This is a genomic window from Pantoea sp. Sc1 (genome assembly GCF_000255315.1).
Taxonomy (GTDB): Bacteria; Pseudomonadota; Gammaproteobacteria; order Enterobacterales; family Enterobacteriaceae; genus Pantoea; species Pantoea anthophila.
Genome location: NZ_AJFP01000001.1, coordinates 3,675,400 through 3,732,749 on the forward strand (window position 1 = coordinate 3,675,400; position 57,350 = coordinate 3,732,749).

A 57,350-nucleotide genomic window follows, 5' to 3' on the forward strand; every position below is an offset into this window, starting at 1 on the left:
GGGCAGATAGAGCGGCGCGGCCGACTCAAAGCAGCCGACGGCGATGGTGCCGGAAACCAGTTGATGCTCGGCGCGCGAGTTCTGTTCAAACTCATAGGAGAGGCGCAGCAGATCGCGCGCCTTCTCGTAGAAACGGCGACCGCCCGGCGTCAGAGAGACGCCCTGAGCGTGGTGGCGGATAAACAGCTGCTGGTCAAAGGTATCTTCGAGGTTTTTAATGGCAATGGAGATAGAGGGCTGCGCGATATGCAGCTGGCGTGACGCTTCGGCGATGCTCTCGGTTTCGACCACCGTGACGAAGTACTTAAGCTGTTTCAGCGTGAATCGCATCATAAATTATCTCTGTTAGCGCGCTCGGCTGGCGCACTTTCTGGCAGGTTCTCTTCTGCTGCAAGGGTCATGCCACTCCTGCGCCCCGTAAACGGGCAGCGCCCCCGGACGCGACGCGGATCGCTTCATTCGCTTTGTGACTGATATTTCATGGCCGGAAGCGGTTTTATTTTGTCACCCATACGCCTTAATTTTTTATTGCCTCATTTTGGCTCAGGGCTGCTCTTTTTCAGAGCAGACAGAGGAGACAATTGAATTTCCCGTATGGAAAAGATTCCCTGTTTAAATTAATCAGCGCCATGTATGTTTCGCGCCCTCTTTTTTTACTGGATAGTTTTTTTAAAGTCTGAAGGCAGCAATTTACTAATTGCCTCAAATTAGCCGCAGCCGCCATAGTGTCAATCAATCGACAGCGGCGAATTTTTATTTCTGAAATTCGCGTTATTTAAGCGAGTGACATGCCTCATGACTTTTAACTGGAACTATATGTTCAGCCTGTTCAGCGACGCCGAATTCTGGCTGGCGAGCTGGACCGTCATAAAACTGAGTTTACTCACCTGGGGCATCAGTATCGTCGTGGGATTTGTGCTCGCGCTGGCAAAGCAGTCGAACCGCCTGCTGTTCAGCCTGCCGGCTCGCGGCTATATCTGGCTGTTCCGCAGTCTGCCGCTGCTGGTGCTGCTGATTTTTGTCTACAACCTGCCGCAGGCCGCACCGGGCACCTCCGCCCTGCTCAGCGATCCCTTCTGGGCGGGCCTGATCGCCATGGTGCTCAGCGAAAGTGCCTACATCGCTGAAATTCATCGCGGCGGGCTGCTCTCCATTCCAAAAGGCCAGAGTGAGGCCGCCCGTGCCCTGGGGCTGCGCTTCGCCGGTATCCAGTGGCGCATCATCATTCCGCAGGCGGTGCGCGTCGCCCTACCCGCGCTGGCAAACGAATATATCGCCATCGTGAAGCTCAGCTCGCTGGTGTCGGTGATCTCCCTGACCGAGATCCTGATGGTCGGCCAGCGCCTCTATTCGCAGAACTTCCTGGTCATGGAAACCATGGCGGCGGTCGCCTGCTACTACGTGCTGATTGTGACGGTGTTCGATTTTCTGCTGAAACAGCTGGAGCGCTATCTCGACGTTACCCAGCGCCGCCCGGCTGGCAAGGTGGATGACGCGCTCTATGCCCTGGCGCAGCGTCGCGCAGCCACCCCGCTCGCCCGTCCGGTGGCGCAGAGCAGCGGCCCGGCGCTGCAGGCGTCACGGCTGCATAAAGCCTATAACAACGTTGAGGTGCTGGGGGCGGTCAGCCTGCAAATCCAGCCGGGTGAAGTGGTGTCGGTCATCGGACCGTCCGGCTCCGGCAAAACCACGCTGATCCGCCTGCTGAACGGGCTGGAGCAGATCGATAATGGCGAAATCCGCATTAACGGCCAGCCCTTTATCCATCTCAGCCAGCAGGGCGAGCAGAAGCCGCGCTTCATTGAGCATGCCGAGCACCGCCTCAGCATCGGCATGGTGTTCCAGAGCTTTAACCTGTTCCCGCATCTCAGCGTCCTCGACAACCTGATGCTGGCGCCGCGCTATCACCGGCTGGCCTCGCGTGATGAACTCAAACAGCACGCCTGCGAACTGCTGCATAAAGTAGGCATGCTGGATCACGCATGGAAATATCCGCACCAGCTCTCCGGCGGCCAGCAGCAGCGCGTGGCTATCGCCCGCGCCCTGATGATGCGCCCGCAGATCATGCTGTTTGATGAGCCGACCTCCGCGCTCGATCCGGAAAAGGTCAATGAGGTGTTGCAGGTGATCGAAACCCTGGCGCACGAAGGCATCACCATGGTGATCGTGACCCACGAGATGAACTTCGCCTTTAAGGTCTCTGACCGCATCGTATTTATGGAAAAAGGGCGTGTGGTCTGTGATGACGCGCCTCAGGCAATGCGCAGCGGAGAGCATCCGCGCGTGGAAGCCTTTCTGAAGGATGTTTCTCTGGCTTAACCCATTTATCCGCACGAGGGGAAAATCATGATCGAGCAGTGGCAGGTAGAGCAGTATCACCAGCAGGGTTTTCTGGTGGTGGAGAATGTCCTCAGCGCCGACGACATCGCCGCGCTGCAGCAGGACTTTGATGGCTGGGTGGAAGAGAGCCGCACTCACCAGGCGGCCTGGGGCGAGACGCTGGATGGCCGCGCGCGTTTCGATCTGGAAGAGGATCATCGCGCCGACCATCCGTCGCTGCGCCGCGTCAGCTCGCCAACGGAGATTTCCGCCGCCTATCGCCACGCCGCGCTTCAGTCGCGTATGGCGCAGATCGCCGGTCAGCTCACCGGCAGTCAGGGCGCGCGCTTTCACCACAGCAAGATCAACTCCAAGCTGCCGCACACCGCGACCAAAGTGGAGTGGCATCAGGATTTTCTCTTTACGCCGCACAGCAACGACGACATCGTCACCGCGCTGCTGATGGTGAGTGAAGTGACGCCGGAAAACGGCCCGCTGAACGTGGTGCCGGGCAGCCACAAAGGCCCGCTCTACTCTCACTGGCAAAACGGCCGTTTCACCGGCGCGGTCGATAAAAGCGTGGTCGGGGCGGCGTGTTCGCAGCCTGCGGCCTGTTTCGGCCCGCCCGGTACGGTCTGCTTTATGCACACCCGCCTGCTGCACGCCTCCAGCCCGAACGAGACCGAGCTGCCGCGCACGCTGTTTATCGCCGTCTACGCGGCGGAAGATGCGCTGCCCTTTGGCGAAAACCCGCTGCCAAGCCGGGATGCCGGCACTCTGGTTGCAGGCGAAGAGAGCGGCATGGTGCGCAGTACCGTTAATGAGTTCCGTCTGCCGCAGAAACCGAGCGGCGCATCCTTTTTTGTCCAGCAGGCCGGAACCGATCCTGCCCGCGCGTAACCGCCACCACGGAGGCTTTATGAAATCTGTTGCCCTGACTTTTTTAGCCGCCAGCATCGCGCTGGGGTCGTTTAGCGCGTCGGCATTCCAGCAGCCAGGAAAAATTATCGCTGGCTCTGACATGACCTTCTTCCCTTATGAGTACATTGAGAACAATAAACCGGCGGGCTTCGACATCGAGTTTCTCGACGGGCTGGCAAAAGTGATGGGCCGACAGGCGGTTAACCTCGACACCCGCTTCCCCAACCTGATTACCGGTCTGCAGGGTAACCGTTTCGATATCACCAACTCCTCGATGTACATCACCGCCGAGCGTCTGAAGGTGATCGATATGATCCCCTATCTCAAGAGCGGTGAGGCGATCCTGTCGCTGAAAGGGGCCGCCTACCAGCCGAAAACGCCGGAAGAATTTTGTGGTCACAAAATTGGCTCAATGGGTGCCACCTCCTGGCTGCAGCAGCTGCACAAGCTCTCAGCCGACTACTGCGTAAAAAATGGCAAGCCGCCGATCGCCATCAGCGAATACACCACCGATCCGCAGACCACCCAGGCGATGCTTTCGCACGCGGTTGAAGCGCAGATCACCGATGCCGCCGTCGCGCGTGGCGTGGTGCAGAAGCTGGGCAACCGCGTGCAGATCTCGTCGGAAACGCTGATCTACCCGGTGCTTAACGGTTTCGGCGTGAAGAAAGGCAATGATGAGGTGAAGCAGGCGCTGATCGACGGGCTGGAGAAGTACAGCAAAACCCCGGAGTACGCCGCTCTGCTGAAGAAATATAACTTTGAGGCACCCAGCGCAGAGGATATTAAAACCCTGATGCCGACGCCGTAATCCCGATGCGGGCGTCAGCGAACCGACGCCCGCCTTCCTTTCTTACCCCCCATCAGGAGAGATTTATGGCGCTCTCATTTGAAGAACAGACCCGCATCGATCTTGCTGCGACCTTTCGCATTATTGCGCATCTCGGCATGCACGAGGCGGTCGCAAACCACTTCAGCGCGGCGGTCTCTGCGGATGGCCGGCAGTTTCTGCTTAACCCGAAGTGGAAGCACTTTTCCCGCATCCGCGCCAGCGATCTGCTGCTGCTTAACGCCGATGACCCCGCCTGCGCGCAGCGCGACGACGTGGACGCCACCGCCTGGTCGATTCACGGTCAGATCCATCAGCGGCTGCCGGAGGCGCGCGTGGTGCTGCATCTCCACCCGATTTACACCACCAGCGTCGCCTGCCTGGCTGAGCCACATATCCCGCCGGTCGACCAGAACACCGCCCGCTACTTTAACCGTGTGGCGATCGACACCCTGTACGGCGGCATGGCGGACACGGCCGAGGAAGGCGCACGGCTGGCGGGTCTGCTGGCGGGCAAGAGTCGTCTGCTGATGGGCAACCACGGCGTGATGGTCACGTCGGCACACATCGGCGAAGCCTTTGACGATATCTGGACGCTGGAGCGCGCCTGTCAGATCCTCGTGACCGCCTGGTCTACCGGCCAGCCGCTGAAGATCCTCAGCGACGCGGTGGCGGAGAAGACGGCGCGTGCCTGGGAAGGGATACCCGACTTTTCACGCCAGCATTTCGAGGAGATGAAAGCGCTGATGGTCGCCGCCGACCCCTCGCTGCTCGACTAGCCTGTCAGCCGCTCACGCGCACGGCACCCAGACCGCGCCCGCCTCTGCCGATTTCACGCACTGCGCGACCCAGCGCACGCCGGTTAATCCGGCATGCACATCGGGATACCAGAAATCCTGCAGGAAAGCGGTGTCGCGGCGATCGGTGGCGTCCATCGCCAGCGCGAAGCGGCGATAGAGATTTGACCAGGCCTCAAACAGCCCCTCCGGATGCCCGCCGCCGATGCGATCCTCTTCCAGCGCGCGCGGGGTGAGATAGCCCATGCCACGCTCCAGAATCCGCACCGGCTCGCCCTGCACTTCATAGCGCAGCTGGTTGGGCTGCTCATCCCACCACTCCAGGCTGGCTTTCGCGCCAACGACGCGAATCTTCTGCCCGTGCATGGAACCGGCATTGACCGCCGATGCCCAGAGCGTGCCGACCGCGCCGTTGTCATACTCCATCATCACAAAAGCGTTATCCTCCAGCGGCGCGCGCGAGGCAACAAAGCTCTGGCGCGCACAGAGCAGCCGCGTCATCTTCAGCTGCGGCAGCATGGTTTCGGCGATAAACAGCGGATGCGTGGCCAGATCGCCTAATACATAGCTCGGCCCGACAAAACGCGGGTCTACCCGCCAGCGGGTACTTTCACTCTGCAGCTCCACCGCCTCATTATGGAAACCGTGAGCAAACTGCATGTTCACAATGCGAATCTCGCCCAGCGCCCCTGCCGCGATCATCTCTCTGGCCTGATGGATGAGCTGATGTCCGGCGTAGCCGTAGGTGACGCCAACAATCTTCTGCTTCTCCCGGCTGAGCTGCTCCAGCTCATCGGCCTCGTCGACCGTAAAACAGAGCGGCTTCTCACACACCACATGCAGTCCGGCATTCAGCGCTGCCCGACAGATGGCAAAGTGGGTGTTGTTTGGCGTGGCGATGGACACCGCTTCAATCCCCTCTTCCCGCGCAGCCTCGCCGGCGAAGAGGCTGGCGTAATCGGGATAGCAGCGATCGGGCGCCACGCCCAGTGCCTGACCAAACTCGCGTCCGCGCCCGGCATCAATATCAAAGGCGCCCGCCAGCAGCGTGAAGTTACCGTCACGCTGTGCCGCCGAACGGTGGATGTAGCCGATCTGGCTGGTGCCGCCGCCGCCGATCATCCCCCAGCGCAGTGAGCGATTAGCCGCTTTTTTTCCGTTAATCATGCTGTTGCCCTCAGAATCCTGTTGATCGGAGATAGTCCAGGCTGGCTTTCACATCGCGCAGGCTGGTGTCGGCATGGCGCGGGTCACGCTCCTGTTCAATGGTGATCCAGCCGCGGTAATGGCGTTCCGTCAGCAGCGCATGCACGGCCGGATAGTCGATTGCGCCCTGGCCCAGCGGGCACATGACGCCCTCCGCGCAGGCGGTGAAGAAGTCGACTCCGCGCGTGATGGCGTCCTGCCAGACCCGCAGATTCACATCTTTAAAATGGAGATAGTCGATGCGCGTCCAGTACTTTTGCAGCGCCGCCACCGGGTCCATCCCGGCGTAACAGAGGTGGCCGGTATCCAGGCACAGCCCCGCGACCTGATGCGGAATATCCCTGACCAGCTGCGCCAGCTCGTCGGCGAATTCGATGCAGCCACCCGCGTGCGGATGGATCACCGGCCGCACGCCATACTCCCGCCAGGCAATGTCGCTCAGAATGGTGATGTGCTGCATCATGCGCTGCCACGCATCCGCGGAGAGCCGGGGGGCCTTCTCTGACTGACCGGCATATTTCGCCCGTTCCGGATTGCCGAAGTCGATAATCACCAGATAGGGCGCGCTGGCTCCCGGGGTTTTCGCTGCTGTCGGGACACGGGCGAGCGTGCGGCAGAGGTTGTGGGTCAGCGTCACCAGCGTGGGGAAATGGGCCTCACTGACCAGATCGTCAAAGATCGTGCCCGCCACCAGCGAAAGCTGATGCGCATTGAGCTGCCGGGTCAGCTCAGCCGGATCGGTGGGCAGGTAGCCCCACGGCCCCAGTTCGATGGCCGGATAGCCCGCCTGCGCGGCCTCGGTCAGGACTTTCTGCCAGGGTGGCAGCCAGGGATTGGCGGGATCGTCCACGCCCCAGCTACAGGGCGCATTAGCAATGTGAAAGGTCATCGTGTCTGCCTCTGCAGTAAGAACTGCCGGCAGTATCAAACAAACGTTTCATCTCAGACAACGATGAAATTTTCATTTTTTGATAGAGATCGCTTTTAAAAATTGCATTAAATGATAGCTTTCTATCATTAAAAAGCTAACACCTTCTTTCTACAGGTTTTCACGCATCACAATCTCAAAGGGCACGGTAATCTGCGCAAAGTGATCCCGCGGCTCCATCCGCCCGTTCAGACAGGCCGAGACCACCGCTTCGGCCATCGCCTCAATACGGTGACGCAGCATCAGCGTGATGGTGCCGTCAATCAGCGCCAGCTCGTCGCCAGGCAGCGGGCCGTGGCACACCAGGTCGATCTGCGTGCGTCCGCTCTCCCGCAGCGCCTGCACCACGCCCTCAATGCCACCGCAGGGGGCATAAATCATGACCAGGTCATCATGACTCTCCAGCAGCGCCCGGGTGGCCTGGTAGCCCCCCTCTGCTGTCTCGTGTGTTTTCAGCGGCTCCAGCACGCGCTGGCTGATGCCCGACTCCCGCAGGGAGGAGCGAAAACTGATTTCGCTGCTCTCCTGACAGGTAAAGCGATGGTCGCCGATCAGCACGCCGACGCACCCAGGCCGGCGCAGCAGGTGGCGGGCCATCCAGGCGGCAGTGCGCCCCGCCTTCTGGCTGTCGATGCCGATAAAGCCTGCATGTTCACAGGCGGAGAAGTCGGAGAACAGGGCGTAAACCCGCACGCCGAGCCGCGAAACATCCTGAATCGCGTGACGAATCAGCGGATGATCCAGCGCCACCAGCGCGATCACGTCGCAGCACTGCGCCAGCTGCCGCACTGAACGGGCAACCGCCTCCACGTCATGAATATCATGCCAGCAGAAGACCGGTTCACTGCCTGCAGGCTGCTGCTGTTCCGCCTGCTGTTTCAGCGCTTCGCCCAGCTGCTGATAGAGCGAATAGCGCGCGGGCAGCAGGATAAAGCCAAAGCGTAACGCCTGCGCGGCGGGCGACGCGATATGCTGGCTGTGGGCCTGTGTCAGCTGATAGCCCAGAGATCTGGCGGCCGCCATCACCTTCTGCTCTGTGGCGCTGCGCACCGGTGCGCGACGGTTCAGCACCCGATCCACCGTGGCTACCCCCACGCCCGCCGCCTGGGCAACGGCGTTCATCGTCACTTTTGGCATCCTGTTTCTCCCTCTTCTCACTCTGTTGTGGTGACTGACGATAACACTCTATCCCGGCTCGCCCTTTTTCTCTCATTTATTTGATAGAAAACCTCACGCAAAGTTGATCGCTTTCGCAAAAATGAAACATCCGTTTCTTTCTGCGTTCTCTTTAAAACAGTCATTTGCTAAAACCGGTGAAAGGCTTGTGCGAAAGCGGCGCGCAGACAGGCGTCCTCTTCACTCAGGAACCGTTCCTTCAACCTTGCCGGAGCAGAGAGATGAAAATCGCTTTTGATGTGGATGTGATTAAAGAGCTGGGCATCACCCGTATGGTTCATCAGGTTGCCGACTGGGGATATCAATATATCGAACAGTCACCGCATCCGCAGATCAACCCGTTTTATAAACATCCCAAAGCCAGCCGCGAAATCATCACCGAATATAAAAATGCGCTGCGTGCGACCGGCCTGGCGATCTCCTCGTTTATCGTCGTCTATCGCTGGTCCGGCCCGGATGAGCTGCGTCGTCAGGCGGCGGTGAAGAACTGGAAGCGGATGATTGAGATCGCGGTTGAGATGGGGGTACCGGTGATCAATACCGAACTCTCCGGCACGCCAAACGAGCCGGAAATCTGCGAAGAGATGTTCTATCGCTCGATGGAGGAGCTGCTGCCGATCCTCGAACGTGAAGGGATACGCGTCGAAATTCAGGCGCATCCGTGGGATTTCTGCGAAGAGAATAACGAAACCGTGGATATCGTGAAGTCGTTCCGCAGCGATAACGTGAAGTATATCTACAGTGCGCCGCACACCTTCTTCTATGACAAAGGCAAAGGCGATGTGAAACCGATGCTGGAGTACGCCGGAGACGATCTCTCCCATATGCTGATTGCCGACACCATGAACCACACCCGCCACTGCCGCTACATCGTCAATCCGCCAGGCGTCGACGCCACTATTCATCAGCACGTCGGCGTTGGTGAAGGTGAGGTCGATTTCGACACTCTCTTCCAGACCCTGCGCGACACCGGCTTTGCCACACGCCGTTACAAAGTTGGCGGAGAGCCGATCATCGCGGCCTCGCTGTTTGGCTACCCGGAAAAGATGTCAGTTCAGGCCATTGAAACCCGCGAACGGATTGAGCGCGAACTGCTCTGATCCCCGCAGCCATGCAGCCCGGCAGTGATCCTCCGGGGCGATGCCCGCCCCGCTTTTCCTTTTTTCATCTTCCCGATCGCCCAGACATCAGCGGATTGCCGCGCGCCCTCACGCAGCCAGCAGAGTTAAACCGCCTTTTCAGCACCTGCTACACTCCAGACAAACATCACACCACGAGGCGAACGTTTATTATGTCGGAAAATGCATATCAGCCTGCAACAGTCTGGAACTGGGATCCTGAAGCCAAAGGCAACGGCGCGAAAACCAATCGTCCGTTCGCGGGTCCTACCCATGAAAAAGCGCTGCCGGTCGGTAAACACCCTTTACAGCTCTACTCACTCGGCACGCCGAACGGTCAGAAAGTGACAATTCTGCTGGAAGAGCTGCTGGCGCTGAATGTTAACGACGCAGAATATGATGCCTGGTTGATCCGTATTGGCGACGGGGATCAGTTCTCCAGCGGGTTTGTGGACGTGAATCCGAACTCAAAAATCCCGGCGCTGAGCGATCACTCCGTCACCCCGCCGCTGCGGGTGTTCGAGTCGGGCAATATCCTGCTTTATCTGGCGGAAAAGTATGGCTACTTCCTGCCAAAAGATATCGCCGGCCGCACTGAAACCCTGAACTGGCTCTTCTGGCTGCAGGGCTCTGCGCCTTACCTCGGTGGCGGTTTTGGTCATTTCTATCACTATGCGCCGGAAAAAATTGAGTACGCCATCAACCGCTTCACGCTGGAAGCGAAGCGTCAGCTCGACGTGCTGGATCGCCAGCTGGCAGATCATCGCTATCTGGCCGGTGAGGATTACACCATCGCTGACATCGCCACCTGGCCGTGGTACGGCAACATGGTGCTGAATGACCAGTATGGCGCGGCGGAATTCCTGGATGTGCAGTCCTATAAAAATGTGGTGCGCTGGGCGAAAGAGATCGCGCAGCGTCCCGCCGTTATTCGTGGCCGCAAGGTCAATCGTGTCATGGGCGACCCGGCCGATCAGCTGCATGAGCGTCATGATGCTGCTGACTTCGATACCCAGACCCAGGATAAAAAAGCGTAAGGAGCTAACCTGTGAGTGCATACGTCGTATTTATTCGTGATAACACCCTGAACCAGGACGAAATGAACACCTATTCTGAGAAAGCGGGCCAGGCACGCGGCGATCATCCGATCAATCCGCTCGCCTTTTATGGCGCGCTGGAAACGCTGGAAGGTCCGGAAGCGGAAGGCGTGGTGATTCTGGAATTCCCGACCCGCGAAGCGGCGCACGCCTGGTATGACAGCCCGGAATATCAGGCTGCCAAAGCGCACCGTCTGAAAGGGGCGAACTATCGCGTGGTGCTGGTGCAGGGCATCGATAAATAACACGCAGGGCGGCAGCGATGCCGCCTTTTTTACGCCTCCACCTTCTGCAGCGTCTGCTGCAGAAACGCCACGAACGCCGTCACGCGTGCCGGAAGCTGACGCTGCGCCTGCCAGACCGCAAAAATGTCGCCATCGGGTGCCTGCCATTCAGGCAACACCGGCAGCAGATCCCCCGCCGCGAGGCTGTGCTGCGCATCCCACCAGGAACGCAGCAGAATGCCATGCCCATCCATCGCCAGCCGCATCGCCACTTCGCCATCGTTGGTCATCAGACTGCCGCGCACCTTCTGGCTGATGCTCTGCTCACCGCGGGTCAGTCGCCACAGGGTAAAATCGCTGTCGTGCTGACGCAGTAAAATGCAGTTGTGTTCCGCCAGCTCGCTGACCGTCGCAGGCAGGCCGTGCCGGGCAGCATAAGCGGGTGAACAGCAGAGAATACGCGGATTGGTTCGCAGCTTACGCGCCACCAGCCGCGAGTCGGGCGGCTCACCGACGCGAATATCGATATCGATGTGCGCATCGAGAAAATTCAGCGGCTGGCTGCTGAGGTGCAGAGACAGCGCAAGCTGCGGATGCAGCGCGGCAAAGGCGGAGACGCACGGCGCGATATGGCGACGGCCAAACCCGAATGAAGCGTTAATATTCAGCGAGCCGCGCAGCTGAGCGGTTTCACCGCTGACCGCCTCTTCCAGCGCCACCAGCTGATCGAGCAGCGGGCGGGCACCAGCCAGATAACGGTGGCCTTCCGGCGTCAGCTCCAGCCGTCGCGTGGTGCGGCGCAGCAGCTGCACGCCCAGACGCTGCTCCAGCTGGCTCAGGCGTTTGCTGACGGCTGCCAGCGACAGGCCCAGCTCACGCGCCGCTGCGGTCAGGCTCTCCAGCCCGGCCAGACGAACAAAGAAGGCCAGGTCATCGGTGGAGGTGCGGGATTCTCTACTTTTATTCAACACTGGTTTGCGTTTCAGACTCATTATTTCCCCGGAAGCGACAGTTATACTGCGGTCACAATTCGAACATCAACCGGAAAGGTGCCCTGTGACTGAGAAAATCCATCGTATTGCCGTGATCCCCGGCGACGGTATCGGTAAAGAAGTGATGCCGGAAGGCGTCCGCGTGATGAATGCCGCCGCCGAAAAATTTAACATTCCGCTGCGCTGGGAGTGGTTTGATTACGCCAGCGCTGAGTACTGGCAGCAGCACGGCAAAATGCTGCCTGACGACTGGTTCCCGCAGCTGAAAACCTTCGATGCCATCTACTTTGGCGCCGTCGGCTGGCCGGAGGTGGTGCCTGACCACGTCTCCCTGTGGGGGTCGCTGTTACAGTTCCGCCGCGAGTTCGACCAGTACGTCAACCTGCGTCCGGTGCGCCTGATGCCCGGCGTCAAAGCGCCGCTGGCCAATCGCCAGCCGGGCGATATCGACTTCTATGTGGTGCGCGAAAACACCGAGGGCGAGTACTCCAGCGTGGGGGGCACCATGTTCCCCGGCACCGATCGGGAAGTGGTGATTCAGGAGACGGTGATGACGCGCACCGGCGTCGATCGCATTCTGAAGTTTGCCTATCAGCTGGCGCAGAGCCGGCCGAAGAAACATCTGACCTCGGCCACCAAATCCAACGGCATCGCCATCACCATGCCTTACTGGGACAGCCGCGTCGACGCGATGTCCGGCCAGTTCCCGGAGGTTCGCGTCGATAAGTATCACATCGATATTCTCACCGCCAACTTCGTGCTGCATCCGGACTGGTTCGATGTGGTCGTCGCCAGTAACCTGTTTGGCGATATCCTCTCTGACCTTGGCCCGGCCTGTACCGGCACCATCGGCATTGCCCCCTCCGCCAACATCAACCCGGAGGGTCTCTTTCCCAGCCTGTTTGAGCCGGTTCACGGCTCCGCGCCCGACATCGCCGGTAAAGGCATTGCCAATCCCATCGGCCAGATCTGGTGTGGTGCGATGATGCTGGAGCATCTCGGCTACAAGGCGGCAGGCGAAGCGGTTCTGGACGCCATTGAACGCACGCTGGCGGCGGGTGAGCACCTGACGCGTGACCTCGGTGGCTGCGCCAGTACAGAAGAGCTGGGGGCGGCCATCGCCGCCGCACTGTAAGTGAATCACGCTGCCGCCCGCCCCCGGCGGCGGCCCTCTCACCACCGCGCCACTTATTCCGGTAGCCGGACGACCATCGCCGGATGCCACCCTGCGGGTAAGGGATCCGGCCGCACGATGTTCAGGTTATGCAGGTGCAGGTTCTCTACGCCGCGCGCAAACAGCCCTGGCAGCCCGCCGGGATAGGGCTCAACCCCAAATGCTTCACCGGATGCCGGGTCAACCCGGTAGGCATTATCCAGGCCCATGCCGGTCGGGGCGTCCGGGTTGCAGGGCGGCCGTATGTCGTAGTGACCCTGGGGCAATGACGCCACCGCCTGCTGCATCTGAAGCTGGCTGATAACCACATCGCGTATCCAGCCCGGTTCTGCCGCATGCAGGTTAATCGCCCCCTCGGCCACGCCGGTTATGGTACTGAACTGCACCTGCTCCACGACGCCGGGTGTGATGGCGGGATCGCGGCGGCGTACCGAAATATGCAGCGGATCGGCTTTGCCCCAGTGACAGGGCGGCGCGTGGTGACAGGCAAACGTCAGATTGCTGAACAGCAGACGCCGCATGGCACCGCCGTCGCGCGACAGAATGCCAATCCCCCGGTTCGAATCAAAAATGGTGCAGCCGGTTACCGTGACATCTTCCACATCGTCCCAGGTTTCGGTGCCAATCTTCAGGGCGCAGCTGTAGCTGCGCAGCAGGCAGTTGGTGATCATAATCTGCCGCGCCGGCCGCCGCAGTGCGGCGGGTTTATGGGTGGTTTTGATACAGATGGCATCGTCGGCGGCGCTGAAATAGCTGTTGCTGACAAACACCGCTTCGCAGCTGTCGATATCCAGCGCATCGGTGTTGGGCATCGTCATGGCGTTGTCGATGGTGAGATGATCGATATGCACATGGCGGCAGCTCACCAGATGGACCGTCCACATCGGTGCCTGCACCAGCGTAAAGCCGGTCAGCGTCACCTGCTCACAATCTTCAAACACAATCAGGCGTGGCCGGTCAGCGTGCGGCAGGCGATAGCCCTGCGCATCCCGCTCAGCGGCAAACCAGGCGTCACCCTCACCATCAATGCGGCCGGTGCCGCTGAGGGTGATATTGCGCTGGCCCAGCGCATAGAGCAGCACGTTGTGGGATTTCTCCGCGCAGCTCAGCGCCTGCACCGTCTGATAGTCAGCCAGCTGCTGGCTGGCGATCAGCACCGCACCCGCGTCGAGATGCAGCTCAATGTCTGAGGGCAGATTCAGGCAGCCGCTGCGATAGCGTCCGGCAGGCAGTGTCAGACGGCCGCCGCCCGCCGCCGCAATCTGGTCAAGGGCGCGCTGCAGCACCGCGGTGTCCGGGGTTTCGCCGTCGGCGGCAGGATGAAAATCAGCAAGGGAAAGGTGCATGGTGCGTCTCCCGCAGGTTTGAGGAGGAAAAATTGCAGCACGAAACGGCGCAGCAAACCTTTGTCTGGTCGCCAGTTCGCCGTTTCGTGCGGGCTGTCACAGATTACTTCACCGCCCCTTCCGTCACGCCGCTGATAAATTTGCGCTGGAAAATCAGGAACACCAGGATCAGCGGCATGATCACAATCATCGCCCCCGCCATCAGCACCGGAATGTCGATGGTATTTTTATTCTGGAAAAACATCATGCCAATCGGCAGCGTCCGCAGCTCATCTTTGTTCACCAGAATCAGCGGGATCAGGAACTCATTCCAGGTCCAGATAAACAGCAGCAGCCCCAGCGTGGAGAGGGTTGGCCAGATAGCGGGTACCAGAATGCCCCACAGGATTTTGACCCGCGACGCGCCATCCATCACCGCCGCCTCCACCAGCTCTTTCGGCACCTGCTGAAAGGCGCTGGCGATCATCAGCGTGGTAAAGGGCAGCGACAGGGCAATCTGCGGCAGGATCAGCGCCAGATAGGTGTTGGTCAGCCCCATCCAGCGCAGCTCGTGATAGAGCGGAATGATAAAGGCCTCACTCGGCAGCACCATCCCCAGCGCCAGCATCGCGGCTATCACCTTTTTGCCGGGGATCTTCAGCCAGGCAAAGCCAAATCCGGCCAGAATACCCAGCAGCACGCTGAACAGCACCACCGGGATCACCACCAGCACAGAGTTAAGGAAGTAGACGCTGAAGTGTCCCTGCTGCCACGCGGTCAGGTAATTTTTAAAATTAAGCGAGGCGGGCAGCGTAAAAACGCCCTGAAACAGCTCCATCTGGGTTTTAAATGAGGTCATCAGCGCCATCAGAAACGGCAGAATCGTCATCAGCGCCACGATCCAGATCAGCGCGCGTGAAATGACCGGCGTGCTTCGCATCAGTAACGCTCCCTTAAGGCCAGATGGATCAGGTAGTTAATCCCCAGAACAATGATCATGCTGAACACCGCCACTGACGAGGCATAGCCAAAGTAGTGCAGATCAAAGCCCTGTTTATACATAAAGATGTTGGTGACCATGGTGGAGGTGCCCGGCCCGCCCTGGGTCATGACATAGACCAGGTCGAAGGCTTTGAGGCTGGCGATCACCGTCAGCAGCAGGGCAATCCGCAGCTCGGGTCGCAGACCCGGCAGCGTGATGCGCATAAACTTCTGACGGCGCGACGACCCATCCAGGTCGGCCGCCTCCAGCAGGGAGGGGTCCATACGCTGCAGGCCCGCCATAAACAGCACCAGACAGAAGCCGAAGAAGTACCAGGTGGCGACCAGACCGACCGCGGGCAGCGCCCAGGTAAAATCGCCCAGCCACGACAGGGCGAGCTGCGGCAGGCCGACGGCGCGCAGTATCTGGTCGATCGGGCCAAACGCCGGGTTATAGAGCCAGCGCCACACGACCCCCAGCACGGCCATCGGCATGATGTAGGGCAGGAAAAAGAGAATGCGCAAGACGCTGCGTTCCTTGTTGTTGCGCGTCTCATAGAGAAAACTGCACAGCAGCAGGCCAACGCCGATAGGCAACAGGGTATAGAACAGCATCAGGATGGCGTTATTGCCCAGCGCAATCCAGAACACCGGATCGCTGAACATCCGCATATAGTTACTGATGCCGCTGAACACCGGCAGTGAGGTGCCGTCCCATTCGGTAAAACTGATGCCCAGCGAGGCCAGCAGCGGAAAGAGCAGAAATACCGCATAGACCAGCACCGCAGGCAGCACATAGAGAAAATTACGCCAGCCGCTTAAATTCAACATAACCCTACTCGTGACTCAGAACAGTGCTCAGGCCCGGCGCTTCGCCGGGCCTCCGGCTTAGTGTTTCAGGGTTTTCAGGTAACGCTGATAGTTGTTATCAAAGTTGACCACCATCTGATCGGCGGTCTGACGGCCCGCCAGCAGCAGCTGGACATTCTGATTCAGCTCGGCATTCATGGTCGGGGTCGCCCAGTCTACGTAATGACCTAAACCGTCATACTCATTGAGCGTCAGCCAGACCTGATACGCCTCGGCCAGCAGCGGATTGTCCGCCGGCATGGTGGCCGCTTTGTTGGTGCTGGCGGGCAGGAAACCGACCTTCAGCCAGCGGTTCGCCATGGCATCAGAGACCATATAGTTGATGAACTTCGCCGCCCCCTCCTGCTGATCTTTGCCTTTGGCGGTGCTGGTGATGGAGAACGCCAGATCGGTGCCCCCCACCATCAGCGGCTGCTTCACACCTTCACCGGCAGGCATCGCCGCGAAGTGGATATCTTTGTTGTCTTTGAACTGGCCGAGGTACCAGGTGCCACTGACCAGAAACGCCGCCTGGCCGTTCTGGAACAGGGTGGCGGCATCGTCATGGCCAATGCCCTGGAAGCCGGGGAAGAAGTAGCCTTTGTCGGTCCAGCTCTTCATCATGGTGGCGGCGTTGACCAGCTTGCTGTCCCTGAAGGTGCCGCCCACATCGTAAATCAGGTTATCCAGCGTCTTGCGGTCACGGCTCTCGATCTGGGCCTGCCACAGGGTGCTGAGCAGCTGCTGGCCCATGTTGCCATCCAGCAGCCCCAGCATCATCGGCGCGGTGCCCTGCGATTTGAGTTTCGCCATGGCGCTTTCCAGCTCTGCCAGCGTTTTCGGCACCGGAATGCCCGCTTTATCCAGCAGCGCTTTGTTGTAATAGAGTCCGACCATCTCCCCCAGGCTGGCAATGCCGTAGAGTTTGCCGCTGCCAAATTCACCGCTGTCTGACCAGCGGTTACGTTTCAGAATCGAGTCCGGAAAACGGGTCGTCCAGCCATAGCTGGCTGCGTAGCTGTCGAGCGGCAGCAGCAGCTTATCTTTAACCAGCGAGCCCATATCCCCGCCGCCCTGGTTGACCTGCGCAATCTGCGGGCCGTCACCGGCGGTCAGCGCCAGCTTAAGCGGGATGCGGGTATCTTCAAAGGAGTGCACCGAGCGGTTGATAACAATGCCGGGATTCTGCTGAGAGAACTCCTTGATCCCCTCATCCACCGCGGCCGTCTGCTGCGGATAGTTGTAGATATCCCACTCATTGAGGGTCACGGCGGCGTGGGCGGCCTGCGAGACGCTGCCTGCCAGCAGGCCCGCTGCCAGCAGCCGACCCACATTGCGAATTCGGAACGAACGAACGGAGGAAACAGACATTATGCTCACCTTCTTCAGACCAGAATCGGCATCCCTGCATCTCACCGCCTGCCATCCTGCAGGCTGAAGCCGCACACAAACGCACTGATTCATACTTACTTTAATAAAAAATAAAGTCAAACAACCTGCCGCGGGAATTGCAACGCTGTGAGCGCGCGCAAATAAACAGCAATCCGGCGTGAATATCAGCACATCACGCTGGTCTGACGCCTGTTAACCGCGGCGGCAGCGTGCCCCGCGCGCTTTTCACAGCAGGAGATCGCCAGGCTATAATGACAAAATAACACCCTGATAAACCATACGAAAATCCTATCACGCTCACACTTTTCTCTTTTTACCGGCGCTGAATCTGCCGCCAGCCGCCGCCCTGCGGGCGTGCTGGCGATCACAGTTGTGCATCATGACGCCGTGAAAGATTGCTTAACCGTCAGCGTTAGTGCGATAAGGGAATTATTCTATCTTGAAAACTAAGTCCACTTTCATTAACGTAACTTTATCCTGTGGATCTGTTTACTCCCTGACCGTTTCACTCACTCATGAGACTTCACCATGGCGAATCAAGGTGTCATTCGTCCGGCCACGCCGGCGGACTTCCCGGCGCTCTACCGTATCTGCCTGGAAACAGCGGATGCCGGTGGCGATGCCCGCGCGCTCTACTCCGATCCCGACTATCCCGGCCAGCGCTTTGCCGTGCCCTACGCGCGGTTTGCGCCTGACTTCGCCTTTGTGCTGGAGCGTGACGGTGAGGTGCAGGGTTACGTTGTGGCCGTGCCTGACACCCGCGCGTTTGAGGCCCAGCTCGACGCCGAATGGTGGCCGCAGCTTCAGGATAAATATCGCGACCGCAGCGCCAGCGCCCCGCTCGATAGTAAAGTGCTCGACGCCATCCGCCAGCCCGACCAGGCCGCGGAGACGCTGGTGACCCGCTGGCCCGCGCATCTGCATATCAACCTGCTGCCTGCCGCCCAGAAAGGGGGCTGGGGTCGCCGGATGATTGAGCATGAGCTGGCGGCGCTGCGGGCCGCCGGGGTCAGCGGTGTCCATCTTGGCGTCAGCCTGCAGAACGAGCAGGTGTGCGCCTTCTATACGCGTATGGGGTTCACCCCTATCCTGCGCAGTAATGCCATCTACATGGGCCAGTTACTCTGAGTGAGGTAGCCGATGACCAGCCTGCGCTTGCAGAATGTGAAGAAGTCGTATGAGCACGTCAATGTCATTCATGGCATCGATCTGACGATCAACAGCGGCGAATTTGTGGTGTTTGTCGGCCCTTCCGGCTGCGGCAAATCGACGCTGTTACGGATGATCGCCGGGCTGGAGGAGATCAGCAGCGGTCAGCTGCTGATTGAGGGGCAGGATATGACGCAGCAGCCCGCCACCGAGCGCGGCATCGCGATGGTATTTCAGTCCTATGCGCTCTACCCCAACATGACGGTGCGCGGTAATCTGGCCTATCCGCTGGAGGTCATGAAAAAGCCCAAAGCGGAGATTAACCAGGCTATTGCGCAGACGGCAGCTCGGCTGCACCTGACGGAACTGCTCGACCGCCTGCCGCGTGCGCTTTCTGGCGGACAGCGGCAGCGCGTGGCGATTGGCCGCGCCATCATTCGTCATCCGCGTATTTTCCTGTTCGATGAACCGCTCTCCAACCTGGATGCCGAACTGCGTCTGCAGATGCGGATCGAGATCGCCCGCCTGCACGCCTCACTTGGTAACACCATGATTTATGTCACCCACGATCAGCTGGAGGCGATGACCCTGGCTGACCGCATCGTGGTGCTGCGTCAGGGCAGGATTGAGCAGGTCGGCGCGCCGCTGACGCTCTATCACGACCCGGATAATCTGTTTGTCGCCGGGTTTATCGGATCGCCGAAGATGAACTTTCTGCGCGCCGAGATCAGCGCGACGGGCGAAGGTGAAGTGCAGCTGCGGGTGCCGGAGCTGAAGATTGAGGGGCTGGTCATGCCCCTTGCGGCTGCCTGCCGCGAGGGCCAGACCGTCACGCTGGGCATCCGTCCCGAGCATTTTCAGCCTGCCGCGCAGACGCCGGACGCCCTGCGTTTTCACGGCGAGCTGGCCTATGGCGAGATGCTGGGTCACACTAACTATCTCTACCTGGATATCGGACGTGAACAGATGCTGGTGGTGGAAGAGCGTGAGGCCACCCCGCGCGATCTCGGTGCGCAGGTGGAACTGGGCATCTCTGCCGCGCACTGCCTGCTGTTTGATGAGCAGGGTCTGCGCCTGCGCTAGGAGAAGCGCGGAAACAAAAACGGGCGCTTAGCGCCCGTTTTTATTCGAGTGTTAACTCAGGTGACCGGCTCTTCGTCAGCCTGGGCTGCCAGCAGATCGAGCAAGCGGTTAACGGCAAATCCCGCCGCGCCCAGCGCCCACATCCGGTTCGATTCCGTCAGAAACTGCAGCGGCGTCATCTGTGGCGTCAGTTTCAGCCGGTAGGCCTGAAAACTCTGGGTGATGTGATCGAGCAGAATGCGTGACGCCATGTGCGGCTCCATCGCCAGATAGACCACATCCGGATCGTAGGCCACCGACAAGTTCGCCAGCGAAATGCCCAGTTCACGTCCCGCCTCTTCCAGCGCCGCCAGCACCTCTGGCGTGGGCCGCTGATCCAGCGCCTGCAGCGTCACGCCCTCCGCATCCTGCTCCGCCACCCGCTGCAGAATGGCGCGCGAGGAGGCGACATCTTCCAGCAGGCGCAGCGAACCGTCCCCCACCAGCCCGTTACCAATCTCGCCCGCCTTGCCGTGACGACCGCGATAGAGCTGACGATTAAGGATGATCCCCGCGCCAATCCCTTTGCCGTAGGTGGCGATCACCGCCGACTGCGCATTGCCGAGCTGACCAAACACCAGCGCGGCCATGGCCATGGCGTTGGCGTCGTTTTCAATGAAGACCGGCAGCGAGAAGCGCTCTTCAAGCAGGCGCGCAATCGGAACGTTATCCCAGCCCAGCACCTTGGAGCGGATGCAGTAGCCGTTTTCAGCATCGACCAGCCCCGACAGCGCCAGGCCAATGGCCCCCACCCGCTTCTCCTCCACGCCGCGCAGAAACTTCGCCAGCGCATCGCCAAGCTGGCGCGGCGTCAGCGTGCCTTTCGGCATCTGCTGTTCGCCCAGCAGGTTGCCGCTGAGATCGGTCATGACGATCAGGTTGCGTTCCGCATTGAGCTGAATCCCAATCACGCTGGCGCGGTCGGGGTTTAGCCCCAGCAGGGTTTTTGGCCGCCCCATCGACACGCGACGCAGCCCCAGCTCCTGCACAATCTCCTGTGTCAGCAGGCGGTTAGTTGCCTGTGAGACGGTCGACATGCTCAGTCCGCTGCGAACTTTCAGATCTGACTGGCTGATTGGCGCATTTTCGACAATCAACCGCAGAATGCGCGCGGTTACGTTGGGAGCGGTCATAGATTCCTCGGGTTATCGGGCTGAGGCAGCTCAGCCCGCTTGAGATCGGTAATCGGCAGGCGTCAGCTGCTGCGCCAGGGTCAGCGCCCCGCTCAGGGCATCGCCCTGCGGCACCACCAGCCGGGCCTGAATATCTTCATCCAGCCAGCGCTGAATCGGCGCGGCCACGCCGCCCATCAGCGCCACCGGCCCGCTGCTCAGGGCGATCAGGCGTCGCACCATCAGGCCGATATCGGCGGCGGTCTGTTGCAGCAGCTCCTGAGCGTGGCTGTCACCCGCGTCGGCGGCTGCAAAAATCTGTGGCACCACGCGGGCCCAGTCAGCAGGCACCGCCGTGCGCGTCCAGAGCAGCATGGTTTCCGGGCTGTCGCCGAACTGCGCCATCAGCTGGCGGGTCAGGGAGCCGTGCGGAATGATCGACTCATGCGCCAGCAGCGCCAGGCGCAGCGCGCGACGGCCCAGCTCCGCCCCCGATCCCTGATCGGAGAGGGCAAAGCCCCAGCCGCCAAGCAGCGTAAAGCGTTCGCCATCCCAGGCGGCGCCCTGACTGCCGGTGCCGATGATAAAGACCGCCCCAGGCTCGCCACCGTGCGCGCCCGCGCAGGCGATCTCCACATCGCTGACCACCTGCAACGCCGCGCAGGCGGGCTGCCAGCTGGCGAGGCGCGCCTGCACTGAGGCGACGTTAGCGCCGGCCAGGCCCGCCACCAGCGCGGTCTGCGCCAGCGCCTCTGCGGTGAGTCCCGCCTGGATAAATACCTGTTCAGTCAGCTGCCCGACGCAGGTCAGGGCCGCATCATAATCTGACCAGACGTTGGCGGGTCCACCGGTGCTTTCTGCCAGCAGGCGGCCCTGCCGATCGGTTAAGCGCGCGCGACACTGCGTTCCGCCGCCATCGATGCCAAGAAGATAGTGTGGTTGCACGCGCTTCCTTCCCTGATTAAGGGTTATAGCCATAATGAGCGAACGATAGGATAAAAAAACTTAAATCGCAATAACAAATAAATATGGTAAAAACATCCTGACTATTTTTCCTTAATTTACATAAGTATAACAAAAACCCACCCCGCAAAACGTGCAGTGCGATGTTGACATTACTTTTTCTGCCGTAATAAGTTGGTGGTCAGATTATCAGCAGCCGCGCCCGACCGCTGGCGGGCTTTGCATCATCCGATCTCAGGAGCAGGGGTTTACCATGAAAGTAGGCATTATCGGTCTCGGCTTTCGTCTGTCCCACGTCATGAAAGAGTTCAGCAAGGTTGACGACAGCTTTTCCGTCGTGGGCTATTACGATCCGGCCCCCGCCGGATTGCCGAATCTGCACAGCTTTGGTATCGCGCCCGGCCAGGCTTTTGCGTCTGTGGACGAACTACTGGCTCACGGCGGAATGGATGTGGTGCTGGTGGGTTCACCCAACTTTCTGCATCTGGAGCATGTGGGTCAGGCGCTGGCGGCAGGCTATACCGTCTTTACCGAAAAGCCGGTGGTAATTAATGAAGAGCAGACCATGGCGATGGCAAAGCTGGTGCGTCAGTATGGCGAGGCGCGCATTCTGGTCGGGCTGGTGCTGCGCTATTCACCGCTTTATCACGATCTGCTGGCTGCGCGCGATGCGGGCCAGCTGGGCGAAATCACCTCGATTGAGGCAACCGAACACATCAAGCCTTATCACGGTGCCTTCTTCCAGCGCGACTGGCGACGGCTGGAGAAGTATGCCGGTCCCTATATTCTGGAGAAGTGCTGCCACGACATCGATCTCTATCAGGGCCTGCTGCAGCGCCGTCCGACTCATGTCGCCAGCTTTGGTGGCCGGAAATCCTTTACCCCGGCTCACGCCCCGCAGGGGGCGATCACCCCTGACTCTGACCTCTATCACGTCAAACCCAGCGGCTGGTCCAGCACAGATGCGGTCTTCGACAGCGATGCCGACATTGTCGACTACCAGACCGCGCTGATTGAGTATGAGGGGGGAGCCACCCTCGCCTTCCACGCCAACCTGAACGTGCCGGATGAGTTCCGCCGTTTCTGCGTCATGGGCACTGACGGCATGGCGGAAGGCGACTTTGTGCGTAACTACTTCCGGGTGCACAACGCCCGCAGCGGTGAGAAAGAGGTCGATACCGCCTACAGCGGCAACGCTTATGATGGCCATTATGGCGCGGATGCGCTGATGGCTGAAGAGATCGTCAAACATATTAAACAGGGAACACCGCTGAAAGTTTCAGTGGTGGACGCGCTGGAAGCGGGCCTCACCGCCATCAAAATCGATGAGGCACGCAAAACCCGCAGCGTAGTGGACATGCGTGAAAGCTGGCTGACATTTGACGCCAACCTGGGAAAATCCGGGGCCTGACGGCCCCAGCCTCAGGGGCGGCCTCCCCCGCCGTCCCCGGCTTGTTACTGGCACTCTGACTGGTACTCTGCTGAACTGGCCTCCGGGCCAGTTACTTCTCAGGTGTTACGTTCGCTCAGTAAAACTGCCTCAGCGCTGACTCAATAGCCGTACCAATATCTCTTCTCTCTCAGCAGCCTGCCAGGGAGGGCGTTTTTGCGTCTTTGCGGAGGACATATGCTCCCTGAAGCCTGCGCTCAATTTATCAGCGATAACCTTCCTGACATCACAAGCGCATACAGCTGCCCTGGGTCAGACCGCATCCCCCTCATTCTCCAGCTTCTGCCGCCGCCGCAGATGCGGAAACAACTTCATCCACAGGGCCACCACCACCAGCGTACCGATCCCGCCAATCGCCGCCGCCGGGGCTGCGCCCATCCATGCTGCCAGCATCCCCGACTCAAACTCACCCAGCTGATTCGACGTATTGATGAAAATGGCGTTCACCGCATTCACCCGCCCGCGCATCGCATCCGGCGTATCCAGCTGCACCAGCGCACCGCGAATCACCATACTGACCATATCGAAACCGCCCAGCGCACACAGCGCGAGCAGCGACAGCCACAGCTGCGTCGAGAGCGCGAACACCAGCGTGGCAACACCAAAGCCCGCCACCGAACCAAACATAATCATCCCGACATGCTTATCCAGCTTATGCCGGCTCAGCCAGATGCCGACCAGCAGCGCCCCCACAGAGGGCGCGCCCCGCAGCATCCCCAATCCCCACGGCCCGGTATGCAGAATATCTTTGGCAAAAATGGGCAGCAGCGCGGTCGCGCCACCGAGCAGGACGGCAAAGAGATCGAGCGAAATCACGCCCAGCACATCTTTGCGTTCGCGGATAAAGTGAATCCCGGCAAACAGATTTTTCATGTTCATCGGCAGGCGCGGCTGCAACGGGCGCTCATAGCGCAGCAGACTCACCAGCGTCAGCGAAATCAGATAAAACAGCGCAGACACGCCATACACCACATGCGGTCCCGCGACATAAAGCAGCCCGCCCAGCGTCGGTCCGACGATAACCGCTGCCTCGCCGCCCACCGAGTTCATCGCCATCGCCCGCGCCAGAATCGCGGGCGGCACCAGCGACGGCAGCATTGAGGACATCGAAGGCCACTCCAGCGCTTTCGCCACCGCAATCATAAATACCAGACCCCAGAGCGTAACCCGGTCGGCGGTAGAGAATAAGGTAAGCACCACTAATGCCAGCAGCGCAGCAAATTCCACCAGCTGACCGAACAGTACGATACGCCGCCGGTCATACTGATCCGCCAGATGCCCCGCAGGCAGCGCTAGCAACACCGACGGCAGAAACTGCATTAAGCCGATCATCCCTAACGCCATCGCGCTGTCGGTCAGCGCATAGATCTGCCAGCTGATGGCCACCGAAAACATCTGAAAACCAAACGATGAACAGGTTCGTGCCAGCCAGAAGGCGACGAATGCCCGATGTCGCCACAGCGGCTCTTCCGCTGCCGATGCCATAAATCCCATGTCTTATCCCAAATTTGATGAGCCGTCCCGCGTCGTTGCGCGGTGTTATTTGTGCGGTCGATGAGGAACGTCAGATAACAGAGCGGATGAAGTATAATCGCGATGGTTTCCCCTCTGCTGCTCCCGGCGATAAATCGCCTCCCTGTCCATGCCGGGCCTGAAAAATCTCTCCTGATTATTACCAGCCTATTGGTCCCGACTATTGAATATATTCCACGTCATCATCAGACGCCAAAGGAATTATTGCTTCTGTGCCGAAGCGTTTATTTACGCTCCGCGACAATAAAAGGATGATTTGGATTAAGCAGATGATCTATATTTATTCACGCGTTTGGAAAATGCGACCGTTTATATGATTGATTATCAATAAATCCTTTTTTATTGCACGCCAAAGAGATAATGAAAAACAGTTTATATAACCCTTATGTTACTGAACCTATCCATCACGTTACGCGTAATGTCACGGGCATTTGCTATAGCGTGCCATATCTTCAGCAAAATCAGGACAGCCGCAATATACTTAATACAAACAACATTATTTCATTACACAATCAAATCGCTACTGAAGCAGCATTAATGATTGTCCCGGTAGAAGACTTTCGGCTGCAGGGAATGATTGCGGTTCCGGATGCTTATTCTCATTTACAGGATGGGCGAATCAGAATTGGTATTAATTATACCAGTTTAGCCGCACACCACGCCTCACTGCTTGAATTAACAGAGAAATTTGATTTCTGGCTTTATGATTTTGCTCCGCCCGGTGCAGACTGGCGACTGCTGGAATCCTTTCCTTTTTCCGGGATTGTTTTAACCGAAGCGTTCTTTAATGACAATTATGAAAAGTTTACCTTTCCTTTTTTCATGGCGACATTCCGTGAGAAAGGGGCCGAGGTGATCGTGCGAAGTCATACGCCGCCTTTAAGCGCTGAACAGTTTGCTGAGATAAATATTAGCGGCTGGCAACAGCAACGCTCGGACGGCGACCTGATTAGCTGCTGAACCACAAATCCTGCCCTCCGGCGTTAAGGGCACACGGCGGTGCGCTTAACGTCCATTAATCCCCCATAAAATGTCGCATTACTTCATTTGTTAAGCGCTTTGAGCTAAAAAAATCAAACCTTGATCTAATTTTGCTATAACATTTAACACAAAGGGAGCGTCTGTCTTAGCGGAAGAGATTCTCAAGAACACCCTTAATCATTTGTACTTGATAACTGGAAACAACCTATCTGGTTGTTTTCGTATGTTTTATGGCAACAAAACGAGGTCGATATCATGGGGAAAAACTCCTCATCGTTTAGCGTAATTCGTTTCCTGACGATACTGTTCGCAGTACTGACGGGCGCGTTTATGCTGATTGGCGGTGGCTGGTTAGCCGCTATTGGTGGTTCCTGGTATTACGTTTTCGGCGGTGTGGTTATGCTCATCACCGCTTATCTGCTTTCCCGCCGTAAAAGCACCGCGCTGGTTCTCTATGCGCTGCTGCTGATCGGCACCCTGATCTGGGGCGTGTGGGAAGTCGGGACGGACTTCTGGGCACTGGCGCCACGCACCGATGTGCTGGTGATTTTTGGTGTCTGGCTGATCCTGCCGTTTGTCTATCGCAGCGTTAACGCCGGTAGCAAAGCAGCACTGGGTACCATGGCTGTAGCGCTGATTGCCAGTGCGGCCGTGCTGGCCTACGCGGTATTCAACGATCCGCAGGTCATTAACGGTTCTGTGCCGGAAACCGCTGACAATGCGCAGCAGGCTGCACCGCTGAGCAACATCCCGGATGCTGACTGGCCCGCTTATGCGCGCGATCAGCAGGGAACCCGTTTCTCGCCGCTGAAGCAGATTAACCACGAGAACGTGAAAGAGTTGCAGGTTGCCTGGCAGTTCCAGACCGGCGACATGAAAACCCCTAACGATCCGGGCGAAATCACCGACGAAGTGACCCCGATTAAAATCCGCGACACCCTTTACCTCTGTTCGCCACACCAGATCCTGTTTGCGCTGGATGCGGCTACAGGTAAACAGAAGTGGAAGTTTGATCCGGCCATGAAGGTGAATCCGACCTTCCAGCACGTGACCTGCCGCGGCGTCTCCTACCACGAAGTGCCGGCAGCCGCTGATGCAGCAAACAGCCAGCCTGCGCTCTGCTCACGTCGTATCTATTTACCGGTTAACGATGGTCGTCTGTTTGCACTGGACGCCGAAACCGGCGAACGCTGCCCGACATTTGGCGTTAACGGCGAGCTGGATCTGCAGCACAAACAGCCTGTCACCACGCCGGGTCAGTATGAGCCGACCTCACCGCCGATCATTACCAACACCACCATCATCATGGCGGGTGCAGTTACCGATAACTACTCAACCCGCGAGCCTTCCGGCGTGATTCGTGGCTTTGATGTGAATACCGGTAAACTGCTGTGGGTCTTTGATCCGGGTGCTAAAGATCCGAATGCCATCCCGGCTGATGAACACACCTTTACCCTGAATTCACCGAACTCATGGGCACCGGCGGTTTACGATCCGAAACTGGATACCGTTTATCTGCCAATGGGCGTGAGCACACCGGACATCTGGGGCGGTAACCGCACACCAGAGCAGGAGCGTTACGCGAGCAGCGTGCTGGCGCTGAACGCCACCACCGGTAAGCTGGTCTGGTCTTATCAGACGGTGCATCACGACCTGTGGGATATGGATCTGCCGTCGCAGCCGACCCTGGCTGACATCACCGATAAAGATGGCAATACCGTCCCGGTGATCTACGCGCCGGCTAAAACCGGTAATATCTTCGTCCTGGATCGCCGTACCGGCAAGCCAGTGGTTCCGGCGCCAGAAACGCCAGTGCCACAGGGTGCTGCGAAAGGTGACCACGTTGCCGCTACGCAGCCCTACTCTGAGCTGACCTTCCGTCCGAAACAGAACCTCACGGACAAGGATATGTGGGGCGCGACGATGTTTGACCAGCTGGTGTGCCGCGTTATCTTCAAGCGTCTGCGCTATGAAGGTCCGTTCACGCCGCCATCTGAGCAGGGTACGCTGGTGTTCCCGGGCAACCTGGGTATGTTCGAATGGGGCGGTATTGCGGTCGATCCACATCGTCAGATTGCGATTGCTAACCCGATGGCGCTGCCGTTTGTCTCAAAACTGGTTCCGCGCGGTCCGGGCAACCCGATTGAGCCGCCGAAAGGCGCAGAGGGTGGTTCAGGGACTGAAACCGGTATTCAGCCGCAGTATGGCGTGCCGTTTGGCGTCGAACTGAATCCGTTCCTCTCTCCGTTTGGTCTGCCATGCAAACAGCCAGCCTGGGGTTACATCTCCGCGGTGGATCTGAAGACCAACGACGTCGTGTGGAAACAGCGTATCGGTACCGTTCGTGACAGCTCACCGGTTCCGCTGCCGTTCAAAATGGGTATGCCGATGCTGGGTGGTCCAATCACCACCGCAGGTAAGGTATTCTTCATTGGTGCGACCGCCGATAACTACCTGCGCGCTTTCAGCACCGACACCGGCGAACTGCTGTGGCAGGCACGTCTGCCAGCAGGCGGCCAGGCGACCCCGATGACCTATGAAGTGAATGGCAAGCAGTACGTTGTCATCGCAGCAGGCGGTCACGGTTCGTTTGGTACCAAGCTGGGCGACTATGTGATTGCCTACGCACTGCCAGACCAGAAGTAATTCCTGCTTCGGTCAGTAACAAAAGGCGGACTCCGGTCCGCCTTTTTTGATCGCGTTACTTTTTCATTTCGCGCCAGTTGAGCCATGCGCAGAAGAGCATCACCGCGCAGGTCGCCAGAAATACCGGCCGCATCCCGAACGTCCCGCCGACCACTCCACCGAACAGCGGGCCGCTGACCTGACCCACATATTGTGCCGAAGTGGAATAACCGAGCATCCGTCCGACCTGCGAGCCCGGTACGTTATGACGGATAATCGCCGTGATGCATGGCATCAGGCCGCCCAGCGCCATCCCCATCAGAAAACGCAGCAGCACCAGCTGCCAGGCCGCCGTGATAAACGCCTGCGGGATCAGCAGCACGCCGCTCAGCAGTAATCCCCCTGTCAGAACCCGCCAGTGTCCGACGCGATCGGCCAGGCGACCGAGCCGCGGTGCTGCCAGCACCGTGCCCAGCGCGGCGGCGGACATCACGATTCCGGCCATCAGGGTGATCTGATGTTCACCCTGAACAAACTCGCCGACGTAGAGCGTAATAATCGGTTCAATCGACATGCTGGCAAAAATCAGCAACATGCCGGAAAGCCACATCAGCCGCACCAGGCGGTGATTGACCGGCGGCTCTGCCGGCACCGGTGAAGGACGATCGCGGGCGGTGACGCTGGCACGCGGCTGCTCTCTGAGTAAAAAGGTGGTGGCGAGGAAGGCGAGAAAAATCACCGCGCCGGTCAGCCAGAAGGTCTGCCGGATGCCAATCAGCGGCGGCAGCAGGCCACCCAGCAGCGGCCCGACCACGTTGCCGGCCATAATGCCGGAGGAGAGGACGCCCAGCGCCCAGCCTGTCTGCGCTTTGGGCGTCTGCGCCGCCACCAGAATGGTCGACCCCGACGCGTAGCCACCCAGCAGCCCCGCCAGCAGACGCAGCGCCACCAGTTGCCACGGCGCCGTCGCCATGCCAATCAGCGACATCGCAATCGCCATGCCGAGGCTGGCCCGAATCAGCATCAGCTTGCGACCGTAACGATCAGCCAGCCGACCCCACAGCGGTGCCGTCAGCGCGGCACTGAAAAAGGTCGCCCCATAGGCCAGGCCGGACCAGCGCGCAATGGCGGCGGGCTGCTCAACGCCAAGCTGCTGAACATAGAGCGGCAGAAAAGGCAGCAGCAGCGTCATCGCCACGATAGTGGTAAAAGATCCGACGACGCAGACCGCTAAATTACGTTTCCAGTGGTGAAACACTGCCGTTTCGGGTGAGTGTTGCATAGCCATATCCCTTGAGTGATCAGGGATACAGGCTAACCAGGACGGCGGGTTAACAACAGTAACGCCGCGATAGTTACTCTGTGGCGATGATTGTTGTCAGCAGGCAACAATCAGCCTGTGCTCAGCGCCGCAACCAGCGCATCGCTCAGCAGCGTGACGGGCGACGCCGTTTCCGGGGTGTCGTGCAGCAGCAGATAGCTTTGCAGACGGTCCATCTGCCACTCCGGCAACAGCTGCTGAATATCACCCCGCCCGACCGCCTCCTGCGCCATGTAGGCGGGCAGATAGGCGATACCGCTGCCGGCCAGGGCCGCATTCAGCAGCGCCATGCTGTTATTGGCGCGAAAACGACTGCGTACATCCAGCGCCAGTCGCTGCTTATCGCGGCGGAACGGCAGCGCAGCGGTGTGGGCCGGGCCATGAAACAGCAGAAGGTCGTGACGCGGCAGCATCCCGGGGTGAGTGATAGCCGGTCGCTGTGCCAGATAAGCAGGCGCGGCATAGAGTCCCCAGTCGATATCACTCAGCAGCCGGAAGTTGCCCTGACGCGGTGCCCGGGATCGGATCAGAATCGCCAGATCATCCTGATCGTCCAGCCGATCCTGGCTGCGATCGGTGAGATCGAGATCGACGTTGATATGCAGATGGCGGCGCAGAAAGCGATTCACGACAGGCACTACGCACTGACAGCCGAACGTGACGGGCGCCTGCAGCCTGACATGACCGGCGGCCTGCTGATGCAGCTGCTGAACGAACGCCTCGGCGCGCTGCGCTTCCGCCAGCATCCGGACACAATAGGGGTAGTACGCCTGCCCCAGCTCGGTCAGCGCCAGCCGCCGGGTGGTGCGCTGCAGCAGCCGGATACCGAGCCTGAGTTCCAGCCGGGCGATCTCCCGGCTGACATGCGATTTGGACCAGCCCAGTGCGCGGGCGGCCTCGCTGAAACTCTGTAACTCCACTACCCGTGCGAATACCAGCATGGCGGTTAAATTCGCGCCATTTTCCATGTTTCCCGACTCCGACAGTAAGGGGATGCAGGCAACAAACTAGCATGTTCAGGCGGGGGGACTGTGGCGAGGAGGCAAAAAAAACAGGGTGATAACAGGCGAAACGAGCGCAAAGCGCGGAGTGACCTTTCCGTCTGCCTGCCGTGACGGAAAGGCCTTGTCAGGCATCAGCTGGCCATCGCCAGCGGGAACAGCAGTCGATCCGGCTCGACGCGACGCTGGCGGCGCAACTGGCCCGGCGTCACCATAAAGTAATTTTTGAAGGTCCGGGTGTAGGCCTGCTGGGTATCAAAGCCGTAGTTCATCGCCACCTGCAGAATCGCTTCGTTGCTGCTCAGCAGCGTGAGCGCCGACTCCGTCAGGCGACGCTGACGGATATATTCTGCCAGGGAAAAGCCGGTGTGCTGGCGAAACAGGCGTTGCAGATGCCAGCGCGAATAGCCTGAGCGGCGCGCCACCTCATCCAGATGCAGATCGTGTCCTAAGTTGTTCTCTATCCAGTCCAGCAGACTCCGAATAAACTCGCGCTGATTCATGGTTCCTCCTGTTCAAGCTGATGTGCAGTGGAACCACTCTACCCGCTAAAATTTATCCCTTAATTAGCAGAAAATTAGCGCAGAATTAGCAAGGGTTGAAACGGAGGTGAGAGGGTGCGGCCAGCGGGGGCTTTGAGAAAAAATCTGTCGTGAGATTACTGTTAGAAAAGAGAGGCATTTAAAACTCATTTAGTCAGCAGCTTTTATTACATTCCTGTTTTATTAATTTTTTATATCAAAACAGGAGCCGAAGCCCCTGCACATCTAATCTCTACACTTAAGTTTTTTTACAGCTGCCAGATGCACTGAAAAACCTTGAGCACAAAAAAATAGTCAGTTTAACAAACGTAGTCAGTGTAGCGATTGTAACGACCATTTTTGATGCATTTTCTGGCATAGCATACCAGCCTTCATACGAAACGCCTGCGCCACTCAAAAACATTGCGCCCACTAATATGCTAACCAATATAGATAGATAGCGTACTATTTTTTGCATAAAACCCTCAGCCATCATTTATCATGAAGACTAATTTCACCAGGTGCATTGACCACCAATACTGTTACCAGCATTGTAGTTTCCAGAATTATTAAAACACGAACCAATACCACCACCAATCGCACTTGCCACAGCTGAGCCCGGACCACCTACTGAACCACTAATCATCCCACCGAGGATGCCATTGAGACAGCCCACCATTTCAGGATGTGCAGCCACAACCTGAATTACGCCATTACTTGGACCAAACAGATTACCGGATTGACTGGACTTATTACCATGCTGACTGGCATAAGCTGATGCCCCAGCATAGGCAGGGTCGTATGCACCGCTTGCACCAGTAACCAAAAGCAAATGACTATTTTCTAAGATCTTCATTTAACAAACTCCTTCTGTTTTTTATTAATGGCAAACCCTGTTGCCAGAAATTTATATCAATTAAATATTCCATGTGCAAAGAGTTATTACCCTTATTAAAATTTATAAAATAAATTTCCTTATCAAAGAGATGGGTGAAAAAAGATGTCATTTCTTGTTATTTCTCCCCAGATCATCCTGATAAAATATTAATATTTATCTTTTTATGTGACATAAGGCACAATTAATTTTCAGAGTTAATTTCTATTGCATAATTTTAACATCTATCTACTCAGAAATAACCTTACTAACATAGAGCCCGTATCTGATAAAAATCATTTCTATCCTGAATTAGTCATACAACAGTTAAATAGCATTATTCACGTCTGAAAAGGGTAGTATTGACCTAATGATAAAAGCGTCAAAATTTTCGTCCTCAGGCCAGTGGTTTTACTCTCGTTTACTATGAAAAATGCGGATAGAGTTCTGATGAAGCACTGCAGATGCAGCCAGCGCGGCGACAGCGGGAAGTGTGAAGGCGGATAATTCTGGCCTAACAATTGATGAGTAAACTCTCTCCCATCTTTGCAGAGGAGATCAGCCATGCGCGTGTTACTGGTTGAAGATGATGAAATGATCGGCGCAAACCTGCAGCAGGCACTGGAGGGCGCGGGCTGGTCGGTGGACTGGGTGCGCGATGGCGTCTTTGCCCACAATGCCTGGAGCGAAGGCGGCTACAGCTGCGTGCTGCTCGATCTCGGCTTACCCCGCGATGATGGGTTACAGGTGCTGCGCCGGGCGCGCGGGCGCGGCGACTCCACGCCCGTGCTGATTCTGACTGCCCGCGACACGGTGGCGCAGCGCATTCAGGGGCTCGACAGCGGCGCTGACGACTACCTGCTTAAACCGTTCGACCTCCAGGAAGTGATGGCCCGGATGCGCGCCATTACCCGACGCCGCCACGGCGCGGCAGATTCGGTGCTGGGCAGCGGGGATGTTCAGCTGGATATGATGACCCGCGAAGTGCTCTACAAGGGTCAGCGCGAGCAGCTGACCGCGCGCGAGTATGCCCTGCTCTACGCCCTGCTGGAGCGGCCCGGTGCCATTCTGTCGCGCGAGCAGCTGGAAAACCGCATCTATGGCTGGGGCGATGAAGTCAGCAGCAACGCGGTGGATGTCCTGATTCACGGCATGCGCCGCAAGCTGGACAACGACGTGATCCGCAACGTGCGTGGCCTGGGCTGGCGGGTTCCGGCCATATGAAACCCTTCACCTTTATGCGCTCGCTGCGTAATAAACTGCTCTCTACGCTGCTGATTATTCATCTGCTGATGATTGGCGGCGTCACCTGGTATTTCTTCAGCTGCTACGGCGATATGGTCGGCACGATGAAGGACGATCAGCTGGCGAAAATCGCGGACGCCTGGTCCACCAATAAGCAGATGCCCGCCCTGATGCCGATGCTGATTGCGCCGGATAAAGCGAAAAGCGCGTTTGTGGTTCAGCTGTGGGACGATCGCGGACAGCTGCGTGCCAGCTCCTGGCCGGAGCTGGCGGCCCCGTTACAGAACCAGCGGGGTTACCGCGACGTGCATGTCGGCCAGTGCCGCGACTGTGAATGGCGGATCTACACCCGGCCCGGTTTGCCCGGCAGCGCGATCAAAACCATTCAGGTCATGCACAACCTCAGCTACATGAAGTCCACGATGGTCAAGCGGGCGCTGGCGGCGATTATCCCGATGATCCTGATGATGCCGCTGTCGCTGCTGGTGATCTGGCTGGTGGTACGCAAGATCACCCGCGATCTGCAGGTGGCTTCGCGTCAGATCGCGGCGCAGGAGACCCATCATCCGCACAACGTCTCGCCGGAGGGGCTGCCGGACGAGATCCTGCCGCTGGTGGCTGCCTACAATTCGTTGCTGAGTAAACTGCGCGAGGCCTGGTCCTCTCAGCGTCAGTTCCTGGAGGACGCCGCCCATGAGCTGCGTACCCCGGTAACGGCGGTGACCTTACAGCTGGAGAATCTGCGTCAGCATATCCAGCCGGGCGAAGCGAGCCGGCAGTTCAGCCAGCTGGAAGCGGGCGTCACGCGCACCCGTCATCTGGTCACACAGCTACTCAATGTGTCGCGCCAGGATGACCAGAGTGTGGTCGCCAGCGTCGAGCATATTGACCTGGAAGATCTGCTGAAGGAGAGCATTGAGCAGCTGATGGTGGTGGCAGATAAGCGCGGCATCGATATCGGCTTTAACGGCTCTGCCCAGTATCGTCTGCAGGCCAGTCGTTCTGAGCTGCGCAGCCTGTTTGACAACCTGATTGGTAACGCCATGTTGCACACGCCGGAAGGGAGTCTGGTCGATGTGCTGCTGCATCGGGTCGCGGGCAAAACGGTGGTCGATATTGTCGATAACGGGCCAGGCATGCCGGAATCCTTTATCGAGCGCGCATTTGATCGTTTTACTCGCTCGCCTGACGTGAAAGCCCAGGGCAGCGGGCTGGGATTATCCATCGTGCGTAACGTCGCTCAGAAACATCAGATTCACGTCGCCCTTTCCAACTGTCTGACCCCACAGGGTGCGATCTGTGGTTTACAGGTTCGCGTCACTTTTCCCTGATCCCGCCTTTTTGATCACGAACCAGACAACGTAAACGGTTGCCTGGTTCCGTTCGATCATGGTCTCAATTGTGAAGTGCATCACATTTTAGCTGAATTGTAATGCAACACTTTTTGACAAACGTGAGCAAAATCTATTTTCTATCGATCTGTTACAGGCACGCTACGCGGGCTGAACAACCGGCTGTTTTTTGCTGACATTCTCATTCCCTCCAGGGACCGATTTCTCTCTGACTGCGTCTGCTGTGCGGCGGTCAAAAGCATGTGGCTGATGATAATGAAATATAAAACGTTGATAGCAGGTGCCGTGCTGGCATGTTCACTGAGTGGTGCTGCGCAGGCCGCAGAAAGCGATCCGCAGTATCTCTCTGACTGGTGGCATCAGAGCGTTAACGTGGTAGGCAGCTACCACACCCGTTTCGGACCGCAGTTCAACAACGACGTCTATCTGGAATATGAAGCGTTTGCGAAAAAAGAGTGGTTCGACTTTTACGGCTATCTCGACGTACCTAATTTCTTCGGCGTCGGCAACAGCAACGCCAACGGCGTATTCGATCACGGTTCACCGATGTTCATGGAAATTGAGCCGCGCTTCTCGATCGACAAGCTGACCGGCACCAGCCTGGCGTTTGGTCCGTTCAAAGAGTGGTATTTTGCTAACAACTACATCTACGATATGGGCCGCAACAGCGATAACCGCCAGAACACCTGGTATATGGGTCTCGGCACCGATATCGATACGCACAGCGATGTCGGCCTGTCGCTGAATGTCTATGCCAAATATCAGTGGGAAAACTACGGTGCGGCGAACGAGAACAGCTGGGATGGCTATCGCTTCAAGGTGAAATACTTCGTCCCGATCACGACGCTGTGGGGCGGTAATCTGGGCTATGTCGGCTTCACTAACTTCGACTGGGGTTCCGATCTGCGCGATAAAGGTGGCGCATCACGCACCAGCAACTCCATCGCCTCCAGCCACATTCTGTCACTGGGCTACGATCACTGGCACATCTCTGCGGTGGCGCGTTATTTCCACAACGGCGGCCAGTGGGCAGATGGTCAGGAGCTGAACTTCGGCAACGGTCCGTTTGAAGTCAAATCGACCGGCTGGGGTTACTACCTGGTGGCGGGTTACAACTTCTGATGTGAAGCGGCGGCGCTTTATCGCGTCGCCGCCTTGTGTTTCTGCTGGTATGGCGTCACGTCCTGTGACGTCCGTCAGCCGCTTAATCCTGCGACTTCTCCACATTAATGCGCCACGGAATGTTGAACTTATCGATAAACATGGCGAAGCCGTTCGACCAGAAAGTCTCCTGCCACTCCGTTGTCACCTTGCCGCCTGCCGACAGTTTTTCAAACCACGCTTTACCCTCTTCGACATCGGTGGTGGAAAGGCTGACCGCATAACCGGCATGTTCCGACGCCGGTGGCTGATCGGTGTTACCGTCGCTGAGCATCAGCTCGCCGTCGCCAATACGCAGTTGCGCATGCATGATCTTCTCGGGTGGCTGCGGCGCTGCGGACTGATCGCCAACCTGCTCTCCCTGATCCGGCATATCACCAAACTTCATTTTCGCGAGCAACTCGCCCCCGGTCGCCTGCAGGTAAAAGTCGATAGCCTCTTCACAACGGCCATAGAGAAACAGATAAGGACTGACTTGCATCTTCACCTCTATATTGTCGGTTGGATTTTTACAGTACCTTAAGAGTGTAGACGATCGACTTTACTCGCTGATTTTACTGGCAATAACGGCGAAACAGCTGCGCCATATAGCTGCTCATGGGCGTCAGCGCGGTCTCCTTACGCTGAATCAGATAAAAAATCGCTTTCGGCAGGGGTTCGTCAAGCGTCAGCGCCACCAGCGACCGTCCCAGAACCGGATCGTCAATCACATCAGCTGACAGAATGCTGATGAAATCGCTTTGCGCCACCAGGCTGGTACAGGCCATAAAGGTTTCACAGGTCACCACGATTTTGGGTGCCATGCCGCGCTCGCCAAAGAGGTCGTGCAACAGGCGGTAATAGCTGCCTTTCGGCGTCGGCATGGTCCAGTCCGCCTGCTGCAACGCCGCCAGTGAACGGGCTTTTTCCAGCGGATGGCCTTTGCGAACCACCACCTTATATTCCCGCTCCATCACCCGCTCATACATCAGCTCCTGATCGAGATGACTCTGGTCATAAGTATTGATGGTGAAATCGAGCGTTCCCTGACGCAGCTCATGCACCATCGACACCAGCTGGCCTTCGACGATGCGCACCTTGACCAGCGGATATTCCCGATGAAACTGGTTGATCACCTGCGGCATAACAGTACGCGCTACGCTGCTGCCGATGCCGATATTCACCTGCCCCCCGCCCCGCCCCAGCCGCTGCTGGATATCCTCTTCGGCGACCCGCAGCTCCGCCAGCACCAGGCTGGCATGACGGAAAAAGTTATCACCGATATCGGTCAACACGACGCCCTGCTGGCGGCGGATAAACAGTTTTGCTCCCAGCTCACGCTCCAGTTCCTGAATCGCTTTGGTCAGCGCCGGTTGCGACAGCCCCGAAACACGGCTTGCCGCACGGATACTGCCCTGCCGCGCCACGTCAACAAACGCACGCAGTTGATGAAGTTTGAGATTAGCGGACATAACTTTTTTGATAACCGTTGTTTATCAGTCACAAGATATTCGCATCTTATGCCCGGCAATTCCATTGTGTAGATTCGAAGCAGTGCATAAAAAACCAACAACGAGGACAGAGCCGATGAAAACCCTTTCCGACCACGTCAGTGCAAGGCTGCCGCAGCTTCAGCAGTGGCGTCGTGACTTCCATCACTACGCCGAATCGGGCTGGCTGGAGTTTCGCACCGCCACGCTGGTCGCTGAAGAGCTGCATCAGCTCGGTTATCAGCTAAAGCTGGGGCGTGAGGTGATCGACGCAGAGGCGCGGATGGGCCTGCCCGACGCCGCCGTGCTGAAACAGCAGGAGGCGCGGGCGTTACAACAGGGCGCGCTGCCGCAGTGGATCAGCCACTTTTCCGGCGGATTCTGCGGCATCGTGGCGACGCTGGAAACCGGCCGTCCCGGCCCGGTGATGGGCTTCCGCGTGGACATGGACGCACTGGATCTCAATGAGAGCCAGGCCAGCGATCATCTGCCGCAGCGGGAAGGGTTCGCCTCCTGCAATGCGGGCATGATGCACGCCTGCGGTCATGATGGCCACACCACCATCGGGCTGGGGCTTGCCTCAGTGCTGATGGCGATGAAAGAGCGGCTCAGCGGCACCATCAAACTGATTTTTCAGCCTGCTGAAGAGGGTGTACGCGGCGCGAAAGCGATGGTAGCGGCGGGCGTGGTCGATGATGTGGATCGCTTCACGGCGATTCACATTGGCACCGGCGTGCCGGCGGGCGAAGTGGTGTGCGGCAGCGACAGCTTTCTCGCCACCACCAAGCTGGATGTCCACTTCACCGGCGTCGGTGCCCATGCGGGTGGCCGCCCGGAGGAGGGACGCAATGCCCTGCTGGCGGCGGCTCAGGCGACGCTGGCCCTGCATGGCCTGGCCCAGCACAGCGGCGGCGTGGCGCGGGTGAATGTCGGCGTGCTGCAGGCCGGAACCGGCCGCAACGTGGTCGCCGACTGCGCCCTGCTGAAGGTCGAAACCCGCGGCATCACCAATCAGGTTAACGACGATATTTATCAGCAGGCGCTGCGGGTAATTGCCGGTGCGGCGGCGATGTATGGCGTTGAGCAGCAGGTGACGCTGATGGGTGCGGCGCGCAGCTGCACCCCGACGCAGCCGTGGGTCGACTTCATTCACCAGCAGGCAGACGCGCTCGGTATCTTTGATTCCGTGGTCGATCGCAAAGCGCAGGCGGCAGGATCAGAAGATGCGACCTATATGATGGAGCGCGTCAGGCAGCGTGGCGGCCAGGCCTCATACGTCATTTTCGGCTGTGACCTGGCGGCGGGCCACCATAATGCCCGATTCGACTTTGATGAGCGGGTCATGCCGGACGCCATCACGCTGCTGGCGACGCTGGCGCTCAATCAGGCGCAGTATGGTGAAACACGATGATGGAAGCCTTTATTGCCGACTATATCGACCGCCATCAGCACCGTTTCAGCACGCTCAGCGACGCCATCTGGGATACGCCGGAAACCCGCTTTGCCGAAACCCGCTCCTCGGCCCTGCTGGCCGATGCGCTGGCCGAAACCGGGTTCATCGTGGAGCGCGGCGTGGGCGGCATTGACACCGCCTTTATCGCCAGCGCCGGCAGCGGCAAACCAGTGATTGCCATCCTCGGGGAGTTTGATGCGCTGGCCGGTCTCAGCCAGCAGGCCGGATGCGCCCGGCCAGAACCGCTGGAGGTGAACGGCAACGGACACGGCTGCGGTCACAACCTGCTCGGCACCGCCGGCGTGGCGGCAGCCTGTGCGGTTAAAGCCTGGATGGAGCAGCATCACGCTGGCGGAACCGTGCGTTTTTATGGCTGCCCTGGCGAAGAAGGGGGATCGGGCAAGACCTTTATGGTGCGTGAAGGCCTGTTTGACGATGTGGATGCCGCCGTGACCTGGCATCCGGAAGGTTTCAGCGGCATGTTCAATCTGCGCACGCTCGCCAATATTCAGGCCGCGTTCAGATTCAAAGGGATCGCGGCTCATGCCGCTAACTCTCCCCATCTGGGCCGCAGCGCACTGGATGCCGTCACGCTGATGAATACCGGGGCCAACTTTCTGCGCGAGCACATCGAACAGGAGGCACGTCTGCACTATGCCATCACCAACAGCGGCGGTGTCTCGCCAAATGTGGTGCAGGCCGATGCGGAGGTGCTCTATCTGATCCGCGCGCCATCGCTGCCACAGGCGCAGGCGATCTATCAGCGGGTGATCAATATTGCCCGGGGTGCCGCCCTGATGACGGACACGACCCTGACCGTGCGTTTTGACAAAGCCTGCTCTGATTATGTGCCTAATCGCGCCCTGGAAGCGGTCATGGAGCGCTATTTGCATCACTTTGGTTTGCCCGACTACAGCGACGAAGAGCGCGCGTTCGCGGCTGAACTGCGTGCCACTCTGACCGATGACGATCTGCGTAATGCCCGCCTGAACGCCGCCCGTATCGGTGGCGAAGCCGGTCACGCCTGGGCTGAGCAGCTGGGTGAGAGGCTGTTTATGGATCAGGTCGCGCCCTATGCCGTCACCCGCGACCTGCTCTATGGCTCCACCGATGTCGGCGATGTCAGCTGGGTCACGCCGACAGCACAGTGTTTTGCGCCCTGCTTTACCTTCGGCACGCCGCTGCACACCTGGCAACTGGTGGCGCAGGGCCGCACCACGATCGCGCATAAGGGCATGTTGCTGGCGGGCAAAGTGATGGCGGCGACGGTGACAACGCTGCTGCAGGATGAGCAGGCGCTGGCGGAGTGCCAGGCCGAATTTCAGAAGGTACGCGCCGGGCAGCCCTATCACTGCCCGATCCCTGCGGGGATCACACCCACAAAACTGGCCGGATGAGCCAGCGGCCGCGTCGCTGACGCGGACCAGAATAAAAAGAGTGCAAACACTTCCCTGATTCTGCGGGGCCGGAACTGAACTCACCGCCTGTCGCCTGTCGCGACCGGCGTCAGCCCGCGCCGCCATCGATAAGGGGGTCACAAGACGACAAGAAGAGAACCCATACCATGGAAGCAACCTCCGAGAACCGTAGTCCTGGCCGGCTCTTCAGCTGGATCGAACGCGCAGGCAATAAAGTGCCTAACCCGTTTTTACTGTTTGTCTATCTGATTGTGGTGCTGATGGTCGCAACCGCCATTATCAGTGCGCTGGATCTGGCGGTGAAGAACCCCGGTAATGGCGAAATCGTCCGGGTCAATAACCTGCTGAGCGTCGCGGGTCTGCAGTGGATCCTGCCCAACATCATCAAAAACTTCAGCAGCTTTACCCCGCTGGGGTCGATTCTGGCGCTGGTCATTGGTGCCGGGCTGGCGGAAAAGGTCGGCCTGCTGCAGTCGCTGATGGTTAAGATGGCGTCACGCGTCAGCCGCCGTTACGCCAGCTACATGGTGCTGTTTATCGCCTTTTTCAGCCATATCTCCTCGGACGCGGCGCTGGTGGTGATGCCGCCGCTGGGTGCGCTGATCTTTCTGGCGGTGGGCCGTCATCCGGTCGCGGGCCTGCTGGCCGCCATCGCCGGTGTCGCCTCGGGCTTTACCGCCAACCTGCTGATCGTCACCACCGATGTACTGCTTTCAGGTATCAGCACCGAAGCCGCTAAAGCGGTCAGCGATACGGTGCATGTCAGCGTCATCGATAACTGGTTCTTTATGGCCACCTCGGTGATTGTGCTGACGATTGTGGGTGCATTGCTGACCGACAAACTTGTTGAGCCGCGCCTGCCGCAGTGGCAGGGCAACGGCGAAAAGCTGGCGGCGCTGACGCCGCTGGAGAACCGCGGCCTGCGGGCCGCCGGGATCGCCGCGCTGCTGTTTATCGCCGTGATGGCGCTGCTGGTCGTGCCGGAACATGCGCCGCTGCGCAATCCCGCCAGCGGTGCCATTATCCCCTCGCCATTTATTCAGGGCATTGTGCCGATCATCATTCTGTTCTTCTTTGTGGTGGCGATTGCCTATGGTGTCGCCACCCGGCAGATCCGCCGTCCGGATGATATCCCGCAGTTGCTGGTCGATCCGATGAAAGGCATGGCGGGTTTTATCGTGATGGTCTTTCCGCTGTCGCAGTTCGTGGCGTTCTTTAACTGGAGCAACATGGGCAAATTCATGGCGATAGGACTGACCGACGTGCTGGAGAGCGCAGGCGTCAGCGGCGCGCCCGCATTTCTCGGCCTGATGTTTCTGTCGGCATTTCTCTGCATGTTTATCGCCAGCGGCTCAGCCATCTGGTCAATTCTGGCGCCGGTGTTCGTGCCGATGTTTATGCTGCTCGGCTTCCATCCCGCCTTTGCCCAGATGATTTTCCGCATAGCTGACTCGGCGGTACTGCCGCTGGCACCGATGTCGCCCTTTCTGCCGCTGTTCCTCGCCTTTTTGCAGCGATACCAGAAGGATGCGCAACTGGGTACCTACTATGTGCTGATCTTCCCCTATCCGCTGGTTTTCTTTATCAGCTGGATCGCCCTGCTGGTCGCCTGGTACTGGCTGGGGCTGCCGATTGGGCCTGGCGTCTGGCCGCAACTGCCTTAAGGCACCGTGCCAGCGATACAGCCAAAACGCTGGCACGTTTTCTGCGGCACTGCAGTTATGTCAGTGCGCAGCCAGTTCCTGAAAGAAAGCGGGATTCTTCTGGATAGTCGCCAGCACTTTAGCTGCCAGTCCGGTCGGATTGCGGCGTCCGCTTTCCCAGCTCTTTATCGTATCAAGGCTGGTTCCCAGTGCCGCCGCCATTTCACTCTGGGAGACGTTAAGCTGCGCCCGGATAGCCTTCACATCAGCCAGCGCGTAATGGGTAACACGGGCGGGTTCTCTGACACCGTTTTTTATCTCCACCGCCTCTTCCAGCGATGCTTTCAGCTCATCAAAAAAACTCATGTCATATCTCCTCTTTCAGTCTTTGTGTCAGCTTTTTCAGCACGGCTTTTTCCGCATCCGTGAGGTTCTCTTTGAGATTCTTTGGATAAGCCATGATCAGGTAAATCACCTCAGCGGTAGCCAGAAAGTAAATTACCCTTGCGCTGCTGCTTTTACCCTGATTGCCCGTCGCCATCCTGATTTTTCGCAGTCCGCCGGTTTTCTGAATAAGATCGCCTTTCTCCGGTGACTCGATAAGCTCCCTCTGAAGCTCCCGAAGCTCTTCATCCGTGGCGATTTGCTTTATCTGTCGGGTAAACATCGGGGTTTCGATAAACTCAATTGCCTGACTCATCGCTCACTCCTGTCTCTTCCATGAGGAGTACATAGTACACCCAGCCTGCTTCATGAAAAAGCCCACGGATGGCAAAACCTGCAACGTATGTTGCTAAATCGTCAGCAACGCCCCTCTCGGCAACGGCAGATGAATTGATTATTCTGCTATTTCTTCGCCTGCTAACGGTTGACGTTCTGCATAACCGCCTGCGGGTGTTTCCCACACTGCCTGAGGTTGACGCTGATATGACCACTCACTCCACCCGCCTGCCGCCGATGCACGCGTCATCGGCGGCCCGCAACAGCGTAGCCGGGCGCATTGATGCGCTGCCCGCGTCCGCTGGCTTATGGCGCTTTATCACCCTGCTGGCGCTGGGCGGCTTTTTTGAACTTTACGACCTGTTTGAAACCGGCTATATCAGCACCGGCCTGCTGGCGGCGGGCGTCTTTCACACCGGTGAGGCGGGCGTGCTCGGCTTCTCCGATCAGGCTGCGTTTGCGTCAGCCACCTTTCTCGGCCTCTTTTTCGGCGCCAGCCTGCTGGCCCCCTACGCTGACCGATTTGGCCGCCGCCTGACCTTTATGTGTGCGCTGCTCTGGTATGGGCTCTTTTCCCTGCTGATGGCCTTTCAGCAGAGCGCGGAGATGATCATTCTGTTCCGCTTTCTGGTGGGGATCGGGCTGGGCGTCGAGCTGGTGACCATTGATACCTATCTGTCGGAATGGGTGCCGAGCCACCTGCGCAGCCGCGCCTTTGCTTATGCCTTTTTCGTGCAGTTTTTATCGGTGCCTGCCGTCGCACTGATGTCGTGGTGGCTGGTGCCGCAGACCGTGTTCGGTCTGGAAGGCTGGCGCTGGGTCGTGATCGCAGGCGCACTCTGTTCACTGGTGATCTGGCTGGTGCGCAGAAATCTGCCGGAATCGGCACGCTGGCTGGCGCAGCAGGGGCGCTATCAGGCGGCGCATGAGGTGTTATCGGCGATGGAGCAGCGCTGCGGCATTCCGGCCGGGCCTGCTATCCTGCCCGATGACGAGGCTGCACAGCTGCCCAAACGCGGGCGCTTTCGTGAAATCTGGGCTCCCGCTTATCGCCAGCGCACCCTGATGCTGGTGGTGATGAACTTTTTCCAGGCGATCGGCTTTTTTGGCTTTGGTAACTGGCTGCCTGCGCTGCTGTCAGGCCGCGGTGCCACGGTGACACACAGCCTGCTCTATGCCTTCTTTATCACGCTGGCCTATCCGCTGGGATCGCTGATCTGCAGCCGCTATGCCGACAAGCTGGAGAATAAGTGGCAGATTGTTCTGTCATCGCTGATGACGGTGGTATTCGGCACGCTGTTCGCCTTTCAGACGCAGCCGGTGCTGCTGATCCTCTGCGGCTTCCTGATTACCTGGTCCAACGCCTGGCTGACTTTCAGCTTCCACGCCTATCAGACCGAGATTTTCCCGACCCACATCCGGGCGCGGGCAGTCGGCTTCTGCTACTCCTTCAGCCGCCTCTCTACGGTATTCAGCAGTATTTTAATCGGGGTGATCCTGCAATACGCCGGCACGCCGGGCGTGATTACGTTCATCGTGCTGAGCATGCTGATGGTGATGCTGTCGGTAGGGATTTACGGGCCGAAAACCCGCGGGATCGATCTGGAGAATATTTAAAAGAAAAGGCCGTCATCCTGATGATGACGGCCTTTTTACGGGTTATTTGCCTTCCAGCACCCGGATGTCTGCACTGCCCAGACGATCCTTCTCATCTTTACGCAGCGACGCGACCTGTTTCGCGGTCACCGGCTCTGACGCCTTATTGCCCCAGCTGTTACGCACGAAGTTCACCACATCGGCAACCTGCTGGTCGTTCAGCCGCCAGCCAAATGCCGGCATGGTAATGGTCGATGGCGCACCGTTCACACCAGGCAGTTGCCCGCCCACCAGCACGATGTGAATCAGCGAGGTCGGATCGTCTGCCAGTACCACCGGGTTGCCGCGCAGCGCCGGATAAAAACGCTTATAGCCGCTGCCATCGGTTTTATGGCATGCCGCACAGCTGTCGACATAGGCCGCCGCGCCGGTCTGGCTGTCATCGCCGCGCCAGAGAGCTTTGGCGGTGGCATCATCCACGCTGAAGGCCGCCTGATGCGGGTCTTTCGCGCCCAGTGACTTCAGATAGCGCGCAATCGCGGTGATATCTACTTCGCTCAGGTGCTGCAGGCTGTGTTCCACCACATCGGTCATCCCACCAAACGCGGCAGTCTGATCGTTACGGCCATAACGCAGGAACTGACGCAGGTCATCTTCGCTCCAGCGCCCCAGCCCATCGCGGTTATCGCCACGCAGGTTGCTGGCCGTCCAGCCGTCAATCGGCGCGCTGCTGCCCGCCAGATAGTCGTTGCCTTCGGCGTTGCTCAGCACCTTCTCCTGCATGGTGAAACTGCGCGGCGTGTGACAGGCACCGCAGTGGCCCAGCCCCTCAACCAGATAGCGACCGCGCGCCAGCACCGGATCTTCCTGAGCGGCAGGCTGGAACGCTTTCACATCGGGCGCAAAAATTCCGCGCCAGATCGTCAGCGGCCAGCGCATCGACAGCGGCCACGGAATGTCGCTGTCGCGATTTGGCTGCTTCACCGCCGTCACGCCATGCATGAAGTAGGCGTAAAGCGCCTTCATATCCTCATCGCTGACGACCGCGTAAGAGGGATAAGGCATGGCGGGATAGAGGGTATCGCCATTTTTCGCCACACCATGACGCACCGCTTTCTGGAAGTCGTCGTAGCTGTACTCACCAATACCGGTCGTGCGATCGGGAGTGATGTTGGTGGAGTAGATGGTGCCAATCGGGGTCGCCATCGGCAGACCACCGGCAAAGGTCGCGCCGCCTTTGCTGGTGTGACAGGCCACACAGTCACCGGCGCGCGCCAGATACTCTCCCCGCTTAACCAGATTGTCCTGGCTCTCATCCGCCAGCGCGGCAAAGGTCAGGGTGCCCAGAATCAGGGCCAGAATGCCATTTTTCATCGCCATGTTCCTTATGCCTGCACCAGTGGACCGGGGTTCTTCAGGTAGTTTTCGCGAATCGCTTTAGCTGACCAGTAGGTCAGCGCCGCCACCATGCCGGTCGGGTTGTAGCCCAGTCCCTGCGGGAAGGCAGAGGCACCTGGTACAAACACATTCGGCACGTCCCAGCTTTGCAGATAGCGGTTAACCGCACTGGTTTTCGGATCGTCGCCCATGATCGCACCGCCACTGATGTGGGTGGTCTGATAAACCCTGGAGTCAAAATGGGTGCCCGGCTTTTTCGCGCCGCCCAGAATCATCTTCGGATTCATCGCCTCCGCGATATTGCGCATTTTTCCGACCATAAACTGCGCCATTTTGATGTCGTTCTCCTGCCAGTCAAAGGTCATGCGCAGCAGTGGCTGCCCATAAACATCTTTGTAGTTGGGATCGAGATCGAGATAGTTAGCGCGGTAGGACTGATGCGCGCCGTGCGCATCCATCGACAGGTGATGGGTGTAAGTATCCGCCACCGCCGCTTTCCATTTACTGCCCCAGTCTGGCGTACCGGCAGGCACTGGCATGCCGGAGATCGGCTTGGTCCCCGCCTGGTTGACCCAGAATGGCGACCCGCCCACAAAGCCCAGCGGTCCGTGGTCGAAGTTATCGGCGTTGAAATCATCAACCGCAACGCCCGCGCCACCTGCGCCGATAAACGGGTTAGTGGTGGTGTTTTTATCAAACAGCGCCTTCAGGGTAGAGAGGTTTTGATAGGCGAAGTTGCGGCCGACGGTGCCTTCGTTGGTAATCGGGTTGTAAGGCTTGCCGATGCCTGACAGCAGCATCAGATGCACGTTGTGGAACTGGAAGGCTGAGAGGATCACCAGGTCAGCGGGCTGCACCTGCTCGCGCCCCTGCCCGTCCACATAGGTCACGCCGGTTGCGCGCGTTTTGTCATCGCTGAGATTGACCCGCAGGACATACGAGTTGTTACGCAGTTCAAACTTTGGCTCCTGGCGCAGTGCAGGCAGGATGTTCACGTTAGGTGACGCTTTGGAATACATGTAGCAGGCGTAGCCGCTGCAGTATCCGCAGAAGTTACACGGCCCCATCTGCGCGCCATAGGTGTTGGTATAAGGCCCGGAGGTGTTGGCGGAAGGCAGATCGTAAGGATGATAGCCGACCGACTCCGCCGCCTGCGCAAACAGCTGTGCCGAGTAGGTACGCTTCTGCGCGGGCAGCGGGAAGTTATCTGAGCGATCGGGCGCAAACGGGTTACCGCCTTTATCTTTGCCGACCACCTTGCCCTTGATACTCCAGGCGCTGCCTGAGGTGCCAAAGACTTTTTCCGCCTTGTCGAAGAACGGCTCCAGCTCATCATAGCTGACGCCAAAATCCTGAATCGTCATGCCTTCCGGGATGAAATTCTTGCCGTAACGCTCTTCGTAATGGCTGCGCATCCGCAGTTCAATCGGATCCACGCGGAAGTGGACGCCTGACCAGTGCAGACCCGCGCCGCCGGTGCCGGTGCCGGGCAGGAATGCCGCCAGCTGACGATAAGGCACCGCCGTCTGCGAAGCATCATGACGGATGGTCACGGTGCTTTTAGAGAGATCCTGGAACAGCTTTTTGCGGATGTTATAGGTCAGCTCATCAATGGACTGCGGATAAGAGCCGTCGGGATAGGTGTCGCGATGCGGCCCACGCTCCAGCGCCAGCACATTCAGGCCCGCTTCGGTCAGCTCTTTCGCCATGATGGCACCGGCCCAGCCGAAGCCAACAATCACCGCATCCACTTTTTTCATTTCGTTTGCCATGCTTAACTTCTCTCCCCGCGAATCGATACTGACGGGAACGGATAACGTTCACCGCGCTCTACCCAGTCCATAAAGTCGGCGCGTGCGCCAGGGAAGTTGATCAGCTTCCAGCCGACCATTCCCTGATTTCCGCCGTGGACAGGATCGCTGAAGAAGCCTTCGCGGGTGTTCTGCAGCAGAAAGGCAAAGAAGGTTTTAGCGGGCAGCTGGCTGAATTCGGCGCTGCCACTCTCCATCGCCTGCAATAGCGCATCCTGCTGCTCCGCGCTAAGCTGAGCGAACACCTTACCGTGCTGCTGTTTGCTGTAGTGGTCGGCATCGGCCAGACCGAGACGGTAGATCTGCTGCGGCACCAGCGGCAGCTGATAGCCCAGCTCTTTCGGCAGATCGGGATTAAACGGCCCCTGCATATACCAGTTCGATCCGGTGGCATAGGGCGTATTCATCTGGCGGTCGATGAACTCCGGCACGCCCGCTTCCACTGCGCCAGGCCCGCGTTCATCGCTGGGGATCAGGCGCGCCACGGCGGCGGTGATAAAGGCATACTCTTCGGCGGTAAACCAGGAGGGCTGATAATCACGCGCCTTCTGCGGTGCAGCCGGCGTTTCAGCCGCCTGTGCGGTCAGCGGCAGGGAGAGAGCACCCATCGCTGTGGACCCTACCGCCATTGCAGGCGCCAGGGTGATTGTCTTCAGCAAAAAATCCCTGCGTGAATGACCCTTTTTTTGTTCTGACATGACATTGCCTCATTCCCGCGCTGGATGGCGGTATGAAAAAATAGGTGGTTGCGTTGTAGTGGTTTTTATCAGCAGATACCGGCCCTGATGCCGGTTTGTTACCGGTAACAAGCCGCCATATTGTAACACTGCTATTCACAAAGATTTAGTTCCGCGAAACAAAACCGCACAATTTCATTAACATTCATCCCTGCCCTGTCATGAGCAGAAACAACAGACTACAGACAGCAAGCAACCAAAACGTTATAAAAGACCACACACAACAGCGGAGTGCCTATGTTTAAGTCTTTTTTTCCGCGGCCAGCGCTGTTTTTCAGCTCAGCGGCCGTCTGGAGTTTAGTCGCTATTTTTGCCTGGTTTGGTTTTGCTGAGCAGTTGCCAGGCATGTGGCCCATGTTCGAAACCGCCATCAAAGCGCCCCTGCCGACGACCGCAGCGCGTTTTATCGCGGCGAGTCAGATCTGGTTCTATCTCTATTACTGGATAATGGTCGCCATTTTTGCCGTGGCGTGGCGGGTGATCGACTCGCATCCGTGGCAACGCTGGTCAGTCTGGGGATCGGCACTGATCATCTTTGTCACCTGGTTTGGTGTCCAGGTCGGAGTCGCCATCAACGCCTGGTATGGCCCGTTTTACGATCTGATCCAGAAAGCGCTGACAAAAGCGGGATCGGTGCAGATTGCTGAGTTTTACCACCAGGTTGTGGCTTTTCTCGGCATCGCATTAATCGCGGTGGTGATTGGCGTACTCAATTCGTTCTTTATCAGCCACTGGGTTTTCCGCTGGCGTACCGCCATGAATAACTATTACATGCACAACTGGCAGCGGCTGCGCCATGTTGAAGGTGCCGCACAGCGTGTGCAGGAAGACACCATGCGCTTTGCGACCACGCTGGAAAACTGGGGCGTCAGTTTTATTCAGGCGATCATGACGCTGGTGGCATTTTTGCCGGTACTGGTGGCGCTCTCCCATCACGTTAAAGATATTCCGTTCCTCGGTAATATCCCTTACGCGCTGGTGATTGCCGCGGTGCTCTGGTCGGTGTTTGGTACAGGTTTACTGGCGCTGGTCGGGATTAAACTGCCTGGGCTGGAGTTCCGCAACCAGCGGGTCGAAGCCGCCTACCGTAAAGAGCTGGTCTACGGCGAAGATAATGCCGATCGCGCCGGGCCACAGACGGTGCAGGAGCTGTTCAGTCGGGTGCGGGTTAACTACTTCCGTCTCTACTTTCACTATCTCTACTTCAACATCACCCGCATTCTCTATCTGCAGGTCGATAACGTGTTTGGTCTGTTCCTGCTGTTTCCCTCGATTGTGGCGGGCACCATCACGCTGGGCTTACTCAATCAGATCACCAACGTGTTTGATCAGGTGCGCGGCTCGTTCCAGTATCTGATCGCCTCCTGGTCGACGCTGATTGAACTGATGTCCATCTACAAACGTCTGCGCAGCTTCGAGCAGATTCTGGATGATGTGCCGCACGACGAGATGATGCGCGAAGCGTCAGAGGATGTGTAGCGCACAGGCGCTTTATTGAGGCGAAAAAGCCACTCTGACAAGTGGCTTTTTTTATTCAAAGGTCAAAAGCAATTCTTTTTCCTGTCGGCAGTCTGACATCAATACTTATCTCGCCTCCCAGAGCTGTAACGTAACGCTTCAGAGTAGAAAGGCGTGGATCGTTGTCAGCCTGCTCCATTCTGGCAATGGTTGGCTGCTTCACCCCCATGGCTCGCGCCATCTCTGTCTGGGATAGGTTAAGTTCTTCCCGCAACATGTTCAGGGCAATAACCTGCCGCATTTCGTCCACTTTTTCGGCAATACGCTCACGACTTTCCGGGCTTTGCTTTGCCATCAGCTCTTTTAAATTAGCCATTTCCCCTCTTTTCAGGTGTTTTCGGAATTCAGCATCTGCCAGTTTGATCATCTCTTTATAGAATCTTTTTTCTTTAACCCCGGTTTTATCGCCAGCACATAACACAATGCCACGGCGAGCAGGATCAAACGCGAAGAAGGCTCGAATCGGATTGCCCTGATGCTGCACTCTTAATTCTTTCATATTTGGAAAGTCAGAGTCGTCTACCGTATCAGCATACGGCCTTCCTAATTGAGGACCATACTCGGAAAGGATAATCATCGCGGCGAGCATATCCTCCTTCAGCGCCTCAGTCTGGGTCTCAAACCACTCGTCAAAGAGATGGGTTGTATCGATATCCCACATCGCAACATCCTTATAGCGAATAAGCTATAAACCATACTATAGCTTATTCGCTATAAGGGCAAGTGTTGCCCTATAACCGCGACATGTCCTGGCCAAAAGCGTGCTTTTCAATACAAAAAGCCACCCGTGAGAGTGGCTTTTCCGGTGACACAGCGCGGCGGTAAAACCGTTTACCTCCCCGCAAAGAGCGTTCCTTACAGAGTAATGCGCATCACGCTATCAGGATTCGCTGGCGGCGCCTTGCGCGAGCCTGGCTGCTTCACGCTGACATAAAGCACGTTGCCATCCGCTGAGAGCGCCAGACTGTTCGGCAGGGCCGGCGTTTTTACGGTACGTTTAACCTGATAGGTGCGGGCGTCGATGATGCTGACCTCGCCCGCTTTGCGATGGGTGACATAGAGCTCATCGCGATCCGGATTGAACAGCACCGCCAGCGATTCCGGAACGGCAATCCGCTGTATGACCTGCTGGCTACGCAGATCAACCACCAGCACCTGAGCCTGCTTTGAATCACTCAGGAAGGCACGCTGACCGCGCGTATCCAGCGCAATGTTCAGGAAGAAGTGCGCTTTATCGCCATCAATCTTCTGTTTTTTCTCAACGGCATTGGTGCGCGCGTTAATGGTCACCAGCTCGCCATCCGCATTGGTGACGTACACCTTCTGCGCGGCTGAATCCACTGCCAGGCCTGTGCCCATTTTGCCGGTGTTCGGGATCGTGCTGATCAGTTTCAGCGAACTGCCATCCACGACCCACACCACGCTCTGCGGCCCCAGCCCGGTGATATAGACGCGGTTAGTTTTCACATCTACTGCCACCTGACGCGGCTGCAACGGACGCACGGTTTCGCTGCGCTTGCGGCCATCCAGCACCCGCGTGTTGAGGATGTTGCCGCTGCTGGCATCAATCGCGGTTACTGAACCGTCAAGCGTATTACCGATATAGAGCACGTTGGTTTGCGGGTTAAGGGCCGCGCCAAACGATTTCAGCGGCGTGGCGATCGACTTCTGCACCGCCAGCGTCGCGGGATCGAGACGAAACACGGTACCGCCCTCGCCGCTGCTGTTTTGTGCTGTCGCCACGAACAGCGCCTTCTCCTTCGGGCTGACGGCCAGTTCATAGACCCCTTTGCCCACCGCCTGATTCAGATCTTCTGCCTGCACAGCCAGCCATCCTGACGCAGAAAACAGGGCCGTAGCCAGTAACAGCGGACGCAGCGTCCGGCGCGTATTGGTATTCGCTTTCATAACTTCTCCAGAGTGAATTCACCGCAGACGCAGTGAAATGAAAGCCCGACATTGCAACCAGAAACAGCTGACCAGCAGCCAGAGACAATCTTGTTTTTGAGAATAGTAATTATTTCGGAAGGAAAGGGACAGGATTATTCACGCAGAAACGCCGCCAGGACGCCCGGAGGCGTCCTGTCAGCATGGGAGGGCAGAGAGATTATTTCAGCAGCTCAGCGGTCATGTGCACACCGTTGTTGGTGTAAGCTTCGGTGATTTTATATGAAGCACCAGCTTCCTGAGCCTGCGCAGCAATTTTCGCTTCAGCACCATCCAGCGTAGAGTCGATGGCGGTCACAGATTGCGCGAAGCTGGCGAATGGCAGAACAGAAAGCGCGATAACAGCTGCAAAAGTTTTGATAGATTTCATGGTCAATTCCTCGGTTGATTTTTATCAGGTAAGGCGTGTTGCCTTGTTGATAGAAATAATAGTCCGGAAGTTGATCAGGAAAAAGCGGAGGGTTTTGCTTATCTCTTTCAGAAAAACTGAACATAAAAAGCACGCATCGTACAGTTATCGCTCAAAAGGTTAATCACCCACTCATAAAAGTAAAGGCAGCATAATCCGCTGCCTGCAGAAGATTAACCGTGGTGCCGGACCCGGCTGAAGATGGTCAGTGCAGCCAGCAGCAGCAGTACCCCGCTGGCAACAAATACGCCGCCAGCGCCGCGCAGATCGAACATCCAGCCGCCCGCCGCCGCGCCGACAGTTATCGCCAGCTGAATCGTGGCGACCAGCAGACCACCGCCCGATTCTGCATCATCCGGCACCGCGCGCGAAATCCAGGTTGACCAGCCGGTAGGCATCGAACCAAACGCCATGCCCCAGATCGCCACGCCCGCTCCCACTATCCAGCTGACCCCGCCAAAAGTCACCAGCAGCAGCGCGGTCAGGCTCATCAGCAACGCCATCCCGCTCAGCGTCAGCGACACGCTGCGGGTCACCAGAAAACCGGCCAGCGAGGTGCCAAAGAAGTTCGCCACACCAAAGGCCAGCAGCGCCAGCGACAGCTGGTTAAGGTTGAACTGCGCCACACCTTCCAGGAAAGGGCGCAGATAGGTAAAGAAGGCGAAGTGGCCGGTGAACATCATGATCACGGCCAGCATGCCCCAGCGCATCACGCCGATCCGCAGCAGGGTCAGTACGCCGCCGCTGCGGGCTTTGTTCTCTGCCGGCATGGCGGGGAGGGTAAAGAACTGCCACAGCAGCGCCATTGCGCCCAGCCCGGCGGTCAGCATAAAGATGTTGCGCCAGCCCACCAGGCCACCGAGGTAGCTGCCAAGCGGCGTGGCGATAATCGTCGCCAGCGAGATCCCGCTGAAGACGATGGAGAGCGCCCGCGGTACCTGATCGACAGGCACCAGACGCATGGTGATGGCGGTTGAGAGCGTCCAGAAGCCACCTATCGCCATCCCCAGCAACACGCGCGCCAGCAATATCACCGTCAGATCGCCGGCAAACGCCACCATCAGCGCTGAGGCGATCAGCAGCAGTGAGAAAACCAGCATCACGATGCGGCGATCGATACGCCGCGTGACGCTGCCGGTCACCAGGCTGGTAAACAGCGCCACCAGGGCGGTAATGGTGACGGTCTGTCCCGCCTGCCCTTCTGAAACGCCGAGGCTGTGCGCCATGGGCGTCAGCAGACTCACGGGTAAAAATTCGGCGGTAATCAGGCTGAATACCCCAAACGCCATAGCAAAAACTGCGCCCCACGCGGGGTGGGTCGGCGAGGAAACCTCATCAGCCACTTCGGTTGTCAGACTCATGCTGCTTCTCCGGAAGATAAAAAAGTGTGAGAGAGCATAGAGTGAGGCGTCAGGACGATCTATGATGCTTACACCTTCATTTTTGATAATTCGTCTGGAATCGCATGAGCCACTATGGAGACCTGACCAGCGAGCTGTTGATGGGGATGCGCCTTTATGGCGTCAACTATCAGCGTATCGCCGTAAGCGCACCGTTCGGGCTGCGCTTCGATCACGCACCGGGCCGGGCGCAGTTTCACTTTGTCGGCCGCGGCTCACTGCTGGTGCGCAGCGCCTCCGGTGAGGTGTTTCCGCTTCACAGCGGCGATGCGCTGCTGGTGCCGCACGGTAAACCGCACAGCCTGATCTCCGGCGAGGAGGTGGCCTGCCTGTGTGTGAAAAATATGACGAGCAAGCCAATCTGCGACAGCGTCTGCGCCATCGCCGCCCCGGAGGATGCCGGTGAGGATGAGCACAGCGTGCTGCTGTTCAGCGCCTGTATGGCATTTGAACTGGGCGGCATGCAGCCGCTGATCAATACCATGCCGGATGTGATGCTGGTGAGTACCCTGCTGTCGCAGTATCCGGAGATTCAGCCGATCCTGGCGGCGATGGAGCGGGAGTCGCGCACCCGGCAGGCGGGATTTGCCGGTATTCTGTCGCGTCTGGCAGACGTGGTTGCCGCGCTGATTGTGCGCGGCTGGGTGGAGAACGGTTGCGGCCAGCAGAGCGGGCTGGTGCAGGCGATGCGCGATCCGCGGCTGAGTCAGGCGATTGCCGCCATGCACCGGGAGCCAGGCGAAAACTGGACGGTCGCGCGGCTGGCCAGCGTGGCGGGCTGTTCGCGTTCGGTGTTTGCCGGCCGTTTTCTCAACGCCACCGGCATGACGCCGTTACGTTATCTGACCGAACTGCGGATGCGGCTGGCGGTGCAGCGGATTGTGAACAATGGCGAAGCGGTGGAAGCCGTGGCTTACCATCTCGGCTACGGCTCGATTGCAGCGTTCAGCCGCGCCTTTAAACGCATCGTCGGTCAGTCGCCAGGCGCGCTGCGGGCCGGACGCGAAGGCACGCAGGCGCTGACCGCCTCATCTGCCGCTTAGCGGAATACGCTGATCGCCTCCACCAGACGGTTTGCCTGATGGGTCATGCGACCCGACGCCTCGGCGCTTTCCGATACGCGCGCGGCGTTCTGATGGGTAATGTCATCAAGATCTTCCACCGCTGAGCTCACCTCACTGAGTGCGGTGGCCTGCTCGGCGGTGGCGGCACTGATCTGGGCAATCAGTGTCGTGACATTCTGCACCTGCGACACGATATCCTGCATGGTCCGGCCTGCCGCGCTGGCATGTTCATTGCCCGATTTGACCCGGCCAGCGCTGGTCTCGACCAGCATTTTAATCTCACTGGCCGCTTTGGCGCTGCGCTGCGCCAGGCTGCGCACCTCACCCGCTACCACCGCAAAGCCTTTGCCCTGTTCACCGGCCCGTGCCGCTTCCACGGCCGCGTTCAGCGCCAGGATGTTGGTCTGGAAGGCAATACCGTCGATCACGCTGGTAATATTGGCAATTCGCTTCGAGCTGTCGGCGATTTCACCCATCATCTCCATCATCTCGCTCATCACCTCACCGCCTTTGCTCGCCGCACTGCTGGTGTCGGCAGAGAGGGTATTCACCTCATGCGCGGTTTCCGTATTACTCTTCACCGTCGCGGTCATTTCGTTCATGGTGGCCGCCGTCTGCTGCACGTTGGCGGCCGCCTGCTCGGTGCGACGACTCAGTTCGTTATTGCTGCGGGCGATAGCGTCGCTGGCGCTTAAGACGTTGATCGCCTGGCCGCTGACATCATCCACCAGCCAGCGGAACATCAGGCCGAGCTGACCGATGGCGCGCAGCGTCACGCCCACCTCATCCACGCGATCCATCTGCTCAACCTGATGGCTGGCTCCGGTCGCCACGCGCAGGGCCTGCTGACACATCCGTTCGATCGGGCGGGAGATCTGCTGCTCCAGCCACAGGCTGCTGAGTGTCAGAAGAGCGGCCATACCGGCAGCAAAACCGGCCAGGGCCGCCGGTGTCATACCCAGCGCCCAGGTACCCGCCACCGACAGGGGCAGCAGTGCCAGCAGGGTGCTACGGATCCGCCAGCGCAGGGGCAGCGTCTTCAGCAATGAGGCGGGTCGCCCCCAGCCGCTGCGCACCAGCAGGCCTTTGTGAAAACGTCGCCCTCTGGCGCGGCCTTCACGAAAATCCTGATAGAGCGCTTCGCTCTGACGCACCTCTTCCGGGGTGGGTTTGGTGCGCACCGACATATAACCCTGCACTTTGCCGTCGCGCACGACCGGAATGGCATTGGCCCGCACCCAGTAGTGATCGCCATTTTTGCGTCGGTTCTTGACCAGCGCGGTCCAGGGCTCGCCCTGCTTCAGCGTCGCCCACATGTCAGCAAAGGCTTCCGGCGGCATGTCGGGATGGCGCACCATATTGTGCGGCTGGCCGTTGATCTCGTCGGCGGTGAATCCGCTCGCTTCGATGAAGGCGTCGTTGGCGTAGGTGATGTGGCTGTTGAGATCGGTGGTGGACATCAGTGTCGCATGATCGTCGAACAGATATTCACGCTGAGAGACAGGCTGGTTGTTACGCATCAAAAATCCTTGAAGACCTACCTTCTGCCCGCAACAGCTTAACTGTCAGCGGGAAAACGGTGGGCTGAGAGATAACGATTACCTTTTTTTATGTTTTCGGCATGCGTCTGTACTCTCTTTAGCGTTTCCGTTAAATTTCTGCCGCGAAAAAAGCCACTTTGCAGCGGCTTTCACATTTTTGGGTGATTATTCATCCGTTAGCCGGATTTCAGAATTCCGGCAGTCCGTCAGCTGAGGTCAACATTGCGGGTGCCGAACCACCAGGTCAGCAGAAACCCGCCGGTCCAGGCGACCATCAGCCCGGCCAGATAGACCGCCATCCCGGCGAAGATCCCCTGTCCGGACGTCATCAGCGGCAGCGTGACCAGACCGGATGGCCCGAATACCGTATTCATCCCCACCGGTAATCCCAGCCACGCCACCAGTCCGATAAAGAAACCGCCCAGCGCTCCGCCCCCACAGGCTGTGATGAAGGGCTTGAGGCGCGGCAGGGTGACGCCGTAGATCAGAGGTTCACCGACACCCAGCAGGCCCGGCACAATGGCACCTTTGATCTGCGCCCGCAGCAGCGCCCCCTTCTCCGCTCTATACCACAGCGCCAGTGCTGCACCGACCTGCCCGGCCCCCGCCATTGCCAGAATCGGAAACAGGGAGTTAAAGCCCTGGCTTTCCATCAGCGCAAAGTAGACCGGAATAAAGCCCTGATGGATGCCGAACATCACCGCAATCAGGAACAGCCCGGCCAGCAGAGCACAGCCAAAGGGATTATTGTTGAGATGGATGAACAGCCAGGACATCCCTCTGAACAGTTCACCGCCCAGCGGCATGATGAGCAGATAGGTGATGGCGCCAGTGATCACCAGCGTAAACAGCGAAGTGAGGATCATATCGAAATTATCGGGAATGATGCGGCGCAGCTGTTTCTCAATCCAAGCCCCGATAATCGTCGCCATCAATACCCCGATAATGTTGCCGCGCGGATCGATGCTGAGGCCAAAGAAGCTCTCCATCCCGCTGTAGTAACCCGTGGTGGCAGTGGGCACATAGCCCAGCACAAACAGCGAGGCGATGATGGCACCATTGACGCCGCTGCCGCCAAAGGCTTTCTGCGCGTTGTAGCCAATCAGGATGCTGAGAAAGGTGAACAGCCCTTTGCCGAACACTTTCATGTACGCCACGGTGTGCAGCAGCCAGGGCGCATGGTCGCCGGGCGCATTAAGGTGGAGGCTTTGCTCAATCAGCGTGGCAAAACCGAGCAGCAGGCCCGCGCCGATAAAGCCCGGAATCAGCGGGGTAAAAATGGTGGCAAAACGCGACAGAAACTGGTGAACGCCGTGGGTCTGTTTCGCCCTGAGCTGCTGCTTCTGCTCCGCCGTCCGCTGCGCCAGATCCGCCGTCTGCTGGCGCGGAGGTGGCGAGATATCCTCCTGTGACAGCAGGCGCTGCATCCCTTCCGCGGCGGTCTGCGCTTTCCCCGGACCGAGGACAATCTGAAGCTGCGCCTCACTG

51 protein-coding genes and 1 pseudogene (2 of these 52 only partly in view) are annotated in these 57,350 nt (G+C 58.4%); 22 read left to right on the top strand and 30 right to left on the bottom strand.

Annotation, left to right across the window (positions count from 1 at the left end; translation table 11 throughout):
- A protein-coding gene (locus S7A_RS17060; protein ID WP_009092513.1) for a LysR substrate-binding domain-containing protein crosses the window boundary here: on the bottom strand, positions 1–333 show its 5' portion. It extends 585 nt beyond the left edge of the window; the window shows 333 of its 918 coding nt (coding positions 1–333); its start codon is at positions 331–333; its stop codon lies off the left edge, out of view.
- A 462-nt stretch (positions 334–795) separates the two neighbouring features.
- On the opposite strand from S7A_RS17060, the gene S7A_RS17065 reads away from it, so the two are divergent.
- From S7A_RS17065 to S7A_RS17080, 4 genes are all read left to right on the top strand, one after another.
- Entirely contained in the window at positions 796–2,319 is a 1,524-nt protein-coding gene (locus tag S7A_RS17065) for an amino acid ABC transporter permease/ATP-binding protein (RefSeq protein ID WP_009092515.1), read from the top strand.
- A 27-nt stretch (positions 2,320–2,346) separates the two neighbouring features.
- On the top strand, positions 2,347–3,219 hold the full coding sequence (locus tag S7A_RS17070) for a phytanoyl-CoA dioxygenase family protein (protein ID WP_009092516.1): 873 nt from the start codon (positions 2,347–2,349) through the stop codon (positions 3,217–3,219).
- A gap of 19 nt (positions 3,220–3,238) precedes the next feature.
- A complete protein-coding gene (locus tag S7A_RS17075) occupies positions 3,239–4,051 on the top strand; it encodes a transporter substrate-binding domain-containing protein (RefSeq protein ID WP_009092518.1) in 813 nt (270 codons plus the stop codon).
- A 65-nt stretch (positions 4,052–4,116) separates the two neighbouring features.
- The gene (locus S7A_RS17080; protein ID WP_009092519.1) at positions 4,117–4,848 is read left to right on the top strand and encodes a class II aldolase and adducin N-terminal domain-containing protein; all 732 of its coding nucleotides are present in this window, start codon (positions 4,117–4,119) and stop codon (positions 4,846–4,848) included.
- A gap of 12 nt (positions 4,849–4,860) precedes the next feature.
- On the opposite strand, the gene S7A_RS17085 is transcribed toward S7A_RS17080, so the two are convergent.
- The 3 genes from S7A_RS17085 to S7A_RS17095 form a co-directional block, all read right to left on the bottom strand.
- A complete protein-coding gene (locus S7A_RS17085; RefSeq protein WP_009092520.1) occupies positions 4,861–6,033 on the bottom strand; it encodes a Gfo/Idh/MocA family protein in 1,173 nt (390 codons plus the stop codon).
- Between the two features lie 10 nt (positions 6,034–6,043).
- The gene (locus S7A_RS17090; protein ID WP_009092521.1) at positions 6,044–6,961 is read right to left on the bottom strand and encodes a TIM barrel protein; all 918 of its coding nucleotides are present in this window, start codon (positions 6,959–6,961) and stop codon (positions 6,044–6,046) included.
- Between the two features lie 150 nt (positions 6,962–7,111).
- The gene (locus S7A_RS17095; RefSeq protein WP_009092522.1) at positions 7,112–8,137 is read right to left on the bottom strand and encodes a LacI family DNA-binding transcriptional regulator; all 1,026 of its coding nucleotides are present in this window, start codon (positions 8,135–8,137) and stop codon (positions 7,112–7,114) included.
- Positions 8,138–8,397: 260 nt separating this feature from the next.
- Here S7A_RS17095 and S7A_RS17100 point away from each other — a divergent pair, with 260 nt between their 5' ends.
- The 3 genes from S7A_RS17100 to S7A_RS17110 all read left to right on the top strand — a co-directional run bounded on the left by S7A_RS17100 (position 8,398) and on the right by S7A_RS17110 (position 10,636).
- The gene (locus tag S7A_RS17100; RefSeq protein ID WP_009092524.1) at positions 8,398–9,276 is read left to right on the top strand and encodes a sugar phosphate isomerase/epimerase family protein; all 879 of its coding nucleotides are present in this window, start codon (positions 8,398–8,400) and stop codon (positions 9,274–9,276) included.
- 191 nt (positions 9,277–9,467) lie between these two features.
- Positions 9,468–10,331 carry a glutathione-dependent disulfide-bond oxidoreductase gene (gene yghU, locus S7A_RS17105; protein WP_009092525.1) on the top strand — a complete coding sequence of 288 codons (864 nt, stop codon included), beginning with the start codon at positions 9,468–9,470 and terminating at the stop codon, positions 10,329–10,331.
- A gap of 11 nt (positions 10,332–10,342) precedes the next feature.
- Positions 10,343–10,636 carry a DUF1330 domain-containing protein gene (locus S7A_RS17110; protein WP_009092527.1) on the top strand — a complete coding sequence of 98 codons (294 nt, stop codon included), beginning with the start codon at positions 10,343–10,345 and terminating at the stop codon, positions 10,634–10,636.
- A gap of 29 nt (positions 10,637–10,665) precedes the next feature.
- On the opposite strand, the gene S7A_RS17115 is transcribed toward S7A_RS17110, so the two are convergent.
- Complete coding sequence (locus S7A_RS17115; protein ID WP_009092528.1) at positions 10,666–11,607, bottom strand: LysR family transcriptional regulator; 942 nt, start codon at positions 11,605–11,607, stop codon at positions 10,666–10,668.
- 64 nt (positions 11,608–11,671) lie between these two features.
- Between S7A_RS17115 and S7A_RS17120 the strand changes: the two genes are divergently transcribed.
- Positions 11,672–12,742 carry a tartrate dehydrogenase gene (locus tag S7A_RS17120; protein ID WP_009092530.1) on the top strand — a complete coding sequence of 357 codons (1,071 nt, stop codon included), beginning with the start codon at positions 11,672–11,674 and terminating at the stop codon, positions 12,740–12,742.
- Positions 12,743–12,795: 53 nt separating this feature from the next.
- On the opposite strand, the gene S7A_RS17125 is transcribed toward S7A_RS17120, so the two are convergent.
- From S7A_RS17125 to S7A_RS17140, 4 genes are all read right to left on the bottom strand, one after another.
- Entirely contained in the window at positions 12,796–14,127 is a 1,332-nt protein-coding gene (locus S7A_RS17125) for a glycoside hydrolase family 28 protein (protein WP_009092532.1), read from the bottom strand.
- Positions 14,128–14,230: 103 nt separating this feature from the next.
- A complete protein-coding gene (locus tag S7A_RS17130; protein WP_009092533.1) occupies positions 14,231–15,046 on the bottom strand; it encodes a carbohydrate ABC transporter permease in 816 nt (271 codons plus the stop codon).
- On the bottom strand, positions 15,046–15,918 hold the full coding sequence (locus S7A_RS17135) for a carbohydrate ABC transporter permease (RefSeq protein WP_009092534.1): 873 nt from the start codon (positions 15,916–15,918) through the stop codon (positions 15,046–15,048). Before S7A_RS17135 ends, S7A_RS17130 begins: the two co-directional genes overlap by 1 nt.
- A 57-nt stretch (positions 15,919–15,975) precedes the next feature.
- Positions 15,976–17,307: an extracellular solute-binding protein gene (locus S7A_RS17140; RefSeq protein WP_009092535.1), complete on the bottom strand. Its 1,332-nt coding sequence runs from the start codon at positions 17,305–17,307 to the stop codon at positions 15,976–15,978.
- 549 nt (positions 17,308–17,856) lie between these two features.
- Here S7A_RS17140 and S7A_RS17145 point away from each other — a divergent pair.
- Together S7A_RS17145 and S7A_RS17150 are read left to right on the top strand one after the other, a co-directional pair.
- Positions 17,857–18,456, top strand: coding sequence for a GNAT family N-acetyltransferase (locus tag S7A_RS17145; protein WP_009092536.1), 600 nt, complete (start codon positions 17,857–17,859; stop codon positions 18,454–18,456).
- 12 nt (positions 18,457–18,468) lie between these two features.
- Entirely contained in the window at positions 18,469–19,560 is a 1,092-nt protein-coding gene (locus S7A_RS17150; protein WP_009092537.1) for an ABC transporter ATP-binding protein, read from the top strand.
- Between the two features lie 56 nt (positions 19,561–19,616).
- Here the strand turns inward: S7A_RS17150 and S7A_RS17155 are convergent, their stop codons facing one another.
- Both S7A_RS17155 and S7A_RS17160 read right to left on the bottom strand, forming a co-directional pair.
- Positions 19,617–20,732, bottom strand: coding sequence for an ROK family transcriptional regulator (locus S7A_RS17155; protein WP_009092538.1), 1,116 nt, complete (start codon positions 20,730–20,732; stop codon positions 19,617–19,619).
- A gap of 30 nt (positions 20,733–20,762) precedes the next feature.
- On the bottom strand, positions 20,763–21,656 hold the full coding sequence (locus S7A_RS17160) for a BadF/BadG/BcrA/BcrD ATPase family protein (RefSeq protein ID WP_009092539.1): 894 nt from the start codon (positions 21,654–21,656) through the stop codon (positions 20,763–20,765).
- A 271-nt stretch (positions 21,657–21,927) separates the two neighbouring features.
- Between S7A_RS17160 and S7A_RS17165 the strand changes: the two genes are divergently transcribed.
- A complete protein-coding gene (locus S7A_RS17165; protein ID WP_009092540.1) occupies positions 21,928–23,085 on the top strand; it encodes a Gfo/Idh/MocA family protein in 1,158 nt (385 codons plus the stop codon).
- 291 nt (positions 23,086–23,376) lie between these two features.
- Here the strand turns inward: S7A_RS17165 and S7A_RS17170 are convergent, their stop codons facing one another.
- Positions 23,377–24,618, bottom strand: coding sequence for an MFS transporter (locus S7A_RS17170; protein WP_033736437.1), 1,242 nt, complete (start codon positions 24,616–24,618; stop codon positions 23,377–23,379).
- Positions 24,619–25,017: 399 nt separating this feature from the next.
- Here S7A_RS17170 and S7A_RS17175 point away from each other — a divergent pair, with 399 nt between their 5' ends.
- Both S7A_RS17175 and S7A_RS17180 read left to right on the top strand, forming a co-directional pair.
- Positions 25,018–25,617, top strand: coding sequence for a hypothetical protein (locus S7A_RS17175; RefSeq protein WP_033736438.1), 600 nt, complete (start codon positions 25,018–25,020; stop codon positions 25,615–25,617).
- Positions 25,618–25,893: 276 nt separating this feature from the next.
- On the top strand, positions 25,894–28,284 hold the full coding sequence (locus S7A_RS17180) for a glucose/quinate/shikimate family membrane-bound PQQ-dependent dehydrogenase (protein ID WP_009092543.1): 2,391 nt from the start codon (positions 25,894–25,896) through the stop codon (positions 28,282–28,284).
- Between the two features lie 55 nt (positions 28,285–28,339).
- On the opposite strand, the gene S7A_RS17185 is transcribed toward S7A_RS17180, so the two are convergent.
- The 4 genes from S7A_RS17185 to S7A_RS21330 form a co-directional block, all read right to left on the bottom strand.
- Entirely contained in the window at positions 28,340–29,545 is a 1,206-nt protein-coding gene (locus S7A_RS17185; RefSeq protein WP_009092544.1) for an MFS transporter, read from the bottom strand.
- A gap of 110 nt (positions 29,546–29,655) precedes the next feature.
- Positions 29,656–30,552, bottom strand: a complete 897-nt coding sequence (locus S7A_RS17190; protein WP_009092545.1) for a LysR family transcriptional regulator — start codon at positions 30,550–30,552, stop codon at positions 29,656–29,658.
- A gap of 167 nt (positions 30,553–30,719) precedes the next feature.
- Positions 30,720–31,088 (bottom strand): helix-turn-helix domain-containing protein, encoded by a 369-nt coding sequence (locus S7A_RS17195; protein ID WP_009092546.1) that lies wholly within the window; start codon positions 31,086–31,088, stop codon positions 30,720–30,722.
- 532 nt (positions 31,089–31,620) lie between these two features.
- On the bottom strand, positions 31,621–31,962 hold the full coding sequence (locus S7A_RS21330) for a hypothetical protein (RefSeq protein WP_140922760.1): 342 nt from the start codon (positions 31,960–31,962) through the stop codon (positions 31,621–31,623).
- Between the two features lie 582 nt (positions 31,963–32,544).
- On the opposite strand from S7A_RS21330, the gene S7A_RS17200 reads away from it, so the two are divergent.
- From S7A_RS17200 to S7A_RS17210, 3 genes are all read left to right on the top strand, one after another.
- Entirely contained in the window at positions 32,545–33,204 is a 660-nt protein-coding gene (locus S7A_RS17200) for a response regulator (protein WP_009092548.1), read from the top strand.
- A complete protein-coding gene (locus S7A_RS17205; protein ID WP_009092550.1) occupies positions 33,201–34,556 on the top strand; it encodes a HAMP domain-containing sensor histidine kinase in 1,356 nt (451 codons plus the stop codon). The genes S7A_RS17200 and S7A_RS17205 overlap by 4 nt, the downstream gene beginning before the upstream one ends.
- Positions 34,557–34,832: 276 nt before the next feature.
- Positions 34,833–35,699 (top strand): nucleoside-specific channel-forming protein Tsx, encoded by an 867-nt coding sequence (locus S7A_RS17210; RefSeq protein ID WP_009092552.1) that lies wholly within the window; start codon positions 34,833–34,835, stop codon positions 35,697–35,699.
- Positions 35,700–35,781: 82 nt separating this feature from the next.
- On the opposite strand, the gene yjdN is transcribed toward S7A_RS17210, so the two are convergent.
- The gene (gene yjdN / locus S7A_RS17215; protein WP_009092553.1) at positions 35,782–36,219 is read right to left on the bottom strand and encodes a VOC family metalloprotein YjdN; all 438 of its coding nucleotides are present in this window, start codon (positions 36,217–36,219) and stop codon (positions 35,782–35,784) included.
- Between the two features lie 73 nt (positions 36,220–36,292).
- Positions 36,293–37,189, bottom strand: coding sequence for a LysR family transcriptional regulator (locus S7A_RS17220; RefSeq protein WP_009092555.1), 897 nt, complete (start codon positions 37,187–37,189; stop codon positions 36,293–36,295).
- A 115-nt stretch (positions 37,190–37,304) separates the two neighbouring features.
- On the opposite strand from S7A_RS17220, the gene S7A_RS17225 reads away from it, so the two are divergent.
- The 3 genes from S7A_RS17225 (at position 37,305) to abgT (ending at position 41,742) form a co-directional block, all read left to right on the top strand.
- The gene (locus S7A_RS17225; protein ID WP_009092557.1) at positions 37,305–38,618 is read left to right on the top strand and encodes an amidohydrolase; all 1,314 of its coding nucleotides are present in this window, start codon (positions 37,305–37,307) and stop codon (positions 38,616–38,618) included.
- A complete protein-coding gene (locus S7A_RS17230; protein WP_033736439.1) occupies positions 38,615–40,057 on the top strand; it encodes a M20 family metallopeptidase in 1,443 nt (480 codons plus the stop codon). Before S7A_RS17225 ends, S7A_RS17230 begins: the two co-directional genes overlap by 4 nt.
- Positions 40,058–40,224: 167 nt before the next feature.
- Positions 40,225–41,742: a p-aminobenzoyl-glutamate transporter gene (gene abgT / locus S7A_RS17235; protein WP_009092560.1), complete on the top strand. Its 1,518-nt coding sequence runs from the start codon at positions 40,225–40,227 to the stop codon at positions 41,740–41,742.
- A gap of 60 nt (positions 41,743–41,802) precedes the next feature.
- Here the strand turns inward: abgT and nadS are convergent, their stop codons facing one another.
- Positions 41,803–42,087 carry a NadS family protein gene (gene nadS, locus S7A_RS17240; RefSeq protein WP_009092561.1) on the bottom strand — a complete coding sequence of 95 codons (285 nt, stop codon included), beginning with the start codon at positions 42,085–42,087 and terminating at the stop codon, positions 41,803–41,805.
- Position 42,088: 1 nt separating this feature from the next.
- Complete coding sequence (locus S7A_RS17245) at positions 42,089–42,421, bottom strand: type II toxin-antitoxin system RelE/ParE family toxin (RefSeq protein WP_009092563.1); 333 nt, start codon at positions 42,419–42,421, stop codon at positions 42,089–42,091.
- Between the two features lie 227 nt (positions 42,422–42,648).
- Between S7A_RS17245 and S7A_RS17250 the strand changes: the two genes are divergently transcribed.
- The gene (locus tag S7A_RS17250; RefSeq protein WP_033736638.1) at positions 42,649–44,058 is read left to right on the top strand and encodes an MFS transporter; all 1,410 of its coding nucleotides are present in this window, start codon (positions 42,649–42,651) and stop codon (positions 44,056–44,058) included.
- A 42-nt stretch (positions 44,059–44,100) separates the two neighbouring features.
- Here the strand turns inward: S7A_RS17250 and S7A_RS17255 are convergent, their stop codons facing one another.
- The 3 genes from S7A_RS17255 to S7A_RS17265 are packed head-to-tail and all read right to left on the bottom strand — an operon-like array spanning position 44,101 to position 47,944.
- Positions 44,101–45,411 carry a cytochrome c gene (locus tag S7A_RS17255; protein ID WP_009092565.1) on the bottom strand — a complete coding sequence of 437 codons (1,311 nt, stop codon included), beginning with the start codon at positions 45,409–45,411 and terminating at the stop codon, positions 44,101–44,103.
- An 11-nt stretch (positions 45,412–45,422) separates the two neighbouring features.
- Positions 45,423–47,207 carry a GMC family oxidoreductase gene (locus tag S7A_RS17260; RefSeq protein ID WP_009092566.1) on the bottom strand — a complete coding sequence of 595 codons (1,785 nt, stop codon included), beginning with the start codon at positions 47,205–47,207 and terminating at the stop codon, positions 45,423–45,425.
- Between the two features lie 2 nt (positions 47,208–47,209).
- Positions 47,210–47,944, bottom strand: a complete 735-nt coding sequence (locus S7A_RS17265) for a gluconate 2-dehydrogenase subunit 3 family protein (protein ID WP_009092567.1) — start codon at positions 47,942–47,944, stop codon at positions 47,210–47,212.
- 276 nt (positions 47,945–48,220) lie between these two features.
- Between S7A_RS17265 and sbmA the strand changes: the two genes are divergently transcribed.
- Positions 48,221–49,462: a peptide antibiotic transporter SbmA gene (gene sbmA, locus S7A_RS17270; RefSeq protein ID WP_009092568.1), complete on the top strand. Its 1,242-nt coding sequence runs from the start codon at positions 48,221–48,223 to the stop codon at positions 49,460–49,462.
- 55 nt (positions 49,463–49,517) lie between these two features.
- On the opposite strand, the gene S7A_RS17275 is transcribed toward sbmA, so the two are convergent.
- The 5 genes and pseudogenes from S7A_RS17275 to S7A_RS17295 form a co-directional block, all read right to left on the bottom strand.
- A complete protein-coding gene (locus tag S7A_RS17275; RefSeq protein ID WP_009092569.1) occupies positions 49,518–49,817 on the bottom strand; it encodes a helix-turn-helix domain-containing protein in 300 nt (99 codons plus the stop codon).
- Between the two features lie 6 nt (positions 49,818–49,823).
- A pseudogene (locus tag S7A_RS17280) lies at positions 49,824–50,162 on the bottom strand (type II toxin-antitoxin system RelE/ParE family toxin); the annotation flags it as partial.
- Positions 50,163–50,356: 194 nt separating this feature from the next.
- On the bottom strand, positions 50,357–51,409 hold the full coding sequence (locus S7A_RS17285; RefSeq protein WP_009092570.1) for a YncE family protein: 1,053 nt from the start codon (positions 51,407–51,409) through the stop codon (positions 50,357–50,359).
- A 199-nt stretch (positions 51,410–51,608) separates the two neighbouring features.
- The gene (locus S7A_RS17290; RefSeq protein WP_009092571.1) at positions 51,609–51,818 is read right to left on the bottom strand and encodes a DUF1471 domain-containing protein; all 210 of its coding nucleotides are present in this window, start codon (positions 51,816–51,818) and stop codon (positions 51,609–51,611) included.
- 212 nt (positions 51,819–52,030) lie between these two features.
- Entirely contained in the window at positions 52,031–53,218 is a 1,188-nt protein-coding gene (locus S7A_RS17295) for an MFS transporter (protein WP_009092572.1), read from the bottom strand.
- A gap of 104 nt (positions 53,219–53,322) precedes the next feature.
- On the opposite strand from S7A_RS17295, the gene S7A_RS17300 reads away from it, so the two are divergent.
- Complete coding sequence (locus tag S7A_RS17300; RefSeq protein ID WP_009092573.1) at positions 53,323–54,300, top strand: AraC family transcriptional regulator; 978 nt, start codon at positions 53,323–53,325, stop codon at positions 54,298–54,300.
- On the opposite strand, the gene S7A_RS17305 is transcribed toward S7A_RS17300, so the two are convergent.
- The gene (locus S7A_RS17305) at positions 54,297–55,841 is read right to left on the bottom strand and encodes a PAS domain-containing methyl-accepting chemotaxis protein (protein ID WP_009092574.1); all 1,545 of its coding nucleotides are present in this window, start codon (positions 55,839–55,841) and stop codon (positions 54,297–54,299) included. The genes S7A_RS17300 and S7A_RS17305 overlap by 4 nt on opposite strands.
- A 227-nt stretch (positions 55,842–56,068) precedes the next feature.
- Positions 56,069–57,350: the 3' portion of a PTS N-acetylmuramic acid transporter subunit IIBC gene (gene murP / locus S7A_RS17310; protein ID WP_009092575.1), read on the bottom strand. It continues 173 nt past the right edge of the window; 1,282 of the gene's 1,455 nt are visible here — the last part of the coding sequence; its start codon lies off the right edge, out of view; its stop codon occupies positions 56,069–56,071.

Coding starts and splice junctions, on each gene's coding strand:
- S7A_RS17075 (WP_009092518.1), top strand. CDS start 3,239: ATGAAATCTGTTGCCCTGACTTTTTTAGCCGCCAGCATCGCGCTGGGG.
- S7A_RS17230 (WP_033736439.1), top strand. CDS start 38,615: ATGATGGAAGCCTTTATTGCCGACTATATCGACCGCCATCAGCACCGT.
- S7A_RS17210 (WP_009092552.1), top strand. CDS start 34,833: ATGAAATATAAAACGTTGATAGCAGGTGCCGTGCTGGCATGTTCACTG.
- S7A_RS17265 (WP_009092567.1), bottom strand. CDS start 47,944: ATGTCAGAACAAAAAAAGGGTCATTCACGCAGGGATTTTTTGCTGAAG.
- nadS (WP_009092561.1), bottom strand. CDS start 42,087: ATGAGTTTTTTTGATGAGCTGAAAGCATCGCTGGAAGAGGCGGTGGAG.
- S7A_RS17145 (WP_009092536.1), top strand. CDS start 17,857: ATGGCGAATCAAGGTGTCATTCGTCCGGCCACGCCGGCGGACTTCCCG.
- yghU (WP_009092525.1), top strand. CDS start 9,468: ATGTCGGAAAATGCATATCAGCCTGCAACAGTCTGGAACTGGGATCCT.
- S7A_RS17125 (WP_009092532.1), bottom strand. CDS start 14,127: ATGCACCTTTCCCTTGCTGATTTTCATCCTGCCGCCGACGGCGAAACC.
- S7A_RS17150 (WP_009092537.1), top strand. CDS start 18,469: ATGACCAGCCTGCGCTTGCAGAATGTGAAGAAGTCGTATGAGCACGTC.
- S7A_RS17275 (WP_009092569.1), bottom strand. CDS start 49,817: ATGGCTAATTTAAAAGAGCTGATGGCAAAGCAAAGCCCGGAAAGTCGT.
- S7A_RS17290 (WP_009092571.1), bottom strand. CDS start 51,818: ATGAAATCTATCAAAACTTTTGCAGCTGTTATCGCGCTTTCTGTTCTG.
- S7A_RS17250 (WP_033736638.1), top strand. CDS start 42,649: ATGACCACTCACTCCACCCGCCTGCCGCCGATGCACGCGTCATCGGCG.
- S7A_RS17140 (WP_009092535.1), bottom strand. CDS start 17,307: ATGTCTGTTTCCTCCGTTCGTTCGTTCCGAATTCGCAATGTGGGTCGG.
- S7A_RS17165 (WP_009092540.1), top strand. CDS start 21,928: ATGAAAGTAGGCATTATCGGTCTCGGCTTTCGTCTGTCCCACGTCATG.
- S7A_RS17130 (WP_009092533.1), bottom strand. CDS start 15,046: ATGCGAAGCACGCCGGTCATTTCACGCGCGCTGATCTGGATCGTGGCG.
- S7A_RS17255 (WP_009092565.1), bottom strand. CDS start 45,411: ATGAAAAATGGCATTCTGGCCCTGATTCTGGGCACCCTGACCTTTGCC.
- yjdN (WP_009092553.1), bottom strand. CDS start 36,219: ATGCAAGTCAGTCCTTATCTGTTTCTCTATGGCCGTTGTGAAGAGGCT.
- S7A_RS17225 (WP_009092557.1), top strand. CDS start 37,305: ATGAAAACCCTTTCCGACCACGTCAGTGCAAGGCTGCCGCAGCTTCAG.
- S7A_RS17200 (WP_009092548.1), top strand. CDS start 32,545: ATGCGCGTGTTACTGGTTGAAGATGATGAAATGATCGGCGCAAACCTG.
- S7A_RS17295 (WP_009092572.1), bottom strand. CDS start 53,218: ATGAGTCTGACAACCGAAGTGGCTGATGAGGTTTCCTCGCCGACCCAC.
- sbmA (WP_009092568.1), top strand. CDS start 48,221: ATGTTTAAGTCTTTTTTTCCGCGGCCAGCGCTGTTTTTCAGCTCAGCG.
- S7A_RS17135 (WP_009092534.1), bottom strand. CDS start 15,918: ATGTTGAATTTAAGCGGCTGGCGTAATTTTCTCTATGTGCTGCCTGCG.
- S7A_RS21330 (WP_140922760.1), bottom strand. CDS start 31,962: ATGAAGATCTTAGAAAATAGTCATTTGCTTTTGGTTACTGGTGCAAGC.
- S7A_RS17170 (WP_033736437.1), bottom strand. CDS start 24,618: ATGGGATTTATGGCATCGGCAGCGGAAGAGCCGCTGTGGCGACATCGG.
- S7A_RS17095 (WP_009092522.1), bottom strand. CDS start 8,137: ATGCCAAAAGTGACGATGAACGCCGTTGCCCAGGCGGCGGGCGTGGGG.
- S7A_RS17220 (WP_009092555.1), bottom strand. CDS start 37,189: ATGTCCGCTAATCTCAAACTTCATCAACTGCGTGCGTTTGTTGACGTG.
- S7A_RS17180 (WP_009092543.1), top strand. CDS start 25,894: ATGGGGAAAAACTCCTCATCGTTTAGCGTAATTCGTTTCCTGACGATA.
- S7A_RS17190 (WP_009092545.1), bottom strand. CDS start 30,552: ATGGAAAATGGCGCGAATTTAACCGCCATGCTGGTATTCGCACGGGTA.
- S7A_RS17185 (WP_009092544.1), bottom strand. CDS start 29,545: ATGCAACACTCACCCGAAACGGCAGTGTTTCACCACTGGAAACGTAAT.
- S7A_RS17175 (WP_033736438.1), top strand. CDS start 25,018: ATGAAAAACAGTTTATATAACCCTTATGTTACTGAACCTATCCATCAC.
- S7A_RS17260 (WP_009092566.1), bottom strand. CDS start 47,207: ATGGCAAACGAAATGAAAAAAGTGGATGCGGTGATTGTTGGCTTCGGC.
- S7A_RS17300 (WP_009092573.1), top strand. CDS start 53,323: ATGAGCCACTATGGAGACCTGACCAGCGAGCTGTTGATGGGGATGCGC.
- S7A_RS17090 (WP_009092521.1), bottom strand. CDS start 6,961: ATGACCTTTCACATTGCTAATGCGCCCTGTAGCTGGGGCGTGGACGAT.
- S7A_RS17195 (WP_009092546.1), bottom strand. CDS start 31,088: ATGAATCAGCGCGAGTTTATTCGGAGTCTGCTGGACTGGATAGAGAAC.
- S7A_RS17070 (WP_009092516.1), top strand. CDS start 2,347: ATGATCGAGCAGTGGCAGGTAGAGCAGTATCACCAGCAGGGTTTTCTG.
- S7A_RS17080 (WP_009092519.1), top strand. CDS start 4,117: ATGGCGCTCTCATTTGAAGAACAGACCCGCATCGATCTTGCTGCGACC.
- S7A_RS17065 (WP_009092515.1), top strand. CDS start 796: ATGACTTTTAACTGGAACTATATGTTCAGCCTGTTCAGCGACGCCGAA.
- S7A_RS17085 (WP_009092520.1), bottom strand. CDS start 6,033: ATGATTAACGGAAAAAAAGCGGCTAATCGCTCACTGCGCTGGGGGATG.
- S7A_RS17245 (WP_009092563.1), bottom strand. CDS start 42,421: ATGAGTCAGGCAATTGAGTTTATCGAAACCCCGATGTTTACCCGACAG.
- S7A_RS17100 (WP_009092524.1), top strand. CDS start 8,398: ATGAAAATCGCTTTTGATGTGGATGTGATTAAAGAGCTGGGCATCACC.
- abgT (WP_009092560.1), top strand. CDS start 40,225: ATGGAAGCAACCTCCGAGAACCGTAGTCCTGGCCGGCTCTTCAGCTGG.
- S7A_RS17155 (WP_009092538.1), bottom strand. CDS start 20,732: ATGACCGCTCCCAACGTAACCGCGCGCATTCTGCGGTTGATTGTCGAA.
- S7A_RS17285 (WP_009092570.1), bottom strand. CDS start 51,409: ATGAAAGCGAATACCAATACGCGCCGGACGCTGCGTCCGCTGTTACTG.
- S7A_RS17115 (WP_009092528.1), bottom strand. CDS start 11,607: ATGAGTCTGAAACGCAAACCAGTGTTGAATAAAAGTAGAGAATCCCGC.
- S7A_RS17305 (WP_009092574.1), bottom strand. CDS start 55,841: ATGCGTAACAACCAGCCTGTCTCTCAGCGTGAATATCTGTTCGACGAT.
- S7A_RS17205 (WP_009092550.1), top strand. CDS start 33,201: ATGAAACCCTTCACCTTTATGCGCTCGCTGCGTAATAAACTGCTCTCT.